The following is a 44,541-nucleotide window of genomic DNA, read 5'->3' as shown; positions in this document are numbered from 1 at the left end:
GTACGGGGATCGGTTCATCAGGCCGACCTGGTAAAATCAGGGCCTGCCTAGCGGCAGGCCCTTACCGGCCCGCACACAAAAAAACTGACAGTCCCCGCGAAAGGGCTGCACAGCAGCCCCAACGTCTCTGCAATCAGACCACGCCCTGGGCCAGCATGGCATCCGCCACTTTCACGAAGCCCGCGATGTTGGCGCCCTTCACGTAGTTGATCGTGCCATCGGCCTCTTCACCGTAGTGCACGCAAGCATGGTGGATCGATTGCATGATGTTGTGCAGCTTGCTGTCCACTTCACCGGCAGTCCACAGCAGGCGCATGGCGTTCTGCGACATCTCCAGGCCCGACACCGCAACGCCACCGGCGTTGGAGGCCTTGCCCGGGGCATACAGGATGCCGGCTTCGATGAAGATATCCACAGCTTCCAGGGTGGTCGGCATGTTGGCGCCTTCGGCGACGCAGATGCAGCCGTTGCGCAGCAGGGTGCGGGCGTCTTCGCTGTCCAGCTCGTTCTGCGTGGCGCACGGCAGGGCGATGTCGCACGGCAGGCTCCACGGGGTCTGGCCCTTACGGAACTCCAGCCCGAACTGCTCGGCCAGCTCGCTGATGCGGCCACGCTTGACGTTCTTCAGCTCCATCAGCGCGTCCCACTGGGCGTCGGTCAGGCCCGCTTCGGCGTACAGGGTCCCTTCGGAGTCCGACAGCGAGATCACCTTGCCGCCCAGGTCCATGACCTTGCGCGCAGCGTACTGGGCAACGTTGCCGGAACCGGATACAGCCACGCGGCGGCCATCGATGCGCAGATCGCGGCGCTTGAGCATTTCTTCGGCGAAGTACACGCAGCCGTAGCCGGTGGCTTCAGGGCGGATCAGGCTGCCGCCGTAGGTCATGCCCTTGCCGGTCAGCACCGAAGTGAACTGGTTGGCCAGGCGCTTGTACTGGCCGAACATGAAGCCGATCTCGCGGGCACCCACGCCGATGTCACCGGCCGGCACGTCGACGTCGGCGCCGATGTGGCGGTACAGCTCGCTCATGAAGGCCTGGCAGAAGCGCATGACTTCGGCATCGCTCTTGCCCTTCGGATCGAAGTCCGAGCCACCTTTGCCGCCGCCCATGGGCAGCGAGGTCAGGGAGTTCTTGAACACCTGCTCGAAGGCCAGGAACTTGAGCACGCCCAGGTTCACCGACGGGTGGAAGCGCAGGCCGCCCTTGTACGGTCCGATGGCGCTGCTCATCTGGATGCGGTAGCCGCGGTTGACCTGGACCTTGCCTTGGTCATCGACCCACGACACGCGGAACAGCACAGCGCGCTCGGGCTCGACCATGCGCTCGAGAATGCCGGCTTGCAGGTAGTGAGGGTTGGCTTCGAGGAACGGCCAGAGGCTGCGTAGCACCTCTTCGACGGCCTGGTGGAATTCAGGCTGGGCAGGATCGCGTTGTTTCAGACGCGCAAGGAAATGGTCGACAGATTCGATCATGGTAGACATCTCACCAAGAGGGATTGGACTTATTGGTTTTTTCCGCAATGTACCAAGAAGCAATCGCACGGGAATAGGGCGAAATGTCGTTTTTTTGAAATTATTTGGTGCGTTTTATATAAATGTATACAAAACCTGGGGCTTGATGGTGGCAGATCGGGCCTCATCGCGGGTAAACCCGCTCCTACAAGGTCCGCGCAAAACCTGGGCTCAGCGGCGTCCCTGTAGGAGCGGATTCATCCGCGATGAAGCCAGCGCCACATTACAGCCAAGCACAAAAATGGGGCCCCTGAGGGCCCCATTCTTGTGCATCCGAAACCGGCTTACTGCGCCAGTTTCTTGTGCCGTACACGGTGCGGCTGGGCAGCAGCGTCGCCCAGGCGCTTCTTGCGATCCGCTTCGTACTCGGTGTAGTTGCCCTCGAAGAACACCACGTTCGAGTCGTCTTCGTAAGCCAGGATGTGGGTAGCCACACGGTCCAGGAACCAACGGTCGTGGGAAATCACGATCGCGGCGCCTGGGAAGTCCAGCAGGGCTTCTTCCAGCGAACGCAGGGTTTCGACGTCGAGGTCGTTGGACGGTTCGTCGAGCAGCAGGACGTTGCCGCCCTCCTTCAGGGTCAGGGCCAGGTGCAGACGGCCACGCTCACCACCGGAGAGGTCCTTGACGAACTTCTGCTGGTCGCCGCCCTTGAAGTTGAAGCGGCCAACGTAGGTACGCGACGGAATCTCGTAGCTGCCGATGCGGATCATGTCCGAACCGTCGGAAACCTGCTGGAACACGGTCTTGCCACCGTCCAGGTCTTCGCGGCTCTGGTCCACGCAGGCCAGCTGCACGGTTTCACCGATCTCGATGCTGCCCGAATCCGGTTGCTCCTTGCCCATCAGCATGCGGAACAGGGTCGACTTACCGGCACCGTTACCACCGATCACGCCGACGATGGCGCCTTTAGGCATGGCGAACGACAGGTTGTCGATCAGCACGCGATCGCCATAGCCCTTGGTAACGTTCTTGAACTCGATGACCTTGTCGCCCAGGCGCGGACCGGCCGGGATGTAGATCTCGTTGGTTTCGCTGCGCTTCTGGAATTCCTGCGATTGCATTTCTTCGAAGCGCTGCAGACGGGCCTTGGATTTGGACTGGCGGGCCTTGGCGCCTTTGCGCACCCACTCCAGTTCCTCTTTCATGGCCTTCTCGTGGGCGCTCTGCTGCTTGGATTCCTGCGCCAGACGGTCCGACTTGGCTTCCAGCCAGCCCGAGTAGTTGCCTTCGTACGGGATGCCGGCGCCGCGGTCCAGTTCGAGGATCCAGCCGGCGACGTTGTCGAGGAAGTAACGGTCGTGGGTGATCGCTACCACGGTGCCCGGGAAGTCGTGCAGGAAGCGCTCAAGCCAGGCCACCGAGTCGGCGTCCAGGTGGTTGGTCGGTTCGTCGAGCAGCAGCATGTCGGGGGCCGACAGCAGCAGGCGGCACAGCGCCACACGGCGCTTCTCGCCACCGGACAGGTGTTCGATGCGGGCGTCCCAGGCGGGCAGGCGCAGGGCGTCGGCGGCGACGTCCAGCTGACGCTCCAGGTTGTGGCCGTCGGCCGCCTGCAGGATGGATTCGAGCTTGGCCTGCTCGGCAGCCAGCTTGTCGAAGTCGGCATCCGGTTCGGCGTAGGCCGCGTAGACCTCGTCCAGGCGCGCCTGGGCGTCCTTGATCACGCTGACGGCTTCCTCGACCACTTCGCGCACGGACTTGTTCGGGTCCAGTTGCGGCTCCTGGGGCAGGTAACCAACGTTGATGTCGGGCATCGGACGGGCTTCGCCGTCGAATTCCTTGTCGACGCCCGCCATGATCCGCAGCAGGGTCGACTTACCCGCGCCGTTCAGGCCGAGCACGCCGATCTTGGCGCCAGGGAAGAACGACAGGGAAATGTTCTTGAGAATTTCCCGCTTCGGCGGCACGACTTTGCTCAGCCGATGCATGGTGTAGACGTATTGAGCCAAAACCAAGCCCTCTAATCAGATAGATAAAGACATCGACGATCGCCCCGGCTTGGGCCAGGGCGATGTGTTTACGGGGTGTGAATGAACAAAGACGCCCATTCTACGCCAACGCGCGGCGTTTCACAGGGTGGTCGGATGGTGGGGGGATTGGGGCCGCTGTGCGGCCCATTCGCTGGCAAGCCAGCTCCCACAGCTGCTGGGAACGGTGGTGACCTGTGGGAGCCGGCTTGCCGGCGATGGGGCCAGCGCCGACCTCACATGATTCAGACGTGGCGCTGCTTGGACTTGCCCCGCGGCAACCGGCAACGGTCGCCCTGCTCTGCCAGGCGCGCGGCATAGGCGGCCTTCACGCTGAAGCCGCCACTGCGGGCGGGCTGTTCAACGGCCTTGGCCGGCTTGGCAGCCGGTGCGCTGGCGACTTTGGCCGCAGGCTTGGCCACCGCTACAACCGCAGCCGGTTCTGCCGCCGCCTTGGCGGTCTTGCGCAGTTCGGCCAGCGACGGCGTCTTGTTCTTCGCGGCAGCTGCCGCCTCAGGCTTGACCAGCGAGCGCTGGCACGACTTGCACGATACGTCCTCGGTCACGGCAGTGCTGACAAGGGTCTGACTGCTGCGCCCACAGGCGGAATCGAGGCCATTGGTGGAAAAGTGAGTAACCAAAACCGAACATCTCCGAAGCGTTGTCATTGAAGCGGCCGGCATTCTCGCACAGGAAGCAAGGTCTTGCCGAACCCACCGCCCCGACCACGACCGTCGGCAGCAGACAAGCGAACTGGCACTTTGCCATAATGCTGGCCCGTTTCGGGTGCCCGGCTTATAGTGCGCCACCACGGTCCCGGCCTTCGTATTGGCCGGCACACGCCGTGCATAACAAAACCTGCCATCGCCAGCCCAATCGCAGGACCGCCGCTTGACCAATCTCAATCATCCGTCGTCGCTGTGCCCTGCTACCTCGGCCCCGGTCGCGTCCCAGCGCGGTTCGATCAAGGGTGCGTTGGCCCTGCTCGCGTTGATCCTGCTGGGCCTGCTGCTGTGGCAACTGTTCGCCCAGTTTCGCCATACCCAGGCCGACCAGCGCCAGCAGAACCTGGAGGCGAGCGCGGAACTTGCCGACCACCTGAGCTTGAACATGGCACTGCAGGCCCAGCAGGCGCTGAATGTGGTGCAGCCCTACGTCAAGGCGCCGACACCGGCAGCCCTGCCCAGCCTGCTGGCCACCCTGCGCGAACGCCTGCCCAGCCTGCGCGACGTGGCCTGGATCGACCACAGCGGACAACTGAGCAGCGACAGCCTGGCCGGCAGCCCCGACCGCCAACTGATTGACGAGCTGTTGGTGCTGAACCAGGGCCGTTCATTCTTCTTCACCAACTCGCCAGACAACCGCACCCTCTACCTGTTGCTGCGCCAGGCCAGCGAACAGGACCGCGGCTACTGGCTGCTGCGCCTGTCCAGCGATTATTACCGTACCCTGACCGTGCACCTGGACGGCCCCGGCCACCCGCTGTGGTTGCTGGAAAACAGCCGCAGCGGCGACGTGCTGGAACGCCATGGCCCGGCAGCGACCAGCGACGAGCCCCTGCAAAGCGTGATGCTGGCCTACATCGACAACAGCACCTGGCAGCTTCGCGGCCTGTACGATGCAGCCCTGGCCCGCGAAAAGCTGCTGCCGGCGTTGCTCGGCAAGTGCCTGCTGGCGTTGTTCTGCGCCCTGCTGCCGGTGTTGGCGCTGTTCAACATGCGCCGCCGCCAGCGCGCGCTGCAGGAAGACCGCCGGCGCTATCAGGAAATCTTCGAGGGCACTGGCGTGGCCCTGTGCGTGCTCGACCTGGCCAGCCTGCCCGGGCAGCTCGACCGGTACCACCTGCGCAACCGCGCGGCGCTCAAGCAGAGCCTGGCTCTGGACTGCAACCTGCGGCGCACGTTGCTGCACGAGCTGAAGATCACCGAAATCAACCAGGTCGCACGCCAACTGCTCAATGTCGACTGCCACGAAGGCGCCTGGCAACGGCTGATCGATGGCAGCGGCGATGGCCGCGACAGCATCGGCATGCAACTGATCGACGCGCTGATCGAACAGCGCCCACTGCTCGAACTGGAGGTGCGCCTGCCGGCGCCGCTGGGCGGCGAGCTGCACCTGTGGCTGATGGCACGCCTGCCGCAGCAGCGTCGTGACTACCAGGCGGTGATTCTCAGCATCAGCGACATCACCAGCCGCAAGCAGGTGGAGCTGTCGCTGCTGGAGCGGGAGAGTTTCTGGTCGGACGTGGTGCGCACCGTTCCCGATCAGCTGTACGTGCAGGACGTGCTCAGCCAGCGGATGATCTTCGCCAACCGCCACCTCGGCCAAACCCTCGGCTACGACCGCACCGAGCTGACGCAGATGGGCGAGCGCTTCTGGGAGCTGCTGCTGCACCCCGAGGACGCCGCCAACTACCAGGCCCTGCGTCAGCAACAGCGCGACAACGGCCACCGCCAGGCGCTGCATACGCAACTGCGCTTCCGCCACCGCGACGGCGGCTGGCGCTGCTACGACATTCGCGAACAAGTGCTTACCCGCGACAGCGACGGCCAGGTCACCCGCATCATCGGCGTGGGCAAGGACGTTACCGTGCAGATCGAAGCCAGCCAGTCGCTGCGCGACAGCGAGCAGCGCTACCGCATGCTCGCCGAGAGCATCAGCGATGTGATCTTCTCCACCGACAGCCAGCTGCAGCTCAACTATGTAAGCCCCTCGGTGAAAGCGGTGCTGGGCTACCCGGCCGAGTGGATCTTCGACAACGGCTGGCAATCGATCGTCGCCAACCCCGCCCAGCTCACCGGCATCTACAGCCTGATGGAGCGGGTCAGCCGGGCCATGGGCGACCGCGAACAACTGGCGCAACTGCGCCAGCACCTGCCCACCCAGCTGTTCCTGTTCGACTGCCTGCGCGCCGACGGCCGCAAGATCCCCATCGAGCTGCGCCTGGTGCTGGTATGGGACGATCACGAACGCTTCGAGGGCGTGCTCGGCGTGGGCCGCGACATCAGCCAGCAGCGCCGTGCGGAAAAAGACCTGCGCATGGCCGCGACGGTGTTCGAGCACTCCACCTCGGCGATTCTCATCACCGACCCGGCCGGCTACATCGTGCAGGCCAACGAAGCCTTCAGCCGCGTGAGCGGTTATGCGGTGAGCGATGTGCTCGACCAGTTGCCCGGCATGCTCACGGTCGACGAGCAGCAGGAAAGCCACCTGCGCTATGTGCTCAAGCAGCTGCACCTGCGGGGCAGCTGGGAAGGCGAAGTGTGGCTCAAGCGCCGCGACGGCGACCACTACCCGGCCTGGGTCGGCATTACCGCGGTGCTGGACGACGAGGGCGACCTGGCCAGCTACGTGTGCTTCTTCACCGACATCAGCGAGCGCAAGGCCAGCGAACAGCGCATCCACCGCCTGGCCTACTACGACGCCCTCACCCACCTGCCCAACCGCACGCTGTTCCAGGACCGCCTGCACACGGCGCTGCAGCAGGCCGAGCGGCAGAAGTCGTGGGTGGTGCTGATGTTCCTCGACCTCGACCGCTTCAAGCCGATCAACGACTCCCTGGGCCACGCCGCGGGCGACCGTATGCTCAAGGACATGGCCCTGCGCCTGCTGGCCTGCGTCGACGATGACGACACCGTGGCACGCATGGGCGGCGACGAGTTCACCCTGCTGCTGCAACCGCGCGCCACCCGCGAGATGGCGCTGAACCGCGCCATCCACGTGGCCGAGAACATCCTTGCCAGCCTGGTGCGGCCGTTCGTGCTGGAAAACCGCGAGTTCTTCGTCACGGCCAGCATCGGCATCGCCCTCAGCCCGCAGGACGGCAGCGAGCTGAGCCAGCTGATGAAAAACGCCGACACGGCCATGTACCACGCCAAGGAGCGCGGCAAGAACAACTTCCAGTTCTACCAGGCCGAAATGAACGCCAGCGCCCTGGAGCGCCTTGAGCTGGAAAGCGACCTGCGCCACGCCCTGGAGCAGAACGAGTTCATCCTCTACTACCAGCCGCAGTTCAGCGGTGACGGCAAGCGCCTGACCGGTGCCGAGGCGCTGCTGCGCTGGCGCCACCCGACCCGCGGCCTGGTGCCGCCGGGCGACTTCATCCCGGTGATCGAGGAATTGGGCCTGGTGGTGGACGTCGGCGACTGGGTGCTGCGCGAAGCCAGCCGCCAGCTCAAGGCCTGGCACAAGGCCAAGGTGCGCGTGCCGAAGGTGTCGGTGAACATCTCGGCGCGGCAGTTCTCCGACGGCCAGCTGGGCAACCGCATCGCCAGGATCCTCGAGGAAACCGGGCTGCCGCCGGCGTGCCTGGAACTGGAGCTGACCGAAAGTATCCTGATGCGCGACGTCTACGAAGCGATGCAAATACTCGACGGCCTGAAGGTGCTGGGCCTGAGCATTGCGGTCGACGACTTCGGCACGGGCTACTCGTCGCTCAACTACCTCAAGCAGTTCCCCATCGACGTGCTGAAGATCGACCGCACCTTCGTCGACGGCCTGCCCGAAGGCGAGCAGGACGCGCAGATTGCCCGGGCGATCATCGCCATGGCCCACAGCCTCAACCTGGCGGTGATCGCCGAGGGGGTGGAAACCCATGAGCAGCTGGAGTTCCTGCGTGAGCATGGTTGTGACGAGGTGCAGGGGTATCTGTTCGGGCGGCCGATGCCGGCGAACCAGTTCGAGGCGCAGTTCGCCAACGAGACGCTGTTCATGTTCCAGTAGCCAACGGGGCCTTGTGTAGGAGCGGCCTTGTGTCGCGAAAGGGCTGCGCAGCAGCCCCAGCTGTTTCTGCTGCGCTGCTGAGACCCTGGGGCTGCTGCGCAGCCCTTTCGCGACACAAGGCCGCTCCTACAGGACCACGCCAGCGCCTGAAAAAGCGGACCTGAAAGTCAACTCCCGCCCCCACGCCAGCCCAGAAACGGCGCGGGATGCAACATGAAGCCCATTGGTCCGCGACTTGATGCCAGTTCATATGCCAGGCGCGAATCAATCGGTTAGAATGCCCCCCCAATCCCGCCCGATCCTTGAGGACCGTTATGTTCAGCCGTGATTTGACCATTGCCAAGTACGACGCCGAGCTCTTCGAAGCCATGCAGCAAGAAGCTCTGCGCCAGGAAGAGCATATCGAGCTGATCGCTTCGGAAAACTACACCAGCCCCGCCGTCATGGAAGCCCAGGGTTCGGTGCTGACCAACAAGTACGCCGAAGGCTACCCAGGCAAGCGCTACTACGGTGGCTGCGAGTACGTCGACGTGGTCGAGCAACTGGCCATCGACCGTGCCAAGGAACTGTTCGGCGCCGACTACGCCAACGTCCAGCCGCACGCCGGCTCCCAGGCCAACGCCGCCGTCTACCTGGCCCTGCTGTCGGCCGGTGACACCATCCTGGGCATGAGCCTGGCCCACGGTGGCCACCTGACCCACGGTGCTTCCGTGAGCTCCTCGGGCAAGCTGTACAACGCCATCCAGTACGGCATCGACGCCAACGGCCTGATCGACTACGACGAAGTCGAGCGCCTGGCCGTCGAGCACAAGCCGAAGATGATCGTTGCCGGCTTCTCGGCCTACTCGCAAGTGCTGGACTTCCCACGCTTCCGCGCCATCGCCGACAAGGTCGGTGCCTACCTGTTCGTCGACATGGCCCACGTCGCTGGCCTGGTTGCCGCAGGCGTGTACCCGAACCCGGTGCCGTTCGCCGACGTGGTTACCACCACCACCCACAAGACCCTGCGCGGTCCACGTGGCGGCCTGATCCTGGCCCGTGCCAACGCCGACATCGAGAAGAAGCTGAACTCCGCCGTCTTCCCAGGCGCCCAGGGCGGCCCGCTGGAGCACGTGATCGCCGCCAAGGCCATCTGCTTCAAAGAAGCCCTGCAGCCTGAGTTCAAGGCCTACCAGCAGCAAGTGGTGAAGAACGCCCAGGCCATGGCCAGCGTGTTCATCGAGCGTGGTTTCGACGTCGTTTCCGGCGGCACCCAGAACCACCTGTTCCTGCTGTCGCTGATCAAGCAGGAAATCTCCGGTAAGGACGCCGACGCCGCGCTGGGCAAAGCCTTCATCACCGTCAACAAGAACTCGGTACCGAACGACCCACGTTCGCCGTTCGTGACCTCGGGCCTGCGTTTCGGCACCCCAGCCGTCACCACCCGTGGCTTCAAGGAAGCCGAGTGCCAGGAACTGGCTGGCTGGATCTGCGACATCCTCGCCGACCTGAACAACGAAGCGGTGATCGACGCCGTGCGTGAGAAGGTCAAGGCCATCTGCAAGAAGCTGCCGGTTTACGGCAACTGATCGGCAATCGCCTGATGTGAAAAAGCCCGGCCTTGTGCCGGGCTTTTTTGTGCCTGGGTGCGGAAAACGTTCCACATGGGTTGCGCCGCCAAGGCCACCTAGCCTTTGCGCTCCTTCAACCTGGAGCACGCCCATGAGCACCGATGTCGCACGCTCGTTCATCGCTACCCTGCAACACGACGGGTCGCCAATCAACGTCTTCGACGCCATGACCACCGGCCCTGTAACACTCGAAAGCCCGAACCAGACCCCCGCCTTCGCCATCGACGGTGCACGCACCCTGGGCTTGCTCGATGGCACCGACGCAGACTGGCAACTTGGCCAGGAGCAAGGGCTGGTCACCTTCAGCAAAGGCCCAGAACCTGCACCCTTGATGCTGTATTTCCGCTACAGCCAGGCCGGCTACCGGCTTTACATACGTAACGGTACGCACCTTGGAGAGGGCGTGTTTTGCAATGCTTATGGTGTGGTGAATGCCCAGTTGATCGAAGCGACAGATCCAACCTTGTGGCTCATCACACATGAGCAAAGCGGCAAGCCATTCGACGTGACTGAAACCGAGGGCGATAGCGCGGACATTCACCTGACCAACCGCCACGGCCATCCGCTGCAGGTTCACGGCCTGTATCCCGTGGGTGGCTACCTGGTCTGCCACGCTGCCGCGGGCAAGAGCACATTGCGGCTGTCCATCGTGGCGCGCAATGTCGATTGGCTGAACACCGACTGATCGAGCGCTGAATCCGGCCCTGCAGGCGCATACGTTGTCGAACCCGCAGGGCCTCCACGTTGCGACGAGCACGCTAGCGCCCTTCCGTATTACCCTGTGCCATTTCAGCCCACCAAGCACAGGCGCCGCCTTGACCAGAGAACAACTCGAAACCCACCAGATCCCGATCTACTTCGCCGCCGTGATCGCCGCCGTCGCCTTCGGCCTCTTGGCTCCGGGCACCGCAGAGCACCTCGAAGCCCTGGTCACCCCCGCCATTGCCCTGCTGATGTACGCGATGTTCCTGCAGATCCCTTTCCTCGACCTGCGCCAGAACCTGGGCAACCGCCGCTTCATGGCCGCCCTGCTGCTTGCCAACTTCATTCTCGTGCCGTTGCTTGTCTGGGCCATCACCCGTGGCCTGGTCGAACACCCCGCGATCCTCATCGGCGCCCTGCTGGTGTTGCTGACGCCCTGTATCGATTACGTGGTGGTGTTCACTCACATCGGCAAAGGTGACTCGCGCCTGACCCTCGCCGCAACGCCCGTACTGCTGTTGGTGCAGTTGGTGCTACTACCGGTGTACCTGGCGTTGATGCTCGGCGACGGCAGCGAGGTGACGATTGCCATTGCACCGTTCGTGGAAGCCTTTGTATTGCTGATCGTGTTGCCCATGATCCTCGCCGTGCTCACCAGCGCCGGGGCGCGTCGTTCGCGTGCGGTATCGGCCTGGAACGACGCCTGGGCGTGGATGCCGGTGCCGGCGATGGCATTAGTGCTGATGGCGGTGATCGGCTCGCAGATTGCAGTGGTGTGGCGCGATTTCGACCGGCTGCTGCCGGTGATTCCGGTGTATGTCGGCTTCATGTTGCTGGCGCCGGTGCTTGGCTTCGTCGCCGCGCGGCTACTGCGGTTGCCGGTGGCCGAGGCGCGCTCGGTGACCTTCAGCGCCTCGACGCGCAATTCGCTGGTGGTGTTGCCGTTGGCGTTGGCGCTGCCGGAGGAATTGCGTGGGTTGGCGGCGGCGGCGGTGATTACCCAGACGTTGGTGGAGTTGGTGAGTGAGCTGGTTTACGTAAGAGCCATCCCTGCCCTGCTACGCGACTGATGCTACACCCCAAATCTTGAAAGCTAAGGTGGTACCTGTGGGAGCCGGCTTGCCGGCGATAGGGCCCGAAGAAGGTGTCCAAAATCATTAGGCCAGTTCAGCTTGCCGGCGATGAGACAGGAACAGACAAAAGCCGAGCAGCTGCATCCCCCAAGCCTTGAGCAGCCCATTCGGGCCCTCTCGCCGGCAAGCCGGCTCCCACAGGATAAACCACTGTTTCCAATACATATTGTGAACTTATGGCAGCGGGTTTACCCGCGCATACATCAGTCACAGCTGATGGGCATGGGCTAAATACACTCAACTTGGAAGGTAGTATACAAATCGGCAAGCACGTCATCAGTCAGTAGCACTTCGGTAAATCGCAGCTAGTTTCGGAAAAATCCCTGGCTATATGTCGTCGTGCGGCGGATTGAGCCAGTGTATATTCAGCTTTCCGATTCTCTGAGCGCCGAAATTTGTAAGCCAATGAAAATTGCACTTAATGCCATACCCCATACTCCAATCCACCACATAGTGAGGAAGTGCGCTATACGGTGCACTGGCGAAGATTTTATAGCCTGCTTGATTTTGCTGTGCTGTACCCTATGGTTCCCTGTGTCAGCCCAAGCTTTTGAGACGTTCAGTTGCAAGGAAACTTGGTTTGACGCAACCCTCAAAGAATCAATCGCCAGTAACCGACAGCCGGATCGGAAGCAGAACTGCCCCGTGAGCAAGATCGACGCGTCTATGGAAAACACTGGCTACCGCGTTATGGACGACCGAGCATACTGGTTTTCGACTTCCGGTAATCGTAGAAGTCCCTGCTCAGCGAAGGGCGTGGGTGGAATGGGACAGATATTTAATCCTGTCTGCTGGTTACCTAGCACACTGCAGGTGCATCATACCCAAGCGGAACGCAATTTTTGGCTTGTCAGCAACGACGGCGCGAACTTCCAGGTGGCTCGTTCAAATCAAACAACATTGACGCAGGTTCAAAAGAGCCAGCTCAATAACTATGCAATGGATCGCTCTTCGGTTTATCTGCGCTCGAGCAAAATTAAAGATGCGGACCCTGAGAGCTTTGAAGTCATCTTCCCTTTCAGGGATGATGACACGCTGCAGCAATACTCATTTGCCACAGACCGCAATCATCTTTTCATTGATGGGTGGGCGTTTCCAAAAATCGATCTTGCTCAAATTGAGTGGGTAAATATTACTTGCACTGACGAACCCTACAAATGTCGCACACCTATGATCGGAAAAGCGGGAAACGACATTCTATTATTTGATAACGGCGCGCGCCCTAGGCTTTTCCCAAACCTGGGAACACCCGACCTGACTTGTTCACGACGGGAATATGAGAACTACTGCATTAGTAATGGCAAGCGTTATCTGATTGACCGCAGAGTCGAAGAAGCGAGCCTGGTTGCTCAACCGAATGATTGAATCTCGTGTTGGTGACAGACGGACGGTCGTGGGCCGCGAGGTCCCAGTTGTCGCCGAGCCAGTATCTAAATGACGACTGTCTGCTCGCGGACCAGGGCGGTTATCCACAGATAACATTTCGGCGTTTTCCCCCGACAGTGCGGAGATTTCTGATTCGAGAGGGTAAGCCTGACAACCATTATTGTCTCGATCATGCTCCTGGGATGTACGCCAGCGTCGTCATCGCGCTGACCAATAGCTACGGCATACAGCGCTACATCAACAAGATGTTCGAGTCGGAAAACGTGGTGTTTACCCCTGCCTATCGCTGTAACCAGCAGTCGGTTGCGATCGCTTTATGCCAAGCAGGACTCGGCGTGGGTTTCATGACCGCGCAAGCGCTTGGGCAACAGGGCGGGAATTCGCTTTCGGCGATACCGCTGGATCACCCGATCGCGAGGGGGTCGCAGTGCCATATTTTACGAAGCTCGGATCGCCGGCTGCATCCCGCCGCTGAACATCTGTGGTGGTTACTGGTGAACAACCTGGAAAGGGCGCAAAACGAAGGGGCTGTGTAACGCCCGCATCCGCGTTGCGCCGGTTACCGTTTACCCAATCGGCCCTACTCTCCCTCCCCCTCTTCGTCCTGCAGCAAGCTCACTTTTCCACACTGCTCGCTGGCCAGCCGGCTGATGATCCGGATCGCCTGGTGGATACCGGCGGTGTTGCGGAAGCTCAGGTGCGGGTTGTGTTCGCACTCGAGCACTTCATCGTGCTGGACCAGGGCTTCACCGAGCAGTTCGAGTGTCCAGGCGTAGCTTTGGATGGTGGATAAGCGTTCGTGGTCAGTCATGGGGCACCTGCTTTGGGGTTGGGTGCGACTGGTTGCAGAGGGGGTAGAAACGGTGGGGTTTGGGAGGCGCCGGAGGGGTGTGGCGGCGGAGAACGAATGCGAGGATCCTGGATAGATTTAAGGTGGGCATGCATGAGACTCCAAGTTTTAGTTGGAGCTGCCACGATCCTTCCTACGGGATTGGGTGGCAGCTGTGTATGGGGTAGGAATACCGGGAAACTTGGAAACCCGGCCAGGCCGAAGCCTGCCCACACACAGCCGCCATGACACAGCACGGCAGGCACAAAAAAAGCGCCAGCTGTGGTGCAGGGGCGCCTAGTGCATGCGCCAAGTTTACCAACGGGTTCCTACGCCCGGTCGCGGAATTTGCCGCGACTGGGGAAATTTATCCCCGCTTCTTAGAGAGGGCAAGGTTTAGGGCTGTAGGAAGCGTCTTGAAGTTTTGTAGGAATGAAGCCGAACGTGCCAATGCCACTTCAACGACCCATAGTTGGCTAAGATCCAAGCCAACTGAGATCAAGCAAAAGCGCCCGATCACGATTGCAGGCGCTTTTTTTTGCGCTCTCAGTTTCTTGTGACGGTAGCAGCGCGTGGGAGACTTTCGGGTCTACCGGTTCTTTTCCTCGGTTCGCCAACCTGCGTGCCGCTGCCACCCTATCTTTTTCTTAAAGTCAGAATTACCCGCGAAAGCATCAGTGAGTCCACAGAACCTTCCGCAGGCGACTGGTTGCAGATGGGGTAGAAACGGTGGGGTTTGGGAGGCGCCGGAGGGGTGCGGCGGCAGAGAACGAATGCGAGGATCTTGAACGGATTTCTGGTGGTCATGCATGAGTTCCTTTCGTTGTGGAACTGCCACCGCTCGCGGCCAAGCAAGTTAGGGTGGCTGCAGTGCGCGGGTTGGCCGACCGGGACGAAAGGAGCCCGGCACACCCGAAGGTGTCCCGCGCACCACCGCCATAACGCAACATTGCGGGCACAAAAAAAGCGACTGCGATGAAGACTTGGCGCTGCTGCGCCTTTCGATTCCGACCGGCCAAGGTCGCGTCGCCGATGCTTCGAGGCAATTTATCCCTCTGGCTCTGGTTGAGCAAGTTTCAAGGCCCTGCGCAAAGGCTTCGCCTGTCGTAGGAAAAGAGCATGACTAAGATTGGCGGTCAGAGGTCGAGCAGAAAGCTCGTCAAGGCCGTCAACCAGAGGCGAGCAGGGGAGGAAATTGAGCAGCCGAAAACATGGCAAAAAACTTGCCCATTTAGAAATTATCTTTAGTCGGCGATGCTGACATCTCTAAAATTTTCGCTGAGAGGCCCGTAAACACTGAGTCAGAGCCAAGCGCCAGCAAACCATTATCTTCAAAACAGTCCAATCCGAAGTAGAAAATAACGAACCGCTAACTCGAATGAAGTTTCGGCTTTGGAGGGTAGCTTGCGACTTAAAACTGTTCGGCTCAATAACAAAAAAACCCGCACAAGGCGGGCTTTTTTGGAGGGGCCGAACGCAAGGAAAGCTGCATCGGGCCAACTGTATGTGGTGCCGGAGACAGGAATCGAACCTGCGACCTTCGCGTTACGAGTGCGCTGCTCTACCGACTGAGCTACACCGGCGTGTAGCGCAACGTACCACTGCCGCAGCCGTTACGCAAACCCCTGTTTCCCCTGACTAATTACCCCGCCCTCAAGACGCCTTGCAGCCGTTCGGCGCCAGGTCTTCCTCAATGTTGGTCGTGCAGCCCCACCCCGTGGCCGAGCGGGTCAGCGTCAGAGTCTTTCCGAGCACAATGGCCGGCGCATCGGCCAGGGTGCAGTCGATGGTGGCGCTGCCATCTGCGGCGGTGCCGCGTGCGGTAATGGCGCAATGGGAAGTGGCCGCCTGCCCGCCCAATGCGGCCACGTCGGCCACGTCCTTGCCTTCATTCAAGCGCAGGTCCATCGCGGTCTTCAGCGCGGAAATCTCCAGCAACCCGGCAGCCGCCTTGGCGCGGGCCTGGTGGTTGGTGTACATCGGGATGGCGATGGTCGCCAGAATGCCGATGATCGCCACGACGATCATCAGTTCGATCAGGGTGATACCGCGTTGCCCTTTCATGAACGTTTTCCTTTTTGATTCGCATACTCGGTGAGGTCAGGCTCGACCCCGGCTGGCAGCGGCGCAGTAGGCCTGAACAGACACCTTTTGTCACCCCTGCCCGTCCGGGCGTCAGCGTCGCTGAACTACTCTAGTGAGCATCAGGGAAGTGCGCCCCTCCAAGGACTCGGCAAGCTGTTTCCAGGCTTGTCGCACGGGTAGAAAAGGACCTTTGCATGAAGCATTCGACTCAGCGTTACGCCTGGCACGGCACCGATGCCAGTGGCGCAGCCGTCAGTGGCCAGATGAGCGGGCGCAGCCCGGCGTATGTGCGTGCCGGGCTGCAGCGCCAGGGCATTCGCGTTGCGCGCTTGCGGCCGGCCGGTGGGCTGGACTGGCACTGGCCGAAGGCGCGGGAGAAACGTGACCCGGCGGGCTTCAGTCGGCAGTTGGCGACCTTGCTCAAGGCCGGTGTGCCGCTGCTGCAAGCATTCGAGGTGATGGGCCGCAGCGGCTGCGATGCCGGGCAAGCGGCGTTGCTGCAGCGGTTGCAACAGGATGTAAGCGCGGGGCTGGGGCTGGCGGATGCGATGCAGCGCCACCCGGGCTGGTTCGATGGGTTGTATTGCAACCTGGTGCGGGTGGGTGAGCAGTCCGGCACGCTGGACCGGCAACTGGAACAGTTGGCGGGCATGCTGGAGCAACGCCAGGCGCTGTACAAGAAAGTGCGCAAGGCGATGCTCTATCCCCTGCTGCTGTTGCTCACCGGCCTGGGCGTATCGGCGATCTTGTTGCTGGAAGTGATTCCACGTTTTCAGAGCCTGTTCGCCGGCTTCGATGCGGCATTGCCGGCCTTCACCCAATGGGTCATCGATTTATCCACAGCGCTGGGGCGCCATGCGCCGCTGTTGTTGATAACTTCCGTGGTGCTGTGCCTGGGTGTGAACGCGCTGTATCGCAAGCATGCGCCAGCACGCCTGTGGATATCTCGACAGGTGCTGCGCCTACCGGTGTTCGGCAAGCTGATTGGGCAGGCCGCGCTGGCGCGCTTTGCCCGTAGCCTGGCCACGGCGTATGCCGCCGGGGTGCCGTTGCTGGATGCGTTGGGCACTGTGGCGGGTGCCTGTGGTGGCGACCTGCAGCAACAGGCGGTATTGCGCCTGCGCCAGGGCATGGCCAATGGGCAGGGGCTGCACCAGGCGATGGCGGCTGAGCCTATGTTTCCACCGCTGTTGATACAGCTCACGGCCATCGGCGAATCCAGCGGCACCCTGGACCAGATGCTGGATAAAGCCGCCAGCCATTATGAGGAACAGGTCAGCCAGGCGCTGGACCAGTTGACCAGCCTGCTGGAGCCGGCCATCGTGGCGATCCTGGGCGTGCTGGTGGGCGGCCTGGTGGTGGCGATGTACCTGCCGATCTTCCAGTTGGGTAGTTTGATCTGATGACTTTATCGACTTTCCTGGCTGAGCAGCCGGCGTACTTCATCACCTTGGCGACCTTGCTCGGCCTGTTGGTGGGCAGCTTTCTCAACGTGCTGGTGTATCGCCTGCCAATCATGCTGAACCGGCAATGGCAGCGTGAAGCCCGGGAGGTGCTGGGGCTTGTGCCCGATGAGCACGCGCGCTTCGATCTGTGCCTGCCCGCCTCCCATTGCCCGCACTGCGGGCACCGCATTCGCGCGTGGGAGAACATCCCGCTGCTGAGCTACCTGGCGCTGCGCGGTCGCTGCTCGGCCTGCAAAGGCGTGATCGGCCTGCGTTATCCACTGGTGGAAGTTGCCTGCGCGTTGCTGTCTCTGGTGGTGGCCTGGCGTTTCGGCGCCTCGCTCGAAACCTTGCTGGCGTTGCCATTGACCTGGTGCCTGCTGGCCCTGAGCCTGATCGATGCCGACCATGGCCTGTTGCCGGACGTGCTGGTACTGCCGATGCTGTGGCTGGGGCTGATCGTCAATGCCTTCGGCATCTTCGTGCCATTGACCGAGGCCCTGTGGGGCGCGGTGGCCGGGTACCTCAGCCTGTGGACGGTGTACTGGCTGTTCAAGCTGGTGACCGGCAAGGAAGGCATGGGGTATGGCGACTTCAAGCTACTGGCGCTGATCGGTGCTTGGGCAGGTTGGCAGATATTGCCTTTGACCCTGCTGCTGTCGTCGCTGCTGGGGGCGATTATCGGCCTGTGCCTGCTGCGCCTGCGACGTCGTCCGGTGAGCGTGGCGATACCCTTTGGCCCTTATCTGGCCATTGCGGGGTGGATTGCTGTGCTCTGGGGTGATGAAATATACGCCTCATACCTGCAACTGCTTGGATTCTGATGACCACTGCGGCCTTCACCCCTTGGATTCTCGGCCTTACCGGCGGCATTGGCAGCGGCAAGAGCGCCGCCGCCGAACGCTTCGTCGAGCTTGGCGTGCACCTGGTCGATGCCGACCAGGCGGCGCGCTGGGTCGTCGAGCCTGGCCGACCGGCCCTGGCCAGCATCGTCGAGCGCTTCGGCCCTGGCGTGCTGCTGGAAGACGGCCAGCTCGACCGTGCGGCCTTGCGCCAGCTGATCTTCGCCGACCCGGCTCAGCGCAAATGGCTGGAGCAGCTGCTGCACCCGCTGATCGGGCAGGAGATCTTCAGCTACCTGGCCAAGGCCGAATCGCCTTATGCGGTGTATGTATCGCCGCTGCTGATCGAGTCTGGCCAGCACCTGAAGACCCAGCGCGTGCTGGTGATCGATGCGCCGCAGGCGCTGCAGGTGTCGCGCACCTTGCAGCGCGACAACACCAGCGCCGAGCAGGTGCAGGCGATTCTCAAGGCCCAGCTGGCCCGCGAAGAGCGCCTGCGCCATGCCGATGATGTGGTGGTCAACGACAGCGACCTGGCCGCGTTGCATGGGCAGATCGACCGTTTGCACCACTTTTACCTGACTTTACGAGGAGGCCAGCCATGAGCAAGCCATTGACCGTCGATTGCCCGACCTGTGGCGCACCTGTGGAATGGAACGAGAAGAACGCGTTCCGGCCGTTCTGTTCTGATCGTTGCAAGTTGATCGATCTGGGGGCCTGGGCGGCTGAGGAGCACAAGATTCCGGGGGCTGAAGAGTCTGAGGATGAGCTGTATTCGGGGGATCTGGAGCCGCGGCACTAAGCTGCTGCCTGTTGCGGCCTCTTCGCGGGACAAGCCCGCTCCCAGAGGTACACCTCAGATTCTGGAAGCTGTGGTCATCCTGTGGGAGCGGGCTTGTCCCGCGAAGAGGCCAGCCAAGCCACTACAAAATTATCGCTCATCGTCCTTCCACGGGGCCTGCAGATATCGGGTGCGGTTGAACGTTTCCAGCCATTCCGGGCAAAACACCACCAGGGCACTGATCACCATGCCGTTGATGAACGCCTCCGGGAACATCATCAACCACAGATAGCCCACAAAGTCGCTCAGCCACTCCGGCATGGCGAAGCGCCCGTCCAGCCACAGCAAACCCAGCGCCGCCAACAGGCACACCAACACCGTGAGCGCCGCCGGGAAAAAACCCGAACAGAAGATATAGACGAACAGGTTACGCGGCTGCGCACGCTCGACCAGGATGGCGCACACCTCGGTAATCAGCACCGGCAGTCCCACCAGCAACAACCCGTTCACGCCCAACGCTGCCAAGTCCTGCCGCCCAAGCGCCAGCAACCCGAGCTGGGCGAAGAATCCCCCCAGGATCGCCAGCGGCCAATCCAGCAGCAAGGTCACCGCAGTCATGCCAATGAAGTGATACGACACGCCGGTATCGAAGTCGCGCCGCACCAGCCACAGGGCAAACAGGCAGAACACCGTGCCGAACAGCAAATGCTGACGGCGCCTGTCGGCGAACAGTTCTACCCAGCGGGTGCGGCTGGCCGCCCACAGCAATAAAGGAACGTAACCCAGCCAGCCGACGCTGAGGCTGGTGTCGGACAACACCTGCGCACTGATCACCTGACGCATACCCCTTGCTGCCATGTGGATATGCCTGAGTCTACACCCATTGGAAAACAGCATCTTATCGTCATGGTTTAGCGACTAAGCTTGTCTGCATGGATGACTCAGACTACCTGCGCCTGCTCACCATCCAGGCCGAACAAGCCAATGCTTTCCTCTCCAATGCACGCAAGTGGGAGCGGGAACGTTGGGTATGCCAGCGCCTGCTGCAGGGGCTGAACATTCCCTATCGCAGCGAGGACTTCACCCCGGCCGGCCAGGAGCCGCCAGACGTGCTGTTCCGCGATGCCGCATTCGAGGTGTTTTTCGTGCTGGATGAAGGTCGCCGGCTCAATGACGAATGGCGCGAAGAGCTGCAGCGTCGGCGCAGTGCCTTTTCCCTGGCCCAGCTGGTACGGCGCGAGGCGCGGCCCAGGCGAATCGCCGCCAGCGAGCTGCTGGCACGGCTGGCACCGACCTTGCGCAAGAAGGCGCACAACTACCGTGAACGTGGGCTGGACCTGAACGAGCTGGACATCATCGCCTTCGCCAGCCTCAAGCGCGAAGTGCTCGACCTGAACACCCACTTTCCGCCGCCCACCGAATACCTGCGCCAGGGCTGGCGCTCGTTGTCGCTGGTCGGGCCGACGTTTGCCCGGGTGCTGTTTGCCCACCCCGACGCACCGGATTTCCTGCGCGGCAACCTGGGGCGCAGCATCGTTTTCGACGTGGGCATCAGTCTTTGATCCAGTGCCGAGAGTCTTTGCGATGGCGTACACTCGGCGCCAGGGATAGAAAGCATTATCATTTGATTCAAGCGCTTGCATGAACGCTGTAGCGTCCATGCAGTCACATACGTCTACCTGACGAGGCCCACCATGACCAGCCGACTGAATCCGGAAGATCAGCGTCGTGTCGATGAGTATCTGCGAGCCCCCCAGCACCAAGTCGAGCGCAGGCCATTCCGGCCTTGGTTGCTCCTTGTGCTGGTGCTGGCGGTGACCATCGGGTTGGGTCTCATCAGCCGCCTGTTGAGTGGACTGGTGCTATGAGCTGCTTCGCGCTCGCCCTCCCCTCGTGCAGTTTGCGGCCGGCCGGCATGGCCACGAATTCCGTAAACCTTATGAGATATTCCCATGACTCATCGCATCGTGATTGTCGGCGGCGGGGCCGGCGGCCTGGAACTGGCGACCCGCCTGGGTAAAAGCCTGGGCAAGCGCAAGCAGGCCGAAATCACCCTGGTCGACGCCAACCTCACGCACATCTGGAAGCCGTTGCTGCACGAAGTGGCCGCCGGCTCGCTGAACTCCTCGGATGACGAACTGAACTACGTGGCCCAGGCCAAGTGGAACCATTTCAATTTCCAGCTGGGGCGCATGAGCGGCCTGGACCGTGAAGGTAAGCAAATCCAACTGGCCGCCACCCTCGACGAAGAGGGCCGCGAGCTGCTGCCTGCGCGTACCTTGGCCTACGACACTCTGGTAATCGCCGTGGGCAGTAACACCAACGACTTCGGCACCCTGGGCGCGGCGCAGCATTGCCTGTTCCTGGATACCCGCAAGCAGGCCGAGCGCTTCCACCAGCAGCTGCTCAATCACTATCTGCGCGCCCATGCCGGCGACGTGGCCAGCGAGAAGATCAGCGTGGCCATCGTCGGCGCCGGTGCCACCGGTGTGGAACTGGCGGCCGAGCTGCACCACGCGGCCCACGAACTGGCGGCCTATGGCCTGGACCGCATCCAGCCCCAGGACATGCACATCACCCTGATCGAGGCCGGCCCGCGGGTACTGCCCGCCCTGCCGGAGCGCATCAGTGTGCCGGTGCACAAGACCCTGGAAAAACTCGGGGTGAAGGTGATGACCAATGCTGCGGTCAGCGAAGTGACCGAAGACGGGCTGAAAACCAAAGACGGTGAAGTGATCCAGGCCAGCCTGAAGGTGTGGGCGGCGGGTATCCGTGCGCCGGGCTTCCTCAAGGACATCGATGGCCTGGAAACCAACCGCATCAATCAGCTGGTGGTGCGCCCTACCCTGCAGACCACCCGCGACGACAACATCTTTGCCTTCGGTGACTGCGCCGCGTGCCCGCAACCGGGCAGCGACCGCAATGTGCCGCCACGGGCCCAGGCGGCACACCAGCAGGCTTCGATGCTGGCGCAGAGCTTGAAGGCACGGCTGGAGAACAAAGCGCTGCCGACTTACGAGTACAAGGATTACGGCTCGCTGGTGTCGCTGTCGCGCTTCTCGGCGGTGGGCAACCTGATGGGTAACCTAATGGGCAGCGTGAAGCTGGAGGGCTGGCTGGCGCGGATGTTCTATGTGTCGCTGTACCGGATGCACCAGATGGCGCTTTATGGGTTCTTCCGCACGGCGCTGATGATGCTGGGTAGCAAGATTGGGCGGGGCACTGAGCCAAGGTTGAAGCTGCACTGACAGATAAAAGCCCAGTTCATCGAGCTGGGCTTTTTTTTGAGTACGCTTCGGTAAGAACAAACCTCTGTGGAGCGGGCTTTTGTGGGAGCGGGCTTGTCCCGCGAACAAGGGCGTAGCCCTTGCCATACTCACCGGTGTCAGTGCCGGCCTCTTCGCGGGACAAGCCCGCTCCCACAGAAGACCTCTCCCACAGAGGATCTCCCTGGGGCTCTCTGGACTTCCCTGGTATTTTTCGAGGCAAAAGAAAAAGGGCATCTCTTTCGAGATGCCCTCTTTACATGGTGGGTCGTGTAGGATTCGAACCTACGACCAATTGGTTAAAAGCCAACTGCTCTACCAACTGAGCTAACGACCCGGAAAGTGGTCGGGGTGAGGGGATTCGAACTCCTGACATCCTGCTCCCAAAGCAGGCGCGCTACCGGACTGCGCTACACCCCGAGATTGGCTCCGCGACCTGGACTCGAACCAGGGACCCAATGATTAACAGTCATTTGCTCTACCGACTGAGCTATCGCGGAACTGAACTTCGGTACAACTCCGAAGACTGTGTTCGCTTCGGACTCTTTAGCTTCGTCGCTTTCGCTTTGTCGCTTTCGCTTTGTCGCTGCTGAGGCCGGCTATTCTACATTCTTCGTTTTGCTTGTCAACCCCTTTTTTTCATTCAACTTACTGATTTGTAAGTTGTTTTGCGATCACCGTTGTTGCTAGTGATTCGCTTAGTGGCTGACAACGCGGCGTATATTAGGGGCACTCTGAATTTGATGCAAGCAAAAATTTCAAAATTTTCAGCAAGTTATCAAAAAAGGCTGGAAGGCCTAGGTTTTACGGGGTCTGGGCGGGCCCTATCGCCGGCAAGCCGGCTGCCACACCGGTCCCTGCCTGCCTTTGAAACTGTGCTGTACCTGTGGGAGCCGGCTTGCCGGCGATGGGGTCAGCGCGATTTCAGGCAAAAAAAAGCCCCGCAGAGGCGGGGCTTTTTTACAGCAGGGATCAGGCAAACACGATTTCGTCGCCTTCCACCTTGGCAGTGATCGCCGAACCAGGCAGGAACTTGCCGGCCAGGATCAGTTGCGCCAGCGGGTTCTCGATCCAGCGCTGGATCGCCCGCTTCAGCGGCCGTGCGCCGTATACCGGGTCGTAACCCACGGCAATCAGCTTGTCCAACGCCTCCGGGCTCAGGCTCAGCGCCAGCTCGCGTTCGAGCAGACGGCTGCGCAGGCGGCCAAGCTGGATCTCGGTGATACCGGCGATCTGGTCGCGGCCCAATGGCTCGAACACCACCACTTCGTCGATACGGTTGACGAACTCCGGACGGAAGTGCGCACCCACCGCATCCATTACCGCCGCACGTTGTGCTTCGCGATCACCCACCAGCTCCTGGATCTGCGCCGAGCCCAGGTTGGAAGTCATCACGATCACCGTGTTGCGGAAGTCCACGGTGCGCCCATGGCTGTCGGTCAGGCGGCCGTCTTCCAGCACCTGCAGCAGCACGTTGAACACATCCGGGTGGGCTTTCTCCACCTCGTCCAGCAGCACCACCGAGTAAGGCTTGCGCCGTACCGCTTCAGTCAGGTAACCGCCCTCTTCATAACCGACATAGCCTGGTGGAGCGCCGATCAGACGAGCCACGGAGTGTTTCTCCATGAACTCGGACATGTCGATACGCACCATGGCCTCTTCGGTGTCGAAGAGGAACTCGGCCAGGGCCTTGCACAGCTCGGTCTTGCCCACGCCGGTCGGGCCGAGGAACAGGAACGAACCACTCGGCCGGTTCGGGTCGGACAGGCCGGCACGCGAACGGCGCACTGCGTTGGCCACGGCGGTGACGGCTTCGTTCTGGCCGATCACGCGCTGGTGCAGCAGGTCTTCCATCTTCAGCAGCTTCTCGCGCTCGCCTTCGAGCATCTTGGCCACTGGAATGCCGGTCCATTTGGAGACCACTTCGGCAATTTCTTCCTCGGTGACCTTGTTGCGCAGCAGCTGGTTCTCCGTCTTGCCGTGCTGGTCGACCATCTGCAGGCTGCGCTCCAGGTCCGGGATCACCCCGTACTGCAGCTCGGCCATACGGTTCAGGTCGCCTTTGCGACGGGCAGCTTCCAGCTCTTGGCGGGCCTGCTCGATCTTTTGCTGGATCTGGGCCGAGCCTTGAACTTCAGCTTTTTCCGACGCCCAGATTTCTTCCAGGTCGGAATATTCGCGCTCCAGCCGCTCGATTTCCTCGGTCAGCTTCTCCAGACGCTTCTTGGCCGCCTCGTCTTCTTCCTTCTTCAGCGCCTGGGACTCCACCTTCAGCTGAATCAGGCGACGGTCGAGGCGGTCGAGCACCTCCGGCTTGGAGTCGATCTCCATGCGGATGCGGCTGGCCGCTTCGTCGATCAGGTCGATGGCCTTGTCCGGCAGCTGGCGGTCGGTGATGTAGCGGTGGCTGAGCTTGGCCGCAGCGATGATCGCGCCGTCAGTGATGGCCACCTTGTGGTGCACTTCATAGCGTTCTTTCAGCCCGCGCAGGATGGCGATGGTGTCTTCCTCGCTCGGCTCCTCCACCAGCACTTTCTGGAAGCGACGCTCCAGCGCCGCGTCCTTCTCGATGAACTGGCGGTATTCGTTGAGCGTGGTGGCGCCAACGCAGTGCAGTTCGCCACGGGCGAGGGCCGGCTTGAGCATGTTGCCGGCATCCATGGCGCCCTCGCCTTTACCGGCGCCGACCATGGTGTGCAGTTCGTCGATGAACAGGATGATCTGGCCTTCCTGCTTGGACAGTTCGTTGAGCAGGCCTTTGAGGCGCTCTTCGAACTCACCGCGGTACTTGGCACCGGCGATCAGCGCACCCATGTCCAGCGCCAGCAGGCGCTTGCCTTTGAGGCCATCGGGCACTTCGCCGTTGATGATGCGCTGGGCCAGGCCCTCAGCGATGGCGGTCTTGCCCACGCCGGGCTCGCCGATCAGGACCGGGTTGTTCTTGGTACGGCGTTGCAGCACCTGGACAGTACGGCGGATTTCATCGTCACGGCCGATCACCGGGTCGAGCTTGCCCTCTTCGGCACGCTTGGTCAGGTCGACGGTGTACTTGTCCAGCGCCTGGCGCGACTCTTCGGCATTGGCGTCATTGACTGCCGCACCGCCGCGCAGGTTGTTGATGGCGTTTTCCAGGGCCTTCTTGGTCACGCCCTGGCCGAGCAGCAACTTACCGAGCTTGCTGTTCTCGTCCATGGCCGCCAGCAGCACCATCTCGCTGGAAATGAACTGGTCGCCCTTCTGCTGGGCCAGGCGGTCGGCCTGGTTGAGCAGGCGCGCCAGGTCCTGCGACATGTTCACGTCGCCGGTGGGGTTCTGGATTTTCGGCAGTTGATCGAGTTCTTTGACCAATGCCTGGCGCAGGTTGTTGATGTCGAAACCGACCTGCATCAGCAGCGGTTTGATGGAGCCGCCCTGCTGCTCGATCAGTGCCTGCAGCAGGTGCACGGGCTCGATGGCAGGGTGGTCCATGCCAACGGCCAGGGATTGGGCATCGGATATTGCAAGTTGCAGCTTGCTGGTCAAACGGTCTATTCGCATGGGGATACCTTCCTGTAAGGGCAGGTCGGAGCGATGGACAGCGCCTTTAATGAAGAAACCTGCCTGAGATGACCTTATAGATAAGGCTGATTCTGGAAGATTCAAGCGTAGCGGGGTTGACCGGGGTCAGTCTGATGGATTAATGGGGCTTGTCCCGCGAAGAGGCCGCTACTGACTAGCGAGGATCCAGCCAGACCATTGAAGCGAAGCGCCCACCCTGCGGGGTACGGCGATAGGAGAAGAACCGCTCATCATTGACCGTGCAGTAGCCCCCGCCATAAACGGCAGTAACCCCACGCGCCGCCAGGCGAATGCGCGCCAGCTCATAGATGTCGGCCATCAGCTTGCCCGGCCGCTCGCCGTCGACAAACGCCCTGCCCGCTTCAGGATGCACCGCGGTAAAGGCATCACGCACCTCCAGCCCCACCTCGAACGCCTGCGGGCCAATGGCCGGGCCCAACCACACCAGCACCTCTTCAGGTGGCAGTGCCAGGCGATCGAGGGTGGCTTCCAATACACCGCCCGCCAACCCACGCCAGCCGGCATGGGCAGCAGCCACGCGCGTACCGGCGCGGTCGCAGAACAGCGCGGGCAGACAATCGGCGGTCATCACGGTACAGGCAATGCCGGGCTGGTCGGTCCAGCTGGCATCGGCTTCGGCCACCGCAGCTGGGTCGGCATCTGCCACCACAAGGCCATGCACCTGCTTGAGCCAGGCCGGCTGGATGGCGAACGCGTCGCTCAGGCGGCGGCGGTTCTCGGCGACCGCAGCGGGGTCGTCGCCCACGTGGTCACCGAGATTGAAAGTCTCATAGGGCGGCAAACTAACGCCGCCCTGACGCGTGGTAACGCAGGCGCGAACCGAGGCCGGGGCCGGCCAGTCGGGGAAAAGCAGCGACTGCGTCAGACCACTCATCCGATAAACGCCTCGCGGTCCTGGTTCAGCAGCGACAACAGCCAGGTGAAGTCGTCCGGCAGCGGCGAAGCCCATTCCATCCGTTCACCGGTGGTCGGGTGATCCAGCGCCAGGAAGCGGGCGTGCAGCGCCTGGCGCGGGAAGTTCTTGACCGCCTCGACCATGGCCACGCTGGCCGCCGGCGGAATGCGGAAACGCACACCGTAAGTCTGGTCGCCGACCAGCGGATAACCCACATGCGCCATGTGCACACGGATCTGGTGGGTACGGCCGGTTTCCAGCTTCACCCGCACATGGGTGTGCGAACGGAAGCGCTTGAGCACCCGGTAGTGGCTGACCGCAGGCTTGCCGCCTTCAGTTACCGCCATGCGCTGGCGCACGCCACCGTGACGGCCGATTGGCGCGTCGATCTTGCCCCCGGCGATCACCACCCCCACCACGATGCACTCGTAGATCCGGCTGACCGTGCGGCTTTGCAGCTGCTCGACCAGCTTGGTCTGCGCTTGCAGGGTCTTGGCGACGACCATCAGACCGGTGGTGTCCTTGTCCAGGCGGTGGACAATGCCCGCACGCGGCACGTTGATGATATCCGGCACATGGTGCAGCAACGCGTTGAGCAGGGTGCCACTGGCATGCCCGGCAGCCGGGTGCACCACCAGGCCGGCTGGCTTGTTGATCACCAGGATCTGGTCGTCTTCATAGACGATGTCCAGTTCGATGTCTTCGGCCACCCACTCGCCCTGGGCCTCTTGCTCGGCCTCCAAGGCAAGCAGCGAGCCACCATGGACGGTATCTCGAGGGCGCAGGACTGCGCCGTCGACCGTCAGGCGGCCCTCTTTGATCCACGAAGTCAGCCGCGAACGCGAGTACTCTGCGAACAATTGGGCGGCGACCTGGTCGAGGCGTTGACCGCCCAGTTCGGACGGTACCTCTGCGCTAAGTTGAATGATCTCGGACATGCTCGATTCGGCGGGCGTACAGCCTTTGGTTTCGACTGCACGCTTGTGGTTAAATACGGCTTCTTTTGTCCCGGGGTTGGCCGGGGCGCTCATCATAACAGGACGGCTCCGCCCAAGACAGCGGCCGTCAAAGGGACGCAAGCCGCCATGCAAGTGAAACACCTGCTGCTGATCGCCATCCTCGGGCTCACCGCGGCCTGTTCCTCCAATAAGGAAGTCATTGACGAGAACCTCAGCGAGGCCGAGCTGTACCAGCAGGCCCAGGCTGACCTGGACAATTCCAGCTACACCAGTGCAGTGAACAAGCTCAAGGCCCTGGAGTCGCGTTACCCGTTCGGCCGCTACGCCGACCAGGCGCAGCTCGAGCTGATCTACGCCAACTACAAGAACGCCGAGCCCGAGGCCGCCAAATCGGCTGCCGAGCGCTTCATCCGCCTGCACCCGCAGCACCCGAACGTCGATTACGCCTACTACCTCAAGGGCCTGACCTCGTTCGACCAGGACCGTGGCCTGCTGGCGCGCTTCCTGCCGCTGGACATGACCAAGCGTGACCCGGGTGCCGCCCGCGACTCGTACAACGAGTTCGCCCAGCTGACCAGCCGCTTCCCCAATAGCCGCTACGCGCCGGACGCCAAGCAGCGCATGATCTACCTGCGCAACCTGCTGGCCGCCTACGAAATCCACGTGGCCGACTACTACCTGACCCGCCAGGCGTACGTCGCCGCCGCCAACCGTGGCCGCTACGTGGTAGAGAACTTCCAGGAAACCCCATCGGTCGGTGACGGCCTGGCGGTGATGGTCGAGGCCTACCAGAAGATGCACCTGGACGACCTGGCCGCCACCAGCCTGGAAACCCTCAAGCTCAACTACCCGAACCACCCGAGCCTGGTCGATGGCCAGTTCGAGCCCAAGCAGACCGAGTCTGATGGCCGCAGCTGGCTGTCCAAGGCCACCCTGGGCATGATCGAGACCGATACCCCGCTGCCACCGGGCGAAACCCGCGCCAACCAGGACGTGGTCCGCCAGTTCCAGGACGCCCGCTCCGAAATGCCGGAAGAGCTGCTGCCCAAGGACGAGAACGGCGACCCGATCCTGCCGGAAGGGCCGAAGGAAGCCGAGAAAGACCGCTCGTGGTTCAGCTACATGACCTTTGGTCTGTTCGACTGATTCAAGCGCAAATAGAAAGGGAGGCCAAGGGCCTCCCTTTTTTATTGGCAGCATCCTAGACTGTCGCCTTCATCATTCGACAAGCTGGACACCATGGTTCGTCTACTTTTCTGGATCGCCGTGATCGCCGCCGCGTACTGGCTGTGGCGCAAATTCAAGATCAGCCAGCAATCGCCTTCCGAACCGAAGCTCGACGCCCCGCTGAAAATGGTGCGCTGCGCCCATTGCGGGGTGCACCTGCCCAATGACCGGGCGCTGCACCGGGGTAACGAGTGGTATTGCAGCCCGGCGCACCTGGAGCAGGGGCCCGGGCGCCAGGGCTGACTGCCGACCTCACTGGCCCTATCGCTGGCAAGCCAGCTCCCACAGGTACACCACCGTTTTCTAATCCTGTGGTGTACCTGTGGGAGCCGGCTTGCCGGCGATTGGCCCGCACAGCTGGCCCGGCGATGTCAGCCCAAACGCCCTTCTGGCGCATACGGCGCCGGATCGATAATCGGCTCCCCCCCCGTCAACAAGTCAGTGAACAACTGGCACGAAGCCGGCGCCAGCACCAACCCATTGCGGTAATGCCCGCAGTTCAGCCACAGCCCGTCATGCCCAGGCACCCGCCCGATATACGGAACACCTTCGGGTGAACCTGGCCGCAATCCAGCCCAGTGCCCCACCACTTCGGCGCCCTCAAGCTCGGGCAGCAATTCGATTGCCGAGGCCTTCAGGCTGGCCAACGCCTCCTCGGTCGGAGTCTTGTCGTACCCGGCGTGCTCCAAGGTGCTGCCCACCAGAATATGCCCATCCCGCCGCGGGATCGCATAGCGCCCCTTGGCCAGGACCATGCTCGGCAGAAAATCCTCGGCGCACTTGAACAGGATCATCTGGCCTTTCACCGGTTCCACCGGCAGCTCAAGGCCAAGTGTGCGCAGCAGGTCGCCGCTCCAGGCGCCAGCGCTGAGCACGACATCATCGGCCTGCAGCACACCCTCTTCGGTCTGCACGCCGGTGACGCGCCCACCCTCCTGAACAAAACCGGTGATCTGGCAGTGTTCGCGCAACGTCACGTTGGGCATAGCCTGCAGCGCCGCCTTGAGCGACTTGACCAGCCGGGGGTTGCGCACGTTGGCCACGCCCGCCATGAAGATCGCGCGCTTGAAACCCGGGCCCAGTACCGGCACGGCATCATAGGCAGCCGAGATATCCACGGCGCTCAATGGCCGCCCCTCGCGTTCGGCCCAGGCCAGGGCCTCGGCCTCGTCATCCAGGTCGAGCCAGTACAGGCCCGTGGTGTGAACTTCCGGATCGAGGCCCGTGCTGGCGAACAGGCGCTCGCCCAGCTGTGGATAAAAATCCTGCGACCAGTGCGCCAGGGCGGTCACCGCCGGGCTGTAGCGCCAAGGGTACAGCGGCGAGACGATACCGCCACCGGCCCAAGACGACTCGCGGCCGACTTCGCCTTGATCACACACCACCACCTGTCCGACCTTCGCCGCCAGGTTGAATGCTGTCAGCAGGCCGATCACCCCGCCGCCGACCACCACTACTTGCTTGCTCATCTGTCGATCCAACACCTGAAGTAAAACCGCGATGCATGGGCATCATTCACCCCTCAGCTTCCCCAACAGCGCTCGCCGGCCTCGACGCCGCCTGGATTGCTGCGCACGAGCGCCTGGTCGAGCTGGTAATCGCCACAGCGGTCGTCGGCCATCAGACCATGCGGCAAGCGCCGGGCAAGCAGCGTGAAGGTGTCGCTGCCGCGAATGGCCTGCAGGCGGTAGTGACGATTGGCGATGGGCAACGCAGGGTCGCCTTCGGCGTACTGGCCAGTGCGCATGCGATGCTGCTCAAGGCGCAGGGCGGCGTCATGCAGCAGGCCGACCACTTCGCTGCGTGCGGCTCGCCGGAGCTGGTCGCTGTAACTGGGGTAGGCAATGGCTGCCAGAATGCCGGTGACGGCCATGACAATCAACAACTCGATCAGGCTCAGGCCTTGCTGCATGTCAGTCTTCCCTCAGTCTCTGGCGCCAGAGGATGCGCTGGGGCGCTTGGGTTTGAGCGGTTGGCACGGCATAGACGGCTTCCAACACCTGCCTGGCTGCCAGTTGCTGGCTGACCGCGGTCACTCGGTACAAGGTGACCTGCTCGCCTTCCGGCATATGCACGGCTTTGCGGGTGACGCCCAGGTTCTGTAGTTGGTAGTAGCCGCTCTTGGTGCTTTGCCATGGCCCTTGCAGTTCGTGAGGCCTCGTCGGCGGCAGGCAACCTTCGCAAAGCTCAGGCGGCCCCCGTCTAAATGCCTCCTCACCAGCCCGTAGTGCGCCCTCCGCCTGTTCGAATGCCAACAAGCCATCGCGCATGACGCCTGTCATTCGTGTTTCAACCAGCGCATCGCGCAGGGCTGAGGCAGACAACAGGCTCAATAACAGGCACAGCACCAGCGCCAGCAGCAAGACCACACCCCGCTGGCGGTTCATGGCCCAGGCACCGGATTGCGCAGCGCTACGCTCAGCTCATGGTGTTGCTCGATCTGAAGCGCTGGCTCATACATCGTCAGTCGCAGGTCGACCCTCTGCCCTTGCGGGCTTTGTACAAGTGCCACATGCAGTTCACGAACATGATCGACCAGAGGCTGGCTATGATTGCGCCTTGTGAACATGAGCGTGGTGCCTGACAACGCGTAGCGAATGCGGCTGATGGGAATTGCCATGAGTTGGTCTGTGCCCGGGTAGCGCCCGCTTTCCACCCGCGCCTCCCGTCTACAGTCCGTCAGCAGAGTCCAATCCGCAGCTCCGGTATGTCCAGGCAACTCGGCGACGACCAGACTCAGGCTGGACGGGCCAATCTCCAGTGGCCGGGCGAAGGCCTGCCGGGCTGTCGGAGCCTTGAAGTCATCGGGCTGCAGTCGCAGGCAACCGAACATCCCGGCCTGGCGGATATCCTGTGCCATGCGCAACAGCGCCAACCGAGCGTCATCCTGCAAGCGCAATGCAGCACTTTGCAGGCGCCAGCTCTGGTGGGCGGAGGTAAATAGTTGAGTGGTCGCCGCCAGCACCATCAGCCCGACGGCCAGCGCCAGCGTGGCTTCGAGCAAACCGAAACCGCACTGACTACGCCTCATTGCCGGCGCCCTTCTCATACTCACTGTGCGCCGCCATCGCGGCCTGACCATCGCGACGTGCACTCTCGACGGCCTGCAGCGCCTTGAGCTGCAAGGCAGCTGCGGCAAAAATGCCCACGGCCACCACCAGCACAGCCAACAGCACTTCCAAAAGCGTCATGCCCTGCTGCTTTGTGTGCATCCCTGCACCTCCTGCGACTTTTCCCGCAATTGCCCTGAACTTGCTCGACTGGACCTCATGTCCACCGACCGTGAAGCTACAGCGAAGCACTTCCAGGGAGGAATGCACGGTGAAGCAACGAGGGGTAACACTGATACAAATGATGTTTGCCTTGGCCACTGCCGCTTTGCTGACACATCTCGGTATGCCGGCCTACGCCAGGTTGAGCGATGACCTGCACAGAGCGGCAGCAGCCCGGGATCTGGCTCATGCACTGCGAAGCGCGCGCAGCCACGCCATGCTGCAGGGGCAGCCGGTGATGGTGCAGCCGTTGGAAAACGACTGGGGGAAAGGCTGGCGCGTAATGCTCGAAAGCAACCACCAGTTGTTACGCGAACACCGCCTTGCACGACCCTTGATCATCGCGAGCAATACCGGTGAGCAGGTGAGGTTCAGTGCGCTGGGGGTACCCCTGGGGCCAACCAACAACTTCACAGGCGCAACGCTGGAAATTTGTGGCAGCCAGTATCACGTTGTACTGGCAAGCGCCGGCAGGATAAGCCTGCGCACGGAGGACCGAGAGAATCCCCTGTGCGCAGGCCGCTGATCAGATCAGCGAGCGAACCCGCAGCTCTTTGGGCATGGAGAACGTGATGTTCTCCGGGCGCCCATCCAGCTCTTCGGCGCCAGTGGCACCCCAGGCTTTGAGCTGGTCGATCACGCCACGTACCAGCACTTCGGGGGCCGAAGCACCGGCCGTGATGCCGATCCGCGCCGCCTGGTCGAACCAGTCGCGCTGCATATCCTCGGCGCCATCGATCAGATAGGCCGGGGTACCCATGCGCTCTGCCAGCTCACGCAAGCGGTTGGAGTTCGAGCTGTTGGGGCTGCCCACCACCAGCACCACGTCACACTCGTCGGCCAGTTGCTTGACGGCATCCTGGCGGTTCTGTGTGGCGTAGCAGATGTCGTCCTTGCGCGGGCCACCGATGTTCGGGAAGCGCGCACGCAGGGCGTCGATGACCCGACTGGTATCGTCCATCGACAGCGTGGTCTGGGTGACGAAGGCCAGGTGGTCCGGGTTTTTCACCTGCAACTTGGCGACATCTTCTTCGTCTTCGACGAGGTAGATGGCGCCGCCGTTGCTGGCGTCATACTGGCCCATGGTGCCTTCGACTTCCGGGTGCCCTTCGTGGCCGATCAGGATGGTTTCGCGACCATCACGGCTGTACTTGGCCACCTCGATATGCACCTTGGTGACCAGCGGGCAGGTCGCGTCGAACACCTTCAGGCCGCGGCCGGCGGCTTCCTGGCGCACGGCCTGGGAAACGCCATGGGCACTGAAGATGACGATGACATCGTCCGGCACCTGGTCCAGCTCCTCGACGAAGATGGCGCCGCGGTTACGCAGGTCTTCCACCACGAACTTGTTGTGCACCACTTCATGGCGCACATAGATCGGCGGGCCGAAGACTTCCAGCGCACGGTTGACGATCTCGATCGCCCGGTCGACCCCCGCGCAGAAGCCGCGTGGGTTGGCGAGTTTGATTTGCATGCTGGGCTCCAGGCTTACAGGGCCTTCACCCCGAGGATCTCCACCTCGAAGGTCAGGGTCTTGCCAGCCAGTGGGTGATTGAAGTCGATGGTTACCTGGTCGTCATCGAACGCTTTGACCACACCCGGCAGCTCGGTGTTGGCGGCATCGTTGAAGATGATCAGCAACCCTTCGGACAACTCCATGCCGTCGAAATTGGACCGCGGCATGACCTGCACGTTCTGCGGGTTAGGCTGGCCGAAGGCATTCTCCGGGGCTACCACCACGGTGCGCTTGTCACCGGCCTTGAAGCCGAACAGCGCGCTCTCGAAACCAGGCAGCAGGTTGCCGTCGCCGACCTTGAAAGTGGCAGGGGCCTTGTCGAACGTGCTGTCGACGGTGTCGCCGTTTTCCAGGTGCAGCGCGAAGTGCAGGGTGACTTCGGTGTTCTGGCCGATACGGGTGTCAGTCATGGACCGGATCCTCGGACTTCTTGCTCTTGAACATATCCAGCGCCAGCATCACCGCACCAACGGTGATGGCGCTGTCGGCCAGGTTGAAGGCCGGGAAATGATGAATATTCTTCCAATGCACCAGGATGAAATCGACCACATGGCCAAGCACGATGCGGTCGTAGAGGTTACCCAGCGCGCCGCCAAGCACCAGCGCCAGCGCAACCGCCAGCCAGGTCTCGTTGCGCCCAAGGCGCTTGAGCCAGACCACCAGCACACCGCTGACCACCACGGCGATCAGGGCGAACAACCAGCGCTGCCAGCCGGAGCTGTCGGCCAGGAAGCTGAACGCGGCGCCGGTGTTGTAGGCCAAGGTCCAGCTGAAGTAGTCAGGGATGACCACGATCTGCTGGTACATGCTCAGTGCATTGTTGAAATACAGCTTGGTGGCCTGGTCCAGGACCAGTACCACCAGGCTTAGCCAGAGCCAGGCAAGGCGCCCGAAGCGCCCCGCTGCAGGGTTAGGCATAGTGGCGCACCTCGCCCGAACCGCTCAGGTTGTCGACGCAACGCTCGCAGATTTCCGGATGCTCCGGGTGGCTGCCGACGTCGGCGCGGAAGTGCCAGCAACGGCCGCACTTGGCGTGACCGGACTTGACCACTTTCAGCTTGAGGCCTTCGACTTCGGTGGCCACCGCTTCGGCCGGCGCCTGGGTGAATGGCACCACGCTGGCGGCGGAGGTGATCAGCACGAAGCGCAGCTCGTCGCCCAGCTTGCCCAGGTCGGCGCTCAGGCCTTCGTCGGCGAACAGGGTGACTTCAGCCTGCAGGTTGCCGCCGATGACCTTGGCGGTGCGCTGGTTTTCCAGCTCCTTGTTCACCGCGGCCTTGACCGCCATCACGCGGTCCCAGTAGGCGCGGTCCAGCTCGGTGCCTTCCGGCAGCTCGCTCAGGCCTTGGTACCAGCCGTTGAGCATGACCGACTCGTTGCGCTCGCCCGGCAGGTACTGCCAGATTTCGTCGGCGGTGAAGGCCAGGATCGGCGCGATCCAGCGCACCAGCGCCTCGCTGATGTGGTACAGCGCGGTCTGGCAGGAACGGCGAGCGACACTGTTGGCGCCGGTGGTGTACTGGCGGTCCTTGATGATGTCGAGGTAGAAGCCGCCCAGCTCCTGCACGCAGAAGTTGTGGATCTTCGAGTAGACGTTCCAGAAACGGTATTCGCCGTAGTGCTCTTCCAGCTCGCGCTGCAGCAGCAGGGTGCGATCCACGGCCCAACGGTCCAGGGCAATCATTTCTTCCGGCGCCAGCAAGTCGCGGGAAGGGTCGAAGCCGGACAGGTTGGAGAGCAGGAAGCGCGCGGTGTTGCGGATACGGCGGTAGGCATCGGCACTGCGCTGCAGGATCTGCTCGGAAACGGCCATTTCACCGGAGTAGTCGGTGGCCGAGACCCACAGGCGCAGAATGTCGGCACCCAAGGTGTTGTTGACCTTCTCTGGCTCGATGGTATTGCCCAGCGACTTGGACATCTTGCGGCCGCTCTCGTCCACGGTGAAACCGTGGGTCAGCAGCTCGCGGTACGGCGCGTGGTTGTCGATCGCGCAACCGGTCAGCAGGGACGAGTGGAACCAGCCACGGTGCTGGTCGGAACCTTCCAGGTACAGGTCGGCGCGCGGGCCGGTGGCGTGGCCGATGTCGTGCGAACCGCGCAGGACGTGCCAGTGCGTGGTACCGGAGTCGAACCAGACGTCCAGGGTGTCGGCGATCTTGTCGTACTGGCCAGCTTCGTCACCGAGCAGTTCGGCGGCGTCCAGCTTGAACCAGGCTTCGATGCCTTCTTGCTCGACGCGCTTGGCAACTTGCTCCATCAGTTCGACGGTGCGCGGGTGCAGCTCGCCGGTCTGCTTGTGCAGGAAGAACGGGATCGGCACGCCCCAGTTGCGCTGACGCGAGATGCACCAGTCCGGGCGGTTGGCGATCATCGAGTGCAGGCGTGCCTGGCCCCAGGCCGGGACGAACTTGGTGTCTTCGATGGCTTTCAGTGCGCGCTCGCGCAGCGGCTCGCCAGTGCTCGGCTGCTTGTCCATGCCGACGAACCACTGCGCGGTGGCGCGGTAGATCAGCGGGGTCTTGTGGCGCCAGCAGTGCATGTAGCTGTGGCTGATGGTTTCGGTGTGCATCAGCGCACCGACTTCGCTCAGCTTCTCGACGATGGCCGGGTTGGCCTTCCAGATGAACTGGCCACCATAGAACGGCAGCGACTCGACGTACACGCCGTTGCTCTGCACCGGGGTGAGGATGTCGTCGTTGACCATGCCGTAACGCTTGCAGGTGACGAAGTCGTCTTCACCGTAGGCCGGTGCGGAGTGGACCACGCCAGTGCCGGCGCCCAGTTCGACGTAGTCGGCCAGGTAGATCGGCGACAGGCGGTCGTAGAACGGGTGGCGGAAGTTGATCAGTTCCAGGGCCGAACCTTGGGCGGTGGCGATGACCGAGCCTTCCACGTTATAGCGCTTGAGGCAGGACTCGACCAGTTCTTCGGCCAGCACCAGCAGGCGCTCACCGGTGTCGACCAGGGCGTACTTGAACTCCGGGTGGATGTTCAGCGCCTGGTTGGCAGGGATGGTCCACGGGGTGGTGGTCCAGATGACGATGGCGGCAGGCTTGGCCAGGGCTGGCAGGCCGAAGGCAGCGGCCAGCTTGTCGGCGTCGGCGACCGGGAAGGCCACGTCGATGGTCTGGGATTTCTTGTCGGCGTACTCGACTTCGGCCTCGGCCAGTGCCGATGCGCAGTCGAAGCACCAGTTCACAGGCTTGAGGCCCTTGAACACGAAACCTTGCTTGACCATTTCTGCCAGGGCACGGATTTCGCCGGCCTCGTTGGCGAAGTTCATGGTCTTGTAGGGGTTGTCCCAGTCACCCAGCACGCCCAGACGGATGAACTCGGTCTTCTGCCCTTCGATCTGCTCGGCAGCGTACTCGCGGCACAGCTCGCGGGTACGGTCGGCGGTCAGGTGCTTGCCGTGGGTGACTTCGACCTTGTGCTCGATCGGCAGGCCATGGCAGTCCCAGCCCGGCACGTAAGGTGCGTCGAAGCCCGACAGGGTCTTGGAACGGACGATCATGTCCTTGAGAATCTTGTTCAGCGCATGACCGATGTGAATCTTGCCGTTGGCATAGGGCGGGCCGTCGTGCAGGACGAACTTGGGACGATCCTTGCCAATTTCGCGCAGCTTCTGGTACAGGCCAATGCTGTCCCAGCGCTGCAGAATCTGCGGTTCGCGCTGAGGCAGGCCGGCCTTCATGGGGAAGGCGGTGTCCGGAAGGTTAAGCGTGGCTTTGTAGTCGGTCATTTCAGGCTCTTCGTTAGCGGTTGAGCGTGCCAATGTGCACGTGCGGCGGCGATATCCGCATCGATCGCCGACTTCAGCGCCTCCAGGGAGGCGAATCGCTGCTCTTCACGCAGCTTGTGGTGGAATTCCACCGTCAGGCGCCGGCCATACAGATCGCCGGCATAATCCAGTAGATGAATCTCGAGGTGCGGGCGGCCGTCACCGGCCACGGTGGGGCGTACCCCGATGTTGCCGACACCCGGCCAGGCCTTGCCGTCGATTTCGATGCTGGCCAGATATACCCCGGACAGCGGCACGCGGCGGCGCTTGAGCTGGATGTTGGCAGTGGGCGTGCCCAGCTGGCGGGCCAACTTCTGGCCGTGCAACACGCGCCCGGTGATGCGATAGGGGCGGCCCAGCAAGTGCTCGGCCAGCTCGAAGTTGCCTTCTGAAAGCGCCTTGCGCACCTCGGTGCTGCTGACCCGCAGGCCATCCTGGATCACCGTGTTGGCGGCCTCGACGGTGAACCCGTATTGCTTGCCGGCATCGACCAGGAAGGCGAAATCGCCGGCACGGTCGCAACCGAAGCGGAAGTCGTCGCCGACTTCGAGGTGGCGCACGCCCAGGCCGTCGACCAGGATCGCCTTGACGAATTCATCGGCGCTGAGCTTGCTCAGGCGCTGATTGAAAGCCAGGCACAGCACCCGGTCGATCCCTTCAGCGGCCAGCAGCTCGACCTTGTCGCGCAGGCGCGCCAGGCGGGCCGGTGCGGTGTCGGGAGCAAAATACTCGCGCGGCTGCGGTTCGAAGATCACCACGCAGGTCGGCAGGCCCAAAGCCTGGCCGCGCTCGCGCAGACGCGCCAGGATAGCCTGGTGGCCACGGTGAACCCCGTCGAAGTTGCCAATGGTGGCGACACAGCCCCGGTGCTCGGGGCGCAGGTTGTGAAGACCTCGAACCAGCTGCATAACGCGCTTCTTGCTCATAAAGTGGCCGATTATAACCACACCCGGGCGCTGGTGACAGGCAGCAGCGCCCGGGGGCGGCGTGGAATACGAAAAACCGACGCCTGACCCGCCTCGTGTCTCAGTGCAGGGCCTTGCGGGCGAAATGCCGGGGCCTGAAGCCACACAGGTAGAGGCAACCGAAATAAGTCACGACGCCTGCCAGGATCAACGCGCCCAGACGCACGAAGCGCTCAAGCATGTTGCCTTGTTCCCAGGCCGGCAGATAGTGCATGCCCACTAGCAGGACCGCGGACATCAGCGTCACCGCCAGCACCAGCTTGAGCAGGAACATCGTCCAGCCCGGCTGGGGTTGGAACAACTGCTGGCTGCGCAGCTTCCAGAACAGCAGGCTGGCGTTCAGGCAGGCACCGAGGCTGATCGCCAGGGCCAGGCCGGCGTGCTTGAGCGGGCCGACCAGCGCCAGGTTGAACAGCTGGGTGCAGACCAGGGTGAAGATCGCGATCTTCACCGGCGTGCGGATATTCTGCTGCGCATAGAAGCCCGGTGCCAGTACCTTGACCAGAATGATTGCCAGCAGGCCGACCGAATAGGCGATCAGCGCGCGCTGGGTCATGGCCGCATCGAAGGCACTGAACTTGCCATACTGGAACAACGCCACGGTCAGCGGCTCTGCCAGAATCGCCAGGGCCAGCGTGCAGGGCAATACCAGCAGGAAGCACAGGCGCAGGCCCCAGTCCATGATTCGCGAATACTCTTCACGGTCCTTGTTGGCGTAGGTCTTGGCCAGGGTCGGCAGGAGAATGGTGCCCAGCGCCACGCCGAGCACGCCCGAGGGCAGCTCCATCAGGCGGTCGGCGTAGTACATCCAGGACACCGAGCCGGCCACCAGGAAGGAGGCGAAGATGGTATTGATGATCAGCGAGATCTGGCTCACCGAGACGCCGAGAATCGCCGGCAGCATCTGCTTGAGCACCCGCCACACGCCCGTGTCGCGCAGGTTCAGGCGTGGCAGCACGAGCATGCCTATTTTCTTCAGCGCCGGCAGCTGGTACAGCAACTGGGCCAGCCCCCCTGCCAGCACGCCCCAGGCCAGGGCCATGATCGGCGGGTCGAAATACGGCGTGAGCAGCACGGCAAACGCGATCATCGCCACGTTGAGCAAGGTTGGCGTAAAGGCCGGCACCGAGAAGCGGTTCCAGGTATTGAGGATGGCGCCGACCAGGGACGACAGGGAAATCAGCAATATATAAGGGAAGGTCACCCGCAGCAGGTCGGTGGTCAGCTCATATTTCTCGGCGTTGTCGACGAACCCGGGCGCGGTGACCCAGACCACCCAGGGGGCTGCAAGAATGCCGATGGCCGTGACCAGGGCCAGGACCAGCGTCAGCAGGCCGCTTACATAAGCGATGAAAGTACGCGTCGCCTCCTCGCCCTGTTGAGTCTTGTATTCGGCAAGAATCGGCACGAATGCTTGGGAAAAGGCCCCTTCGGCAAAGATGCGTCGCAACAGGTTGGGCAGTTTGAAAGCGATGAAAAATGCGTCGGTGGCGATTCCGGCACCGAATACACGGGCCAGAATGGTATCGCGCACGAAGCCCAACACCCTGGAAATCATGGTGATGGAGCTGACTGCAGCCAGTGATTTGAGCAGATTCATCGAAAAGATTCACGCCAAAGACAGAGGACGCTGCCAGACAGCGTCCGAATGTGCGATACTCCCGCGCCTTCGCAGGGAAGCCAAAATTCCCGAGTTTACAGGTCGCGCAGCAGAAAGGAATCTTTCCCTCCTGTTGGCGCACCGCTCGGCGGAACCCTGCAGGTGGCCTTGACATCCGCTCGACTGATCGGCATGATTCGCGGCCTATTTTGTTTGCTATTTACCTAAAGTCTTTCGAGGAGCTCGACGGTGGCCAACACACCTTCCGCCAAGAAACGTGCAAAACAGGCTGAGAAGCGTCGCAGCCACAACGCCAGCCTGCGTTCCATGGTCCGCACCTACATCAAGAATGTAGTTAAAGCCATCGACGCAAAAGACGCCGAAAAAGCGCAAGCCGCTTACGTTCTGGCTGTACCTGTAATCGACCGTATGGCCGACAAGGGTATCATCCACAAGAACAAAGCAGCTCGCCACAAAGGCCGTCTGAATGGCCACATCAAGGCACTGAAAGAAGCAGCAGCTGCCTAAGCGACGCTTGTCGAAAAACCGACCCTAGGGTCGGTTTTTTATTGCCTGCGATTTGATGATCTTGCCTGTACCGGCCCAATCGTCGGCAAGCCGGCTCCCACAGCTACTCCACAGCTCTTGAAATCGGTGACATTCCTTTGGGAGCCGGCTTGCCGGCGATAGGGGCGCATAGCGCCCCCTAGCACTACTTGGCGATCTGGATCTTCGGCGCCCACTGCAGCCACTCATCCTGCGCCTGGTCGAACAGGGCAAAGGTCTGCTGCGGTCGGGCCGGGTTGCCCATCTGCTCGCCATCGGGCGTGGCGAACGCAATGCCGCCTTCTATGAGCGTTTCCAGCGACTCGGTACGCACCGTAGCCCCTTTGATCAGCCCCCAGTCGAAACCGAACCCGCTGCTGTTCCAGAATCGACTGCCACTGCGCACCAAGGCGGCATATCGCGGCTCGATCAGGATATGGATCAGCACCCGGTCGGCACTCTGGCCCAGCTCATAGCCAGTGACCTTGCCTACGGCGACTTCACGATAGGTCACCGGCACCCCAGGCTTGATCGAGCCACGTCGAGGCGCACTCAGGGTCAGCGGCAAACCGATCTCCTGCCCCACCACCTCGGGCGCTTCGGCCAAGGCGATGAAATCGCGCTGCGGGCCTCTACCCTTGGCTGACGGCTGCACTTCCAGGTATTGCCCACCAATCAGAGTGTCGAGGTTCTCGGTACGCACCAGGCCAAGGGCCGGCTTGACTACCCAGAACTGAGTACCCACCCGCGCGATGCGGTCAGCCGCTTCGGTGATGCGCGCACGCAGCAGCACGGCTTGCAGGTCTTTGGTCAGGTCGACACGTTCGACACTGCCCACATCCAGGCCTCGGAAGCGGATTGGCGTGCCCGCCTTGAGGCCGTCAGCGCGATCGACACGGATCGTGACCAAGGTGCCGCTGCGGTTCACCGCTTCCTGGCTTTCCAACAGGCGGAAACGCGGAATGTGGCGCTTGAGCGCAACGTTCGGGGTCGGTGTGTCGAACGCGATACCGCCAGCCATGAGGGTCTGCAGTGACTCACTCTTGATCTTGATACCAGACAGGCCGCCGGTGAGGGTAATGCCGCTGACGTTCCAGAAGCGCGACGAGCCGTTGACCAGCTTTTCGTACTCTTTCTCGATATGCACGCCAATCAGGATGCGATTGCTGTTGGGGGCGAACTGATAGCTCTGCACGCTGCCGACCTTGACCTGGCGGTACATGACCGGGCTGCCGACCTCCAGCGAACCCAGGGTATCGGCGAACAGCACCAGGTGCAGGCCTGGCGCCCTGAGGTCGAGCGGTGGCGCCTTGGGCCTGGCCTCGAACTCGCGCTGAGGCGTTGCGCCCTTCTCACCGGGGCGGATGGCGATGTAGTTACCTTTGACCAAGGCTTCCAAGCCGGTGATTCCCGCCAACGAGATGGACGGTTTGACCACCCAGAACTGTGTGCCATCAACCAGGTAGTCTTCGGTCAGCGGGTCGAGTGTCAGCTCGGCCATGGCGACGGACAGGTTGTTTTCCATCTTCAGCGCTTTCAGCGAACCGACCTGAATGCCCTTGTACATCACCGGCGTGCGACCGGCTTGCAGGCCTTCATAATCGTTCAACTTGACCTTTACCCGAATCCCCGCCTGGGCCGCGTCGAAGTCTTCGTAGAGACGGAACGGCAAGCTGGGGTCGGTGGGCGGACTGTCCTTGCGGTATTCCGGGGTGGCAAAGGCAATACCGCCTGCGACGATGCTGGACAGCGACTCGCTGCGCACCTTCACACCGGAGAGGTCGGCGTCGATGCTGATCCCGCTGGCGTTCCAGAAGCGCGTGTGCTTGCGCACCAGGCTGGCATAGGCCGGCTCGATGAAGACTTTGACCTCGACCGTGCTCTGGTCATCGGAGAGGCGGTAGCTCTTCACCCGACCGACCTGGATCTGCTTGTAGAAGACCGGGCTATCGCGATTGAGCGATCCCAGCCGCTCGGCTTTGAGCGTAAGGTGCAGACCCGGCTCGCTGTCCGAAAGCGGCGGCGCTACCTTCAACGCAGTAAAGCGCTTGGTCCGCTCACCCTCCCCCGGGCTGACGGCAATGTAATTGCCGGACACCAATGTCTCAAGACCGGTTATACCCGCCAGGCTGACGCTGGGCTTGACCAGCCAGAAACGCGTGCCTTTGGTCAGGTGCGGCTCTGCAGCCTTGTTCATCTCGATGGTGGCGATGACGCCCTGCTTTTCGCCCTTGGCATCGAGCACCAGGCTCTTCACCTTGCCGACCGGCATACCTTTGTAGATGACTTCGGTCTTGTTGGCGACGATGCCCTCGCCGCTCTCGAAACGAACCTCGATTTCCACGCCGGCATCGCGGTAAGCCTGCCAGGCCAGCCAGCCGCCGATCATCAGCGCGATCAGCGGCAGAATCCAGATTGCCGACCAATTGGAGGCGGGGCGGGTTTTGGCCGTAGGCAAGTCACTCATGGTCGTCATCCGACTCCGTGTTATCCCAAATCAGTCGGGGATCGAAAGTTAAAGCAGCAAGCATCGTGAGAATCACCACAGTTGCGAAGGCGACAGCGCCCAGGTTGGCTTCGACACTGGCAATGCGGCCGAAATTCACCACCGCCACCAAAATGGCGATAACGAAGATGTCCAGCATTGACCAGCGCCCTATGAACTCGATGAAGCGGTACATCAGGATCCGTTGCCGCGCCGACAGCGGTTGGCGACGCTGGACGGAATACAGCAGCAGGCCGATACCGATCAGCTTGAACGTCGGTACCAGAATGCTGGCGATGAAAACCACCGCGGCAATCGGCACCATGCCGTGCTTGAGCAGGGCAATGACGCCGGACATGATGGTGTCCGGACTACCCTGCCCCAAGGCACTGATGGTCATGATCGGCAACACGTTGGCCGGGATGTACAGAATCGACGCGGCTATCAGCAGTGCCCAGGTCCGCACGATGCTGTTGGGCCGGCGCGCATGCACGATAGCCCCACAACGCGTGCAGGTCTGCGAACTGCGCTCGCCATCCTGACGATTCAATTCATGACATTCATTGCAGACCAGGATGCCTGCATCAATCGCCCGCATGGAGATCCTCCCCCGACAACGCGCTCCAGATCTGGTGTGGAGACATCACTACCTCTAGCCAGACCTGGACCAGCAGCAGGCTGATGAAGCAGAACAGGCCCAAGCCAACGCTCAGCTCAGCCAGATCCACCAGTTTGACGATCGCGACCAGCACGCCCATGAAGTAGACCTCGAGCATGCCCCAGTCACGTAGGTGGTGATAGACGCGGTAGCACAGCAGGCCATAGCTGCGCCCGATGTTCAGGCGAATGCTCAGCAACACTGCCAGCTGGCACAACAGCTTGAGCAACGGGATGGCCATACTGCAGAGGAACACCACGACAGCGACGCCGCGCATCTCGGAATTGTACAAGCCCACCACACCGCTCCAGACCGTATCGTCTGAAGTCTGGCCTAGCAGGTGCAACTGCATGATTGGCAGGAAATTGGCGGGCACGAAAAGCAGCAGGGCCGTCAGCACCAGGGCCAGGCTACGGTTGACCACATTGTGCCGGTGGGCGTACAGCTCATAGCCACAACGAGGGCATTGGGCCTTTTCGTCATGCTGCAGGGAAGGTTTACGCATCAACAGGTCGCACTCGTGACAGGCGACCAGCTCATCCAGTGGCAACTGCTCTAGGGCTTCGGTTTCAGGCATCTCGGAATTCTGAATAGGTACGTCGGACTATTCTAGTGGCCCAGCTCGAAATGTGGGAGATGACCAAGGCACAGGTTTGGCAGATAGCGTGTTTTGCGGGTAGAAAGACAAAACCCCTACCTGCTCGCGCAGATAGGGGTTTTGCGAAATGAATCTTGACGATGACCTACTCTCACATGGGGAAACCCCACACTACC

Annotated in this window: 40 protein-coding genes and 4 tRNA genes; 17 read left to right on the top strand and 27 right to left on the bottom strand. The window is 62.1% G+C overall.

From position 1 onward, the window contains the following. Positions 1-133 precede the first annotated feature (133 nt). The 3 genes from gdhA to ACIPZG_RS26030 form a co-directional block, all read right to left on the bottom strand. Positions 134-1,474 (bottom strand): NADP-specific glutamate dehydrogenase, encoded by a 1,341-nt coding sequence (gene gdhA, locus ACIPZG_RS26040; RefSeq protein WP_008091997.1) that lies wholly within the window; start codon positions 1,472-1,474, stop codon positions 134-136. Between the two features lie 323 nt (positions 1,475-1,797). Next, positions 1,798-3,465 (bottom strand): energy-dependent translational throttle protein EttA, encoded by a 1,668-nt coding sequence (ettA, locus tag ACIPZG_RS26035; RefSeq protein ID WP_400638983.1) that lies wholly within the window; start codon positions 3,463-3,465, stop codon positions 1,798-1,800. Positions 3,466-3,728: 263 nt separating this feature from the next. Then, entirely contained in the window at positions 3,729-4,124 is a 396-nt protein-coding gene (locus ACIPZG_RS26030; RefSeq protein WP_400718254.1) for a hypothetical protein, read from the bottom strand. A 250-nt stretch (positions 4,125-4,374) separates the two neighbouring features. Here ACIPZG_RS26030 and ACIPZG_RS26025 point away from each other — a divergent pair, with 250 nt between their 5' ends. From ACIPZG_RS26025 to ACIPZG_RS26000, 6 genes are all read left to right on the top strand, one after another. Then, positions 4,375-8,205, top strand: a complete 3,831-nt coding sequence (locus tag ACIPZG_RS26025) for an EAL domain-containing protein (protein WP_400718252.1) — start codon at positions 4,375-4,377, stop codon at positions 8,203-8,205. Between the two features lie 314 nt (positions 8,206-8,519). Next, positions 8,520-9,773: a serine hydroxymethyltransferase gene (gene glyA / locus ACIPZG_RS26020; RefSeq protein WP_008091993.1), complete on the top strand. Its 1,254-nt coding sequence runs from the start codon at positions 8,520-8,522 to the stop codon at positions 9,771-9,773. Between the two features lie 133 nt (positions 9,774-9,906). Further along, complete coding sequence (locus ACIPZG_RS26015; protein ID WP_400718250.1) at positions 9,907-10,500, top strand: hypothetical protein; 594 nt, start codon at positions 9,907-9,909, stop codon at positions 10,498-10,500. 130 nt (positions 10,501-10,630) lie between these two features. Next, positions 10,631-11,587: an arsenic resistance protein gene (locus ACIPZG_RS26010; RefSeq protein WP_400718247.1), complete on the top strand. Its 957-nt coding sequence runs from the start codon at positions 10,631-10,633 to the stop codon at positions 11,585-11,587. A gap of 708 nt (positions 11,588-12,295) precedes the next feature. Next, a complete protein-coding gene (locus ACIPZG_RS26005; protein WP_400718245.1) occupies positions 12,296-13,015 on the top strand; it encodes a DKNYY domain-containing protein in 720 nt (239 codons plus the stop codon). 203 nt (positions 13,016-13,218) lie between these two features. After that, entirely contained in the window at positions 13,219-13,572 is a 354-nt protein-coding gene (locus ACIPZG_RS26000; RefSeq protein ID WP_400718243.1) for a LysR substrate-binding domain-containing protein, read from the top strand. A 44-nt stretch (positions 13,573-13,616) separates the two neighbouring features. On the opposite strand, the gene ACIPZG_RS25995 is transcribed toward ACIPZG_RS26000, so the two are convergent. From ACIPZG_RS25995 to ACIPZG_RS25985, 3 genes are all read right to left on the bottom strand, one after another. Further along, positions 13,617-13,847, bottom strand: a complete 231-nt coding sequence (locus ACIPZG_RS25995) for a hypothetical protein (protein WP_400718240.1) — start codon at positions 13,845-13,847, stop codon at positions 13,617-13,619. Positions 13,848-15,372: 1,525 nt separating this feature from the next. After that, positions 15,373-15,448: transfer RNA gene (locus ACIPZG_RS25990), tRNA-Thr, on the bottom strand. A 70-nt stretch (positions 15,449-15,518) separates the two neighbouring features. Further along, the gene (locus tag ACIPZG_RS25985) at positions 15,519-15,929 is read right to left on the bottom strand and encodes a pilin (protein ID WP_400718237.1); all 411 of its coding nucleotides are present in this window, start codon (positions 15,927-15,929) and stop codon (positions 15,519-15,521) included. 215 nt (positions 15,930-16,144) lie between these two features. Here ACIPZG_RS25985 and ACIPZG_RS25980 point away from each other — a divergent pair, with 215 nt between their 5' ends. The 4 genes from ACIPZG_RS25980 to yacG are packed head-to-tail and all read left to right on the top strand — an operon-like array spanning position 16,145 to position 19,039. Next, a complete protein-coding gene (locus ACIPZG_RS25980) occupies positions 16,145-17,353 on the top strand; it encodes a type II secretion system F family protein (RefSeq protein WP_400718234.1) in 1,209 nt (402 codons plus the stop codon). Beyond that, positions 17,353-18,219 (top strand): prepilin peptidase, encoded by an 867-nt coding sequence (locus ACIPZG_RS25975; RefSeq protein WP_400718232.1) that lies wholly within the window; start codon positions 17,353-17,355, stop codon positions 18,217-18,219. Before ACIPZG_RS25980 ends, ACIPZG_RS25975 begins: the two co-directional genes overlap by 1 nt. Then, on the top strand, positions 18,219-18,842 hold the full coding sequence (gene coaE / locus ACIPZG_RS25970; RefSeq protein WP_400638975.1) for a dephospho-CoA kinase: 624 nt from the start codon (positions 18,219-18,221) through the stop codon (positions 18,840-18,842). The genes ACIPZG_RS25975 and coaE overlap by 1 nt, the downstream gene beginning before the upstream one ends. Further along, positions 18,839-19,039 carry a DNA gyrase inhibitor YacG gene (yacG, locus tag ACIPZG_RS25965; protein ID WP_008091956.1) on the top strand — a complete coding sequence of 67 codons (201 nt, stop codon included), beginning with the start codon at positions 18,839-18,841 and terminating at the stop codon, positions 19,037-19,039. The genes coaE and yacG overlap by 4 nt, the downstream gene beginning before the upstream one ends. A 129-nt stretch (positions 19,040-19,168) precedes the next feature. Here yacG and ACIPZG_RS25960 read toward each other — a convergent pair whose 3' ends face one another. Next, entirely contained in the window at positions 19,169-19,876 is a 708-nt protein-coding gene (locus tag ACIPZG_RS25960; protein WP_400718229.1) for an energy-coupling factor ABC transporter permease, read from the bottom strand. Between the two features lie 74 nt (positions 19,877-19,950). Here ACIPZG_RS25960 and ACIPZG_RS25955 point away from each other — a divergent pair, with 74 nt between their 5' ends. The 3 genes from ACIPZG_RS25955 to ACIPZG_RS25945 all read left to right on the top strand — a co-directional run bounded on the left by ACIPZG_RS25955 (position 19,951) and on the right by ACIPZG_RS25945 (position 22,266). Continuing rightward, on the top strand, positions 19,951-20,580 hold the full coding sequence (locus ACIPZG_RS25955) for a DUF1780 domain-containing protein (RefSeq protein ID WP_008091953.1): 630 nt from the start codon (positions 19,951-19,953) through the stop codon (positions 20,578-20,580). A 132-nt stretch (positions 20,581-20,712) separates the two neighbouring features. Then, positions 20,713-20,886: a DUF3094 domain-containing protein gene (locus ACIPZG_RS25950; protein ID WP_008091951.1), complete on the top strand. Its 174-nt coding sequence runs from the start codon at positions 20,713-20,715 to the stop codon at positions 20,884-20,886. Positions 20,887-20,970: 84 nt separating this feature from the next. Next, entirely contained in the window at positions 20,971-22,266 is a 1,296-nt protein-coding gene (locus ACIPZG_RS25945; RefSeq protein WP_008091950.1) for an NAD(P)/FAD-dependent oxidoreductase, read from the top strand. Positions 22,267-22,545: 279 nt separating this feature from the next. Here the strand turns inward: ACIPZG_RS25945 and ACIPZG_RS25940 are convergent. From ACIPZG_RS25940 to rluD, 6 genes are all read right to left on the bottom strand, one after another. After that, a tRNA-Lys gene (locus ACIPZG_RS25940) sits at positions 22,546-22,621 on the bottom strand. A 6-nt stretch (positions 22,622-22,627) separates the two neighbouring features. After that, positions 22,628-22,704: transfer RNA gene (locus ACIPZG_RS25935), tRNA-Pro, on the bottom strand. A 4-nt stretch (positions 22,705-22,708) separates the two neighbouring features. Next, positions 22,709-22,784: transfer RNA gene (locus ACIPZG_RS25930), tRNA-Asn, on the bottom strand. Between the two features lie 472 nt (positions 22,785-23,256). After that, a complete protein-coding gene (clpB, locus tag ACIPZG_RS25925) occupies positions 23,257-25,821 on the bottom strand; it encodes an ATP-dependent chaperone ClpB (protein ID WP_400718227.1) in 2,565 nt (854 codons plus the stop codon). A gap of 175 nt (positions 25,822-25,996) precedes the next feature. Further along, the gene (pgeF, locus tag ACIPZG_RS25920; protein WP_400718225.1) at positions 25,997-26,737 is read right to left on the bottom strand and encodes a peptidoglycan editing factor PgeF; all 741 of its coding nucleotides are present in this window, start codon (positions 26,735-26,737) and stop codon (positions 25,997-25,999) included. Further along, complete coding sequence (gene rluD, locus ACIPZG_RS25915) at positions 26,734-27,696, bottom strand: 23S rRNA pseudouridine(1911/1915/1917) synthase RluD (RefSeq protein WP_043272812.1); 963 nt, start codon at positions 27,694-27,696, stop codon at positions 26,734-26,736. Before rluD ends, pgeF begins: the two co-directional genes overlap by 4 nt. 147 nt (positions 27,697-27,843) lie before the next feature. On the opposite strand from rluD, the gene ACIPZG_RS25910 reads away from it, so the two are divergent. Both ACIPZG_RS25910 and ACIPZG_RS25905 read left to right on the top strand, forming a co-directional pair. Next, the gene (locus ACIPZG_RS25910; protein WP_008090121.1) at positions 27,844-28,863 is read left to right on the top strand and encodes an outer membrane protein assembly factor BamD; all 1,020 of its coding nucleotides are present in this window, start codon (positions 27,844-27,846) and stop codon (positions 28,861-28,863) included. Between the two features lie 93 nt (positions 28,864-28,956). Beyond that, a complete protein-coding gene (locus tag ACIPZG_RS25905) occupies positions 28,957-29,187 on the top strand; it encodes a PP0621 family protein (protein WP_008090119.1) in 231 nt (76 codons plus the stop codon). A 128-nt stretch (positions 29,188-29,315) separates the two neighbouring features. Here the strand turns inward: ACIPZG_RS25905 and thiO are convergent, their stop codons facing one another. From thiO to ACIPZG_RS25880, 5 genes are read right to left on the bottom strand one after another with little or no spacing between them, the layout of a single operon-like run. Then, on the bottom strand, positions 29,316-30,413 hold the full coding sequence (gene thiO / locus ACIPZG_RS25900; RefSeq protein WP_400718223.1) for a glycine oxidase ThiO: 1,098 nt from the start codon (positions 30,411-30,413) through the stop codon (positions 29,316-29,318). A gap of 53 nt (positions 30,414-30,466) precedes the next feature. Continuing rightward, positions 30,467-30,856 (bottom strand): type IV pilin protein, encoded by a 390-nt coding sequence (locus ACIPZG_RS25895; protein ID WP_400718221.1) that lies wholly within the window; start codon positions 30,854-30,856, stop codon positions 30,467-30,469. A 1-nt stretch (position 30,857) separates the two neighbouring features. Further along, positions 30,858-31,331: a hypothetical protein gene (locus ACIPZG_RS25890; RefSeq protein WP_400718218.1), complete on the bottom strand. Its 474-nt coding sequence runs from the start codon at positions 31,329-31,331 to the stop codon at positions 30,858-30,860. Next, entirely contained in the window at positions 31,328-31,975 is a 648-nt protein-coding gene (locus ACIPZG_RS25885) for a PilW family protein (protein WP_400718216.1), read from the bottom strand. Before ACIPZG_RS25885 ends, ACIPZG_RS25890 begins: the two co-directional genes overlap by 4 nt. After that, positions 31,965-32,156 (bottom strand): prepilin-type N-terminal cleavage/methylation domain-containing protein, encoded by a 192-nt coding sequence (locus ACIPZG_RS25880; protein WP_400718214.1) that lies wholly within the window; start codon positions 32,154-32,156, stop codon positions 31,965-31,967. Before ACIPZG_RS25880 ends, ACIPZG_RS25885 begins: the two co-directional genes overlap by 11 nt. A gap of 109 nt (positions 32,157-32,265) precedes the next feature. Between ACIPZG_RS25880 and ACIPZG_RS25875 the strand changes: the two genes are divergently transcribed. Then, the gene (locus ACIPZG_RS25875) at positions 32,266-32,742 is read left to right on the top strand and encodes a GspH/FimT family pseudopilin (RefSeq protein WP_400718212.1); all 477 of its coding nucleotides are present in this window, start codon (positions 32,266-32,268) and stop codon (positions 32,740-32,742) included. On the opposite strand, the gene ispH is transcribed toward ACIPZG_RS25875, so the two are convergent. The 6 genes from ispH to murJ all read right to left on the bottom strand — a co-directional run bounded on the left by ispH (position 32,743) and on the right by murJ (position 40,078). After that, positions 32,743-33,690: a 4-hydroxy-3-methylbut-2-enyl diphosphate reductase gene (gene ispH, locus ACIPZG_RS25870; protein ID WP_008090104.1), complete on the bottom strand. Its 948-nt coding sequence runs from the start codon at positions 33,688-33,690 to the stop codon at positions 32,743-32,745. It abuts the gene before it with no gap. Positions 33,691-33,704: 14 nt separating this feature from the next. Beyond that, positions 33,705-34,142, bottom strand: coding sequence for an FKBP-type peptidyl-prolyl cis-trans isomerase (gene fkpB / locus ACIPZG_RS25865; protein ID WP_400718210.1), 438 nt, complete (start codon positions 34,140-34,142; stop codon positions 33,705-33,707). Beyond that, positions 34,135-34,650, bottom strand: coding sequence for a signal peptidase II (gene lspA, locus ACIPZG_RS25860; RefSeq protein WP_008090100.1), 516 nt, complete (start codon positions 34,648-34,650; stop codon positions 34,135-34,137). The genes fkpB and lspA overlap by 8 nt, the downstream gene beginning before the upstream one ends. After that, positions 34,643-37,474: an isoleucine--tRNA ligase gene (gene ileS / locus ACIPZG_RS25855; RefSeq protein WP_400718208.1), complete on the bottom strand. Its 2,832-nt coding sequence runs from the start codon at positions 37,472-37,474 to the stop codon at positions 34,643-34,645. Before ileS ends, lspA begins: the two co-directional genes overlap by 8 nt. Next, entirely contained in the window at positions 37,471-38,421 is a 951-nt protein-coding gene (gene ribF / locus ACIPZG_RS25850) for a bifunctional riboflavin kinase/FAD synthetase (protein WP_008090097.1), read from the bottom strand. The genes ileS and ribF overlap by 4 nt, the downstream gene beginning before the upstream one ends. Positions 38,422-38,539: 118 nt before the next feature. Further along, entirely contained in the window at positions 38,540-40,078 is a 1,539-nt protein-coding gene (gene murJ / locus ACIPZG_RS25845; protein WP_400718206.1) for a murein biosynthesis integral membrane protein MurJ, read from the bottom strand. 249 nt (positions 40,079-40,327) lie between these two features. On the opposite strand from murJ, the gene rpsT reads away from it, so the two are divergent. Further along, positions 40,328-40,606: a 30S ribosomal protein S20 gene (gene rpsT / locus ACIPZG_RS25840; protein WP_003247625.1), complete on the top strand. Its 279-nt coding sequence runs from the start codon at positions 40,328-40,330 to the stop codon at positions 40,604-40,606. A 184-nt stretch (positions 40,607-40,790) separates the two neighbouring features. Here rpsT and ACIPZG_RS25835 read toward each other — a convergent pair whose 3' ends face one another. The 3 genes from ACIPZG_RS25835 to ACIPZG_RS25825 are packed head-to-tail and all read right to left on the bottom strand — an operon-like array spanning position 40,791 to position 44,344. Continuing rightward, the gene (locus ACIPZG_RS25835; RefSeq protein ID WP_400718205.1) at positions 40,791-43,091 is read right to left on the bottom strand and encodes an MlaD family protein; all 2,301 of its coding nucleotides are present in this window, start codon (positions 43,089-43,091) and stop codon (positions 40,791-40,793) included. Continuing rightward, entirely contained in the window at positions 43,084-43,707 is a 624-nt protein-coding gene (locus ACIPZG_RS25830; protein ID WP_400718202.1) for a paraquat-inducible protein A, read from the bottom strand. Before ACIPZG_RS25830 ends, ACIPZG_RS25835 begins: the two co-directional genes overlap by 8 nt. Beyond that, the gene (locus ACIPZG_RS25825) at positions 43,694-44,344 is read right to left on the bottom strand and encodes a paraquat-inducible protein A (protein WP_400718199.1); all 651 of its coding nucleotides are present in this window, start codon (positions 44,342-44,344) and stop codon (positions 43,694-43,696) included. Before ACIPZG_RS25825 ends, ACIPZG_RS25830 begins: the two co-directional genes overlap by 14 nt. Positions 44,345-44,541: the final 197 nt, after the last annotated feature.

The organism is Pseudomonas sp. NPDC089395 (genome assembly GCF_044749525.1).
Taxonomy (GTDB): Bacteria; Pseudomonadota; Gammaproteobacteria; order Pseudomonadales; family Pseudomonadaceae; genus Aquipseudomonas.
Note: the sequence above shows the minus strand (reverse complement) of the source record. Positions and strands in the feature narration are given on the sequence as shown.

What these genes read in the sequence shown, in the direction of transcription:
- ACIPZG_RS26015 (WP_400718250.1), top strand. Translation starts at nt 9,907, where the DNA reads ATGAGCACCGATGTCGCACGCTCGTTCATCGCTACCCTGCAACACGAC.
- ACIPZG_RS25830 (WP_400718202.1), bottom strand. Translation starts at nt 43,707, where the DNA reads ATGCGGGCGATTGATGCAGGCATCCTGGTCTGCAATGAATGTCATGAA.
- murJ (WP_400718206.1), bottom strand. Translation starts at nt 40,078, where the DNA reads ATGAATCTGCTCAAATCACTGGCTGCAGTCAGCTCCATCACCATGATT.
- ACIPZG_RS25980 (WP_400718234.1), top strand. Translation starts at nt 16,145, where the DNA reads ATGAAGCATTCGACTCAGCGTTACGCCTGGCACGGCACCGATGCCAGT.
- thiO (WP_400718223.1), bottom strand. Translation starts at nt 30,413, where the DNA reads ATGAGCAAGCAAGTAGTGGTGGTCGGCGGCGGGGTGATCGGCCTGCTG.
- gdhA (WP_008091997.1), bottom strand. Translation starts at nt 1,474, where the DNA reads ATGATCGAATCTGTCGACCATTTCCTTGCGCGTCTGAAACAACGCGAT.
- ACIPZG_RS25985 (WP_400718237.1), bottom strand. Translation starts at nt 15,929, where the DNA reads ATGAAAGGGCAACGCGGTATCACCCTGATCGAACTGATGATCGTCGTG.
- ACIPZG_RS25975 (WP_400718232.1), top strand. Translation starts at nt 17,353, where the DNA reads ATGACTTTATCGACTTTCCTGGCTGAGCAGCCGGCGTACTTCATCACC.
- ACIPZG_RS25885 (WP_400718216.1), bottom strand. Translation starts at nt 31,975, where the DNA reads ATGAGGCGTAGTCAGTGCGGTTTCGGTTTGCTCGAAGCCACGCTGGCG.
- rluD (WP_043272812.1), bottom strand. Translation starts at nt 27,696, where the DNA reads ATGTCCGAGATCATTCAACTTAGCGCAGAGGTACCGTCCGAACTGGGC.
- ACIPZG_RS25825 (WP_400718199.1), bottom strand. Translation starts at nt 44,344, where the DNA reads ATGCCTGAAACCGAAGCCCTAGAGCAGTTGCCACTGGATGAGCTGGTC.
- ACIPZG_RS25960 (WP_400718229.1), bottom strand. Translation starts at nt 19,876, where the DNA reads ATGGCAGCAAGGGGTATGCGTCAGGTGATCAGTGCGCAGGTGTTGTCC.
- ACIPZG_RS25950 (WP_008091951.1), top strand. Translation starts at nt 20,713, where the DNA reads ATGACCAGCCGACTGAATCCGGAAGATCAGCGTCGTGTCGATGAGTAT.
- ACIPZG_RS25910 (WP_008090121.1), top strand. Translation starts at nt 27,844, where the DNA reads ATGCAAGTGAAACACCTGCTGCTGATCGCCATCCTCGGGCTCACCGCG.
- ileS (WP_400718208.1), bottom strand. Translation starts at nt 37,474, where the DNA reads ATGACCGACTACAAAGCCACGCTTAACCTTCCGGACACCGCCTTCCCC.
- coaE (WP_400638975.1), top strand. Translation starts at nt 18,219, where the DNA reads ATGACCACTGCGGCCTTCACCCCTTGGATTCTCGGCCTTACCGGCGGC.
- fkpB (WP_400718210.1), bottom strand. Translation starts at nt 34,142, where the DNA reads ATGACTGACACCCGTATCGGCCAGAACACCGAAGTCACCCTGCACTTC.
- ACIPZG_RS25955 (WP_008091953.1), top strand. Translation starts at nt 19,951, where the DNA reads ATGGATGACTCAGACTACCTGCGCCTGCTCACCATCCAGGCCGAACAA.
- lspA (WP_008090100.1), bottom strand. Translation starts at nt 34,650, where the DNA reads ATGCCTAACCCTGCAGCGGGGCGCTTCGGGCGCCTTGCCTGGCTCTGG.
- ACIPZG_RS26000 (WP_400718243.1), top strand. Translation starts at nt 13,219, where the DNA reads ATGTACGCCAGCGTCGTCATCGCGCTGACCAATAGCTACGGCATACAG.
- ribF (WP_008090097.1), bottom strand. Translation starts at nt 38,421, where the DNA reads ATGCAGCTGGTTCGAGGTCTTCACAACCTGCGCCCCGAGCACCGGGGC.
- ACIPZG_RS25945 (WP_008091950.1), top strand. Translation starts at nt 20,971, where the DNA reads ATGACTCATCGCATCGTGATTGTCGGCGGCGGGGCCGGCGGCCTGGAA.
- ACIPZG_RS25995 (WP_400718240.1), bottom strand. Translation starts at nt 13,847, where the DNA reads ATGACTGACCACGAACGCTTATCCACCATCCAAAGCTACGCCTGGACA.
- clpB (WP_400718227.1), bottom strand. Translation starts at nt 25,821, where the DNA reads ATGCGAATAGACCGTTTGACCAGCAAGCTGCAACTTGCAATATCCGAT.
- ACIPZG_RS25905 (WP_008090119.1), top strand. Translation starts at nt 28,957, where the DNA reads ATGGTTCGTCTACTTTTCTGGATCGCCGTGATCGCCGCCGCGTACTGG.
- ACIPZG_RS25880 (WP_400718214.1), bottom strand. Translation starts at nt 32,156, where the DNA reads ATGCACACAAAGCAGCAGGGCATGACGCTTTTGGAAGTGCTGTTGGCT.
- ACIPZG_RS25895 (WP_400718221.1), bottom strand. Translation starts at nt 30,856, where the DNA reads ATGCAGCAAGGCCTGAGCCTGATCGAGTTGTTGATTGTCATGGCCGTC.
- pgeF (WP_400718225.1), bottom strand. Translation starts at nt 26,737, where the DNA reads ATGAGTGGTCTGACGCAGTCGCTGCTTTTCCCCGACTGGCCGGCCCCG.
- glyA (WP_008091993.1), top strand. Translation starts at nt 8,520, where the DNA reads ATGTTCAGCCGTGATTTGACCATTGCCAAGTACGACGCCGAGCTCTTC.
- ispH (WP_008090104.1), bottom strand. Translation starts at nt 33,690, where the DNA reads ATGCAAATCAAACTCGCCAACCCACGCGGCTTCTGCGCGGGGGTCGAC.
- yacG (WP_008091956.1), top strand. Translation starts at nt 18,839, where the DNA reads ATGAGCAAGCCATTGACCGTCGATTGCCCGACCTGTGGCGCACCTGTG.
- ACIPZG_RS25835 (WP_400718205.1), bottom strand. Translation starts at nt 43,091, where the DNA reads ATGAGTGACTTGCCTACGGCCAAAACCCGCCCCGCCTCCAATTGGTCG.
- ACIPZG_RS25890 (WP_400718218.1), bottom strand. Translation starts at nt 31,331, where the DNA reads ATGAACCGCCAGCGGGGTGTGGTCTTGCTGCTGGCGCTGGTGCTGTGC.